Consider the following 50,767-nt stretch of genomic DNA (forward strand, 5'->3'; position numbering starts at 1 on the left):
AGGCCCGTCCGGTGTGAAGTTCAGCTACCGCCTGCGCCTGAACAACGATACGACCCAAGAGATCCAGTTCGGCCTCGATACCACCGCGCCCGATGGATGGCAGGTCCAGGCCCGCCCGTCCGGCCAGAGCCTTGCTTCGACGATCACGATCAAGCCCGGTGAGTCCTCGACGATCCTCGTCGAGGCCACCCCACCCAGCGATGCCTCCGCCGGTTCATACGAGATCGATGTAACCGCCAGCGGAAGCAGCTACACGGCCACCGCGCAGCTCACCGCTCAGATCACCGGGAGCTACGCCATCCTCCTGGCGACCCAAGACCAGCGACTCAACGCCGACGTCGTCGCCGGGAAGGGGACGGATCTGCAGCTCGAAGTCTTCAACACGGGCTCGGCGCCTCTCGAGAACATCCAGCTGCACGCGACCGCTCCGTCAGGGTGGAAGACGGCTTTCGCTCCGGCAACGGTTGCCGAGATCGCTCCCGGAGACTCGGTGCCGGTGACCCTCACCATCACACCATCGCACGACGCCGTGGCCGGCGACTACCGGCTCTCGCTTTCATCACAGACGAAACAGGCCAAGGACTCGATCGAGCTGCGGGCGACGGTCAAGACATCGGCCGCCTGGGGTCTCGTCGGCGTCGGGCTGATCGTCCTCGTCCTCGCCGGACTCGGCATCGTGTTCCGCCGCTTCGGAAGGAGATGAGTCCATGCCGAGCGCCATCCTCACGACCGGCCTCACAAAGACCTACGGCGACCACACCGTCGTCGATAAGCTGAATCTCGACATCGAGGAAGGCACGATCTTCGGCCTGCTCGGCCCAAACGGCGCCGGCAAGACGACAACGATCCTCATGATCCTGGGACTCAGCGAGCCGAGCGCCGGTTCGGTGCGCGTCGCCGGACTCGACCCGATCCGGCAACCCCTCGAAGTCAAGCGGCTCGTCGGCTATATGCCGGACAGCATCGGCTTCTACGAATCGCTCACCGGCCGTCAGAACCTTCGATACACGGCAAGACTGAACCGCATCCCGGACGACGAGTCGACGAAGCGCATCGCCGAACTGCTGGATCAGGTGGGGATGACCGACGCGGCCGATGAGCCGGCGGGCACCTACTCGCGCGGCATGCTCCAGCGGCTGGGCATCGCGGACACGCTCGTCAAGGATCCCCGCATCGCGATCCTCGACGAACCCACGATCGCCATCGACCCGGAAGGCGTCGCGGAGATGCAGTCGCTCATCCGAAGCCTCGCCGAAGACCAGGGGGTGACCGTCCTCGTCTCCAGTCATCTGCTCTACCAGATGCAGTCGATCTGCGATCGCGTGGGGATCTTTGTCGACGGCAAGATGGCGGCCGAGGGAACCACCAGCGAACTCGCCGCCTCTCTCGGATCCACGGCGACCCTATACGAGATCGGCGTCGCCGCCGACGCGGCCCGCGTGCAACAGGTGCTGTCGAACCTCGAGGCGGTGAAGTCGGTCTCCCCGATGGCGCGCACACACAACTGGCGCGTTGCCGTGGAACCCGGGCAAGCCCCGATGATCGCGAGTGGTCTCGTCTCCGCAGGCCTGCCCCTCACGCATTTCCGGCCGATGGGCGAAGACCTCGATGAGATCTACCACAGCTACTTCTCCCAGGAGGAGACCACATGAACACCGCAACACGCACCATCCCCCGAGCGGGGTGGCGAACCGTTGCCCGGAAGGAATTCACCGACCATCTCCTGTCCGCACGGTTCACCGTGCTGCTGGTGATCCTGGCGATCGCCGCAATCGGATCCGTCTACGCCTCGGCGTCCGCAATCCGTGGAGTCGCCGAGAAGGCGGCAGGCACGCCTGCCCTCTTCTTGCGGCTCTTCACGATCAACGCGAATCCGATCCCCTTCTCGTTCATCACCTTCATCGCGTTCCTGGCACCGCTGCTCGGCATCGCCTTCGGGTTCGACGCCATCAACGGCGAGCGCAGCCAGGGCACGCTGCCGCGTCTCGTGGCGCAGCCGATCCATCGCGATGACGTGATCAACGGAAAGTTCGCGGCAGGACTCGCCATCATCGGACTCATGCTGACCTCTCTCACGGTCATCGTGGCAGGGCTCGGCATCGTAACCCTTGGCATCGTCCCTTCCGCGGGCGAGGTGACCCGAGTGATCGTCTGGCTGATCGTCGCCATCATCTACGTGGGATTCTGGCTGGCACTCGCGACACTCGCATCGGTGACACTTCGACGAGCTTCCACCTCGTCGCTCGTCTCGATCGCGGTCTGGCTCGTGCTGGCGCTGTTTGCCACACTTCTGTTCCGGCTCGTCGCCGGCATTCTGGCGCCGGCTCCCGCCGATGCCACACCGGACCAGGTGCTGCGCAACGCACAAGTGGAGCTCGCCGTGTCCCGGATCTCTCCGGTGACGCTCTACGACGAGGCCACCACCGCGTTGCTCGACCCCCAGGTGCGCAGCGTCGGGATCATCACCTATCAGCAGCTCGACCGTGCCGTCGTCTCGCAGCTGACGCTCGACCAGAGCCTGCTGCTCGTCTGGCCACAGCTCGTCGGCCTCCTCGCTTTGACGGTTGTGTGCTTCGCGTTCGCCTACGTGGGGTTCATGCGCCAGGAAATCAGAGCCTGAGCCTGCCGAACATTGAACCCAGGGCTCAGGGGGGTCGTCACGACCCCCCTGAGCCCTGGGTTCGCAGTTACGGGGTGAGGGCCTGGTACAAATAGGGGAACGACACGTCTTGGCGGTAGTCGACGCCCGTGTGGTCGTCGTCGAACTCCTCGTAGCGATGCTCGATCCCCGCCTCCTTCAGCGCCTTCACGAACGTGCGCGCCCCGTACACGAGGGAGTATTGGTCCTTGGAACCGCAATCGATGTAGAGGCCACGAAGCGAACGAAGGTTTTCCCGACATTCGGGGGACTTGACCATCTCGACCGGATCGTGACGCATCCAGTTGGCCCAGCGCTCCGCGTCCAGCTCGCCTGTGTAGAGGTCGACCGGCAGGCGAATCCCCTTCGGACCGGCCGGGTCCGGGTCGTAGCTTGCCGCCATGGCGAGCGCCATGAGCATGTGCATGTCGTCGTGGGTGAGCTTCTGTTTCGCCTCATAGTGTGCAAGCAGTTTGGCGATGTCACGGTCGTGTTCCGCCAGCGTGTCCAGCAGCTTCGGGAAATCTCCCGAGTAGCACATGGCGAAGCCCATGTCGCCGGAGTGACACGCCACCGCGCCCCACGCGTCGGCATGCCGCAGACCGTGCACGATCGCCCCGTACCCGCCACTCGACTTGCCGAACACGGCCCGGTGCTCTCGACCCTTGCGCACCCGGAATCGGCGCTCGATCTCAGGGAGCATCTCGTCGATGAGGTAATCCTCCCAGTTGCCCATCGCCGCAGAGTTGATGTACTGGTTGCCGCCGAGCGACGTGAAACAGTCGGGGAACACGGCCACCACGGGCCCCATCTCGCCCTCGGCGACGAGGCGGTCGAGACGCTGCGGCACGTTTTCACCGAACGGCCGCCAGTTGAAATGGGCGAGACCGCTGCCGGTGAACCCGACGAGGTCGACGAACACGGGATACTCCTCGTCGGATGACGCATATCCTTGCGGCAGGTAGACGGCAACCCGGCGTTGCACCGGATCACCGAGGAGGTTGCCGCGCAGCGCGTGCGAGTCGATCGAGAACTCGACCCTCGTGCCCCTGCTCGGAGAGAAGCTGTGTCCAGGCATGGCCTCAACCTACTCGACGCAGGTCATGGCCCGACCTGCAGAGATTCCCGCTGCTCGGCCACCCGTGTGATGCGTTGGGCCATCCTTCGAAAGATCGGTGCGTGGAACGGCAACATCGCCCACCAGTACAGTCTCCCCACGACACCTCTTGGAACGAACCGGGCGATCTGCGTCAGTCTGCAGCCGTCTTCGGTCGGTTCGACCGTCCACTCCAGCCAGGCGGTGCCGGGTACCTTCATCTCGGCCCGCAACAAGAGGTGACGCTGCTCCGGGTCGATGATGACAACCCTGAAGAAATCGAGTGCCTCGCCGGGTCGCAACTCCTCGGGATGTCGCCTTCCTCTTCGAAGCCCCACACCCCCGATCAGCCGGTCGAAGAGGCCCCGGAGCCTCCATGCCCAGTTCATCGTGTAGTAGCCGACGTGACCTCCGATCCTGGTCACCGCCCAGAACACATCGTCGGCCGGCACGGACGCGGTCGCCGTACGCCGGTCCAGCTCCATCGCAGCCCCCGACCACGCCGGGTCACCGGGCAGCGGTTGTGCCGGCTTTGTCAGTGCATCGGACCAGCGGGTCTCGACCTCGAACTGCAAGATCCTCGCCATCGCCCTCCACACCGCCTCGCGGTAGGTGAGCAGATCTGCAGGGTGGTAGCCGGGCGGCGACTCTCCGGTGACCACGACATCGTTCAGCAGGCTTTCGATGAGGGGGCGGGCAGTGGCGACCGGCAGCGGCGTCACGAGTCCGACCAGCAGCGGCGACAGGCGCGAACTGAACAGCGGAAGCGGAATGACCCTTCGCTTCGGGAGCCCCGCGACCTCGGCGTAGGTCTGCATCATCTCCTCATACGTGAGCACGTCCGGGCCGCCGATCTCGTAGATACGGCTGCCGGACCCGACGAAGTCCAGGGCATCCATCAGGATCTCGAGGACGTTGCGCACCGCGATCGGCTGGCAGCGCGTACAGATCCACCTCGGGCGCATCATTACCGGGAGCACCTCGGTCAGATGTCGGATCATCTCGAACGACATCGATCCCGAACCGATGATGACCGCCGCCCGGAATTCGGTGACGGGTGTCTGTCCGGAAGCCAAGATTCGCCCCACCTCGTGGCGGCTTCTGAGATGCGCCGACAACTCCTCATCGTCGGACCCGAGGCCGCCGAGATAGATGATGCGTTCGAGTCCGGCCTCGTCGGCGGCATCGCGAAAGTTCTCCGCGGCGATACGATCCAGTTCGGCGAAGCCCCCCGACGTCTCCAACCCGTGGATCAGGTAGTACGCCGCATTGCACCCAGTGAGTGCGGCGCGCAGCGTCTCAGGCTTCAAGGCGTCGGCGGCAACGACCTCCACATGATCCCTCCAGGGATCGAGTGTGAGCCGTGCAGGATCACGTGTCATACACCGGACCAGGAACCCGCGTTCGAGCAGGCGCGGCACGAGACGTCCACCGATATAGCCGGTCGCGCCCGTGACGAGGACTTTCACTCCACGGAGCCTAGGAGACCGCCGGGCAATGTATGGCACGCATCCCGACAGCCCGGCTCAAACGGTCGCCTTCTCGCGCTCGGCACGGATCATCGGCGACTCGTCGAGAAACCCCGTCAGGGCGATGACGATGGTGGTCAGTGCGATGAACACCAGCATCGAGCCTGCCATGGAGCCGGTCACGTCCGACTTGAACGCATCCATCCCGAGGATGAACAAGATGCCGGAAACCTGCCCGGCCATCACGATGATTCCTTGCGACGTCGACTCTGGTGCCGGGTAGCCGATCTCGGCGCTGTACTGGAACCCAAGCGGGTAGGCACTCATCATGAAGAACCCGAACACGAAACTCGAAACGAGCAGCAGCGGATAGCTGGCGGCAAACGCCAAACCCACGAGACCGGGGGCCATGCCGGCGACCGCCATGACGAGGAACGGCTTGCGCCTTCGCGACCGATCCGACAACACCGACAGGATCCCCGCACCGAGAATCCCTCCGATCACCATCACCGCGCCGATCACGCCGGCCTGCTCGGGACCGAACCCCCGGGGGCTCACGATCTGTTCGATCCATGTGCTGATCGCGTTGAACATCCCCAAGCCGACAAAGAACAACAACAGCAGGATCAGCATGTCCTTCTGTTTGAGGATGTGTCGAAGACCCTCGAACACCTTGAAACGCTCCATCTGGTCGGCCTCACTCGGCGCGGTGACCGGCCGCTCGCGAATCAGGACGAGAGCGGCGACCGCACCGATCATCGATGCGACTCCGTACGCCATCAGCATCCCCGACATCGCGAAACTCGAAACGAGATACGGTGTCGCCGCCATCGCGACGATGATCCCGATGAACTGGGCGAGGGATGGGAGCGCAGCAGCCGTCGCGCGTTCGGTGATCGGGAACCAGCGGGCACCAACCTTGGTGATGGCATTCATCACGAACGGCTGGCCGACCGCAAGTCCGATCTGGGAAACGAGCACGAGCGTGTAGTCGGACGCCCAGATCCCGCGGGTCAACCCGAACACGCCGGTCAGGACGGCGCCGATCCCGACGCCGACCCGGATTCCGTAGGTGTCGATGATGTAGGACGCGGGGATCGACATGATGATGAACACGATCATGAAGACCATGGACAGCAGGCCGATCTCCAGCTCGGAGACCCGGTAATAGGCCGCCGCATCACCGGTCACCGCCGCGAACGTGATCCAGTTCATCTGCACCAGCGCGTTGATGAGCGAGAACACCCCGAGCACGACCCACCGATACCCATACAATCTGACGCTCGTCGCCTCGGCCACCGCCTCACCTCCACGCTCACGACACCGTGCCAACCGGATCGCCACGGCGTCTCCGGGTTGCTGTTCTCTCGCTTCCGACTTCACAGACCGGCACATCCGTTACCATCGCGAACCTCATGCCGGACTCCCCTTTCCGCAATGTTGCGTTGATCGCGCACGTCGACCATGGCAAAACCACCCTGGTCGACGCGATGCTGTCCGCAACCGGAGTGTTCTCGTCACACCAGGAACACGTCGATCGCATCTTGGATTCCAGCGATCAGGAGCGAGAGCGTGGCATCACGATTCTCGCCAAGGCCGCGTCCGTCGAATGGAAGGGAACGCGAATCAACCTCGTCGACACTCCTGGGCACGCCGACTTCGGTGGCGAAGTGGAGCGGGCGCTCGCGCTCGTCGATGGGGTATTGCTGTTGATCGACGCTGCAGAGGGACCGATGCCGCAGACCCGCTACGTGCTCTCCAAGGCGCTCGCACGACACCTGCCGGCAGTCGTGGTGATCAACAAGGTGGACCGAGCCGATGCCAGGCTCGAAGAAGTCGTTAACGAAGTCTACGAGCTGTTCTTCGACCTCGATGCGTCCGACGACCACATCGAGTTTCCGATCATCTCGTCCATCGCCCGCCAGGGCCGTTCCATGGTCGGCATCGGGATGCCCGACGCCGACGCCGATCTCTCCCCACTTCTCGACGCCGTCGTCGAAACGATCCCGGCGGCCACAGGCGACCCGTCGGCCACACTCCAGGCACTCGTCACGAACCTCGATGCCTCCGATTACCTTGGACGGCTCGCCATCGGAAGGGTCGTCCAGGGAACGCTGAAGAGTGGAGAACGGGTCGCTCTCTGCCGGGCCGACGGCGCACCTCTGCGACGGCGGCTCACGCAACTCATGGGATTCGAGGGTCTCGGACGCATCGATGTCGACGAGCGAGTCGCAGGAGACCTCTTCGTCGTTGCGGGGTTCCCCGAGGTCGAGATCGGAGACACGCTCGCGGATGTTACGGACCCGCTCCCGCTCCCGCGGCTGAAGGTGGACGAGCCCGTTCTGAGAATGACCTTCGGTGTCAACACGTCCCCGCTTGCGGGGACCGACGGCCGCTTCCTCACGTCCCGACAGATCCGCGATCGGCTCGAGCGCGAGGTTCTCGGCAACGTGTCCATCCGGATCGGACAGACGGCCTCTCCCGAAGTCATCGAAGTGGCCGGGCGTGGCGAGCTTCAGCTGGCCGTGCTCATCGAGACGATGCGCAGAGAAGGTTTCGAACTTCAGGTGAGCCGTCCCGAAGCGATCACCCGTGAGATCGACGGCGTGACACACGAGCCCATCGAGCAGGCGATCATCGACGTTCCGGACGAGCACGTCGGGACCGTCACCCAGGCGGTCGCCCCCCGCAAGGGCACGATCATCGGTCTGGAGCCGGGAGAAACAGGCCGTACGATCATCACCGTCTCGGCTCCGTCGCGTGGGCTCATCGGGTTGCGCTCGCTGCTCATGACCGCCACCCGCGGCACCGCCCTCGTCCATCAGCAGCACGCCGGCTGGGCGCCGTGGGCCGGAGAGCTCCCTCACCGTCAGGGGGGTGCGATGATCTCGGATCGGGCCGGCAACTCGACCGGCTACGCCCTGGACAACCTCCAGAAGCGCGGTCACCTGTTCATCGGTTCGGGTGAGCAGGTCTACGAGGGGATGGTCATCGGGGAAAGCTCCAGGCCGATGGACCTACCCTGCAACCCCACCAAGCCCAAGCAGCTGACCAACATCCGCACGCATGCATCGGACGAGGCGATCAAACTGAAGCCTCCCCGAAGGCTCACCCTCGAACTGGCCATCGAGTGGATCGCCGACGATGAGCTGGTCGAAGTCACACCGAACGCGATCCGGGTCCGGAAACGGCTCCTGGGCGCCGGCGACCGCAAGCGCGCAAAGCTCTTGTGACGTTTCGGCGGGTCTATCCGGGCCAACCGTCACGAGAACGAGAAAAAGACCTTCACGAGACCCGGCTCGCAGGCCGCGAACCGCCGGTACATCTCCGGTCCTTGTTCGATCGGCACCCCAGGATGGGTGACGATGACCTCGGTTGGAATCGTCACCCTCCCCGCCGCCACGACCGGGAGAAGCCGCTCGAGTACCGACCTGACGGGAGCGCGACCGCCACGGATCGTTGCGTTGCGGTCGTAGACGTCCACAGGGGTGAACGCGAACGCGTCGGCCGTCTGAACGGCAATGATCGACAGCGTCCCGCCGGGTCTCAGAAGGCGAAACGCCAGTCCTTGCGCCGGGAGCGCACCGGCAGCTTCGATCACCGAAACGAACCCGCCCTCGGTCATCAGGTCGGCGACACTCTCGGCTTCTCGCGGATGCGCGGTGCGAGCCCCAAGCCGTTCGGCGCGCTTCCTCCGATCGTCGACGGGGTCGACCGCCAGGACGGGATCCGCACCCATCGTCTTCGCCGCGGCGACGGCGCTGAGGCCGACCGAACCCAGCCCGACAACGGCCGCCGCCCTGCCGGGGCGCACTGCGGCACGACGTGCCGCATGCCAGCCGGTCGGGAAGTTGTCGCTCAGTAGCAGCGCCGCCTCGTCCGAGATCCCTTCGGGGACCGCAACGAGGGTGCTCTCGGCGAGAGGCACACGAAGGAACTCGGCCTGGCCTCCCTGCAGTGCAGGTTTCGACAGATCTGTCGCATCACCGTATCCGAACAGCTCTCCACGAGCACAGCGTGCGCTCAACCCACTCCGGCAAGGATTGCACTCGCCGCAACTCGTCGTGAACGGCACCATGACCCGCTGACCGACCGACAGGCCCGAGACGGCACTGCCGGTCGCCGTGACTTCGCCAACGACCTCATGACCGGGGATCACGCCGAAGCGAACGACTTCTCGTCCCAGGTAGGGGTGCAGGTCCGAGCCACACAGCCCTGCCCGGTGGACGGCGACGATCGCGTCCGTATCCGCCTCCAGTCGCGGATCGGGCAGGTCATCCCGAAACGTGATCGTTTCCACGCCGTCGAGCGTCAGACCTCGCATAGGCAACACGGTAGCGACCCAAACCGCCGAACCCAGGGCTCGTAGGGGTCGCCACGACGCATACGAGCCCTGGGTTCAAATGAACGTGGTCCCGATCTCAGGCGGGGTGGCTCTCCAGCAGCGTGGCGGCCCGAAGGAACTCGGTTTCGATCCGTTCGATCGTGTGCCGTGCCCATCGCACCGACAGCAGTGACGGAATGGCCTGCAACACCACCTGGAATGAACCACTCGGTCCCCGCCACGGTTCTCGACCGGACCGAGCGACGCAACCTCGGTAGTGCAGCTCCGTGAACCCCAGCATGAGCACCGCCGCCGTGCGCACCGCGACCGCCTGCTCGAAGCCGCCGAGCAGCCTCCGGTAGGCGGGAACGAGGCTCAGCGCACGGGCAACCAGCTCGTCGCGTACACGCTGGATCGTCTCTCGGATCTTGGTCGCGTCGCCCACATTGCCCAGATACGGTTTGAGCGCCGGGTGATACCCGATCCCCCTTGCGAGATCCTTCTCGACGTCCCTGGTGATATTGGCCAGTTGGATCATCTCCCCCACCGCAAACGCATCCCGCTCCACGGCCGCCGTCGGGACCTTGCCGCCGATCAGACCCAAGGCGAACAGGACCGGATTGCCGATCACGTTCCGGCAGTAGTGGGTCACCTGTTCGCCGTTGTTCAGGACACCGCCCTGACAGGCAAAGCGGTCCGTCGACCACACCATCCCGTCCGCCATCGACCGGACGAGATCGGCGATCGACCGCTGCACGTCCGTGGAGAGACTCCGGTAGACGACATCGACGAGGCCACATCGATCGACGAGGAGGAGATGGAGCCGATCCCGATCGTCGCGAGCCAGCGTGTCCGGAATCGGAACCGGCCGGGTGAGCCGGCCCCCCTCGAACCTGCGGGCGAAGTCGTCGAGGCGCTTTCCACGCTGCTCCGTGTCGGGGTACAGATCTTCGTATGTGTCGAGGATGCGACTGTACAGATAGGCCACGGCCGACGCCCTGGCCTTCTCGGCAGGAAGGATGACGATACTCGCCGCAAAGCTTCTCGCCGCGTGGGGCAGAACGCGCCAGACGAACCGCTCCGGATCGTCCTCCGCGGCCAGTGACCCGAGGTCGGGGTGGTCGCGGTTGGTGATCAACCCTCGAGCTAACAGCAGCAACCGAGAAAAACGGTGTCCCATGGCCCCATCAAGGTAGCAGCGCGATGCGGCTCACCGGAAAGGGCCGAACGGCCCTGGTCGCGCCGGGTGGACGCGCGTAACACTGGGGACGGTCATGCGATCGGCACATCCCACAACCCGGCAGGTCTGGCGAGACGTCGAACGTCACCTATTCGGAGTCCTCGCGTGGGTGACCCCGGCCGGGGAGGCCCGCAGCGCGGGCATCGTCTACACCGTCGCAGATCACCGCATCTACATCGTCACGGGACCCCGAACGTGGAAGGCACGCCACATAGCCGACAACCCGCACGTGTCGATCACCATCACGATACCCAAACGGGTGCCACTGATGCCCTGGGTCAAGATTCCCGCCGCCGCCATCACGTTCCATGGCGACGCGGTGATCCACCCCATCGGCGAAGCCCCGCCTCCGATCCTGCACGCCCTGCTGCGCGGTCTCGAAAAGAAGGTCGCAGATCTGGATATGTGCCTGATCGAGATCACCCCGGTTGGGCACTTCGTCACCTACGGGATCGGCGTGCCGATGCTCGTCATGCGGCACCCGGAACGTGCGTCGGCACGGGTCCCCGTCTCCCCGGAATAGCCGACCGCACCGGCTGTTTCGCGTAGGCTGCAAAACGAACACCGGAGGTATGTGTTGGATCGCATAGGCCGCCTCCTCGTCGAACGGTCGGGGCGAGTACTGGTCGTCACCGGCGTCATCACCCTGGTTGCGATCGCGATGCTCTTTCGCTTGCGCGTCAACGCCGACGTCACCCAGTTCCTCACCTCGGGCAACGAGCGGGGTGAAGCCTGGGTCGCGCTCCAGGACAAATACGACACCGCCGATCCGATCAACGTGCTCGTCTCGGTGCCGGAAGGAAAGACGATCTCCGACAAGGATGTCCTGATCGAACTGGTCCAGCTGCGTGACCGCCTCACGGCACTCGATGATGTCGCGCATGTCGGGTCCATCATCCCCGCCGTCAACCCGCTCACCGGGGCAGCCATCACCCCGGAGATGATCAATGCAGTCCCGGAAGCCATGATCGCCAGGTTCCTTTCTCAGAACCCGGTTGCCGATCTGCTCGTCAGCGACGACGGCAGACACACCCTCATGGTTGTGGTTCCTTCAGGTGACCCGGTGCGGGTGGCGCGTGAGCTCACCGGCATCAAACCGCCGGAGGGCCTGAAAGTGAACTACTCGGGCAACCCGGTGATCTTTGCGACGGTGCTCGACATGATCGGCTGGTTCCTGCTGTTCATCCCGCCTGCGGTCATCATCCTGCTGCTGCTCACGTTCTTCGCAAACATCGGTGACCGCAAGCTCACGATTCTGTCCATCATCCCGGCCCTGCTCGGCGCACTCTGGACCTTCGGTCTGATCTTCGGGCTCGGCCTTGAGGTCGACATCGTCTCGGTCCTCGTGCCCATCTATGTGATCGTCATGGGCTCCGCCGACGGCCTGCATTTCGTCACCCACTATCAAGAAGCCTCGGAGCGTACCGAGGACCCGGTAGCTCGCGTCACCTCCACACTCCGACAGGTCGGGGTCCCGATGATCCTCACGACGATCAGCACCGCCGCCGGGTTCCTTTCCCTACTCGTCACCGGGGTCAGACCCATTCAGCAGCTCGGCCTGTTCACCGCCATCGGGATCGGGCTCGCCGGCGTCGTCTCGTTCTTTTTCCTCCCCGCGCTGCTCAGCCGCTTGGACATCGAGCCGAAGCACCATACGGCGATCCTTGGACCGCGCGTCACCGCCGCCATCAAGGCGCTCGCGCGACCACGCTGGATCGCCGCCGTCCTGTCCGTGGGCCTGATCGCCTTCTCCGCGGTCTTCATCCCTCGCCTCCAGGTCGACTCCGATCAGCTCTTCTTCATCAAGGAGAACCATCCCCTCCGCCAGAGCTTCAACGAGACGGCGGAGATCTTCGGCGGTGCCACACCGTTGATCGGCGAGTTCGTCTACGACCCGAACGGCGGTCCGGAGCAGCTGACACATCTCGAGACGCTGGAGCGGGACTTCGAACGGCTGCCGGGAGTGCGCACCGTCTTCTCGGCGGCCGATCTGGCCGGAAAGATCCCGCCTGCCGAGATGGATGCCGTCCTCGCGGGAACGGCGGCGTTGCCGCTCGGCCGGATGGCATCACAGGACGGGTTGCGCTTCATCGTGTTCCCGGGACCGTTCGAGACCAAGGATCTGCGTGCCTGGCTCGACTTCGCGGACACCCACGCCGAGATCCGCGTCCTGACCGGCATGCCCGTTCTCTGGGACGAGATCGCCAGGCTCGTGATTCGCGCCCAGATCGGGTCGCTCATCGCCGCCTACGTCCTCGTCGCCTTGATGCTGCTCATCGCGTATCGCAAGGTGCGCCAAACCCTGGTGGCCCTCGCCCCGCTGGTCCTGACGACCGGCACCCTGCTGGGGTTCATCGCCGCATCCGGCATCCAGTTGAATCTCGTCACGGCGATCGCCTCGTCGATCGTCATCGGCGTCGGCATCGACTACTCGATCCACTTCGTTGCCGCGATCGACTACGCGCGTCCGGCCGGAGACGGCTACATCCTGCGGGCCATCGACAGCGCCGGCCGCCCGATCGTCGCCAACGCGCTCGGCATCGCCCTGGCGCTGAGTGCGCTGTGGCTGTCGCCGCTGAAGATCCATCCGGAGATCTCGATGATCATGTGGGTCTCGATGACGACCGCCGCCGTGACCGCGCTCGTGGTCATCCCGGCGCTCCTGCCCGCGGCGGGGATGCGCGAGCCGGCGCCGAACTCGAACCCTTGACCCGTTTTCGTGACGGTTCGTTGGGACTATTCCCGTGAAGCGTCACGAGAACGGGGGCCGGCTGCCCAGAATGCAAGCAACGCCAGCGCCAACGCCGCCAGCCCCAGAGCACCCCAGCCCCAACGAAGCGTGCTCTCGGAGTATCCCTCTTGCGGAGCACCGGTCGTGCCCGATCCCTCGAGCCCGAGAAACCCCGGATCGACCCCGAGCGTCGCCAGGGTCACCGGCTCCGACATGTCGCTGCCTCCGCCGGCTCTGATCGCCTCGAACACCACCACGAGATTACTCACCTCGGTCTCTGTGGTCCCGCCCCATTCACCCGCACCGAGTGGCGCCAATCCAACGATTGCCTCCCCGCCTCCGATATCGACCAGGTGAGCAACGACGGCGTCTGCCTCGCCCGCAACCTCAACGGTCAGCGTCACTTCCATCCTGCCGCCGGAGACCGGCGCCGCCGAGGCGGTCGCGTCCCCAAAGGCACCGCCGAGGACCGCGGCAGAGAGAAGAATCGCAGAGAGCAGACGCAGCATGCCGCGAGGATAGGGCTGCTGCATGCCGGTAGCCTTGCTTCCATGCGACGCATCGATACCACACTCATTCGTGTGATCACCGGGGATCTCACCCGCCAGGACGTCGACGCTATCGTCAACGCCGCCAATGAGCATCTCGCTCACGGAGGCGGGGTCGCCGCGGCGATCGCCAAAGCAGGAGGAAGCTCCGTGCAGCGTGAGTCGACTGCGTGGGTCCGCGAGCACGGCCCGGTCGCACCAGGACACGCTGCGGTCACGACCGCGGGAGCCATGCCGGCGCGCCACGTGATCCATGTGGTCGGGCCCCGCTACCGAACGGGTCAGGACAACGAAGGCATGCTGCGCGAAGCGGTGGAGGCGGCGCTCGACGCCGCACTCGCACACGGCGACCGCTCCATCGCGTTCCCGGCGATCTCGGCCGGCATCTTCGGCTATCCCCGTGCCGAGGCGACACGGGTTCTCGCCGATGCGGTCGTGACGTGGGTCTCGGCCCACCCCGGGGCTCTCGACGAGGTTCGCCTCGTCGGCTACGACGACGCCACCGCTGCCGATTTCGCCGTCGCGCTGGAACGGTCCGGTGAGGAGTCCGCCGAGTGATGCAGGTTCTCCGGTACCCGCCATCGCAACCTCAGATTGGCACAAGACCGTAGCGGCGGGGACGCGTGAGCCGGCACCCAACTCGAACCCTTGACCCGTTCTCGTGACGGTTCGCTGGGACTATTCCCGTCAAGCGTCACGAGAACGAGAGTCGGCAACACCTGTCTGCCACGAGCATGAGCCGAGCGAATCATTGCCGGGCCGCTCTTGACCATCTCCCCCATCAGGCCCTGGCGCTCCTCAACGCCACCTCAACGCCACCTGGTGGCCGCTGCAGTAGTGTGTCCACGCACATGAGCGGAGAGGGACCATGGCAGACCGACGCGTCGCGCTGATCACCGCATCGGGAAGAGGGATGGGAGCGGCGATTGCACGCGAGCTCGCGGAAGCCGGGTACCGGCCGGCACTCATGTCGAACGGCGGAGGCGCCGTTACGCTCGCCGAAGAACTCGGTGGCATCGGGCTCACCGGATCCGTGACCGACGAGGCGGACCTCTCCGAACTCGTCGATGCGGCAATGACCGGGTACGGTCGCATCGACGCGGTCGTCAACAACACCGGTCACCCGCCCACCGGAGGGATCCTCCAACTCACCGACACGGACTGGCATGCCGGTCTCGATCTCGTCCTCCTCAACGTCGTCCGTATGGCTCGGCTCGTCACTCCGATCATGCTCGAGCAGGGTGCCGGCAGCTTCGTGAACATCTCCACATTCTCCGCCTTCGAGCCAAGCCCGGCGTTTCCCATCTCCAGCAGCCTTCGCGCCGCACTCGCCGGATTCACGAAGTTGTACGCAGACGAGTACGCGGGACGAGGCATCCGGATGAACAACGTTCTCCCCGGGTTCATCGACAGCTACCCGCAAACGGCGGAGAACGTCGCTCGGATCCCGGCCGGCCGGTACGGTACCGTCGCGGAGGTCGCCAAGACGGTCCGTTTCCTCCTCTCCGACGACGCCGGATACATCACCGGGCAGAACATCCGCGTCGACGGCGGCATCACAAGATCGGTCTGAGCAGTGGCGTACGACATCGTCATCGTCGGTGGCAGCGCAATGGGTGCCGCCACGGCCTACTACCTGCTGAGTCGCGAACCGTCGATGTCGGTCGCGGTCATCGAGAAGGATCCGACGTATCGATACGCGTCGACCGTGCTCTCGGACGGCAACATTCGTATCCAGTTCAACCTCGAGGAGAACATTCGGATCTCGCAATACGGAATGGAGGTCTTCGAGACGTTCGCCGATGACATGGAGGTCGATGGCGTCCGGCCCGAGATCTCCATGCGCAAGCAGGGGAACCTGTTCCTCGTCGATGCGGAGACCAGGAGCGCAGCAGAACAAGGCATCGGACTCCAGCAGGATCTCGGATGCGCGGTCGAGTGGCTGACCGCGGATCAGATCGCCGATGCATACCCGCCGTTCGTCGGTCCACAGATCATCGGTGGGACGCTCGGACGCCTCGATGGCAGCGTCGATCCGAACGCCGTATTGCAGGGATATCGCAAGAAATCGATCTCGTTGGGCGCCGACTTCATGACCGGAGAAGTCACCAGTCTGAACGGTGACGGCAACAGAATCCAGGGAGTCACGCTGGCATCCGGAGATGCGATTGCGGCCGGTGTCGTGGTCAATGCCACTGGAGCGTGGGCTCGCGATCTCCTCTCGACCATCGGAATCGACCTGCCGGTCATTCCGGTGATGCGACACGTTCATGTGGTCGAGAGTCCGATTCTCTCGACAGGACTGCCGAGCGCCTTCCTGCCATCGGGGCTCTACCTCATCCCCGAGCACGGCGGCACATGGCTCATGGCCTGGTCACAGCCGGATGACCCGGTCGGGTTCGACTTCTCCGTGCATCAACACCGCTTCTACGACATCATCTGGCCGCATCTCGTCGAGCAGCTTCCCGCTTTCGACCGGCTGCACGTCGTTGGTGGGTGGGCAGGCCTCTACGCGGTCAACACCCTCGATGGAAACGCGATCCTCGGCGAGTGGCCCGAGATGCGAGGTCTGTATCTCGCCAACGGCTTCTCGGGACACGGATTCCAGCAGTGTCCCGCCGTCGGCCGCTACCTTTCCGAACTCATCCTCGGCCAGGAGCCGAGCCTCGATCTCTCGCGACTTGGACCACAACGAATCCTCGAAGCCAGCCCACTGTTCGAGCACGCCGGCCGCATCATCTGAACACGTGAGCGGAGGCAACAAGCCGTCTCACGCGGCAACGTTCATCGGTAGCCTCCGGCAAGAGGAGGTCCAGGCAGGTGCCCTGGAGAAACCATGACCACGTTACGCAATGCTGCAGACGATTTCCTGGCACAACGAAGGATCGCCGTTGCGGGCGTCTCGAGAACACCCGAAGGGGGCCACAGCGGCAACGGCATCTACCGGCGGCTCCGGGACCGCGGGTATGAGGTCTTCGCAGTCAACCCGAATGCCGATCAGGTCGAGGGAGATCCTTGTTACCACAGCCTCGCGTCGATCCCGGGTGGAGTGGACGCCGTCGTTGTCGCCACGACCCCACAGGCAGCCGAGGATGTCGTGCGAGACTGCGCCGAGCTGGGCATCACGCGAGTGTGGCTCCACCGATCGCTCGGCAAGGGCAGCGTCTCGGAAGCTGCAGTCGAGTACGGCCGACGGCACGGCGTCCCGGTGATTGCCGGCGGATGCCCCCTGATGTTCCCGCCTGCGGCAGACCCGGCACACCGGATCATGCGCTCCGTCCTGAGCCTCACCGGTGCGGTACCCCGGAAGGTCCAGGACATCGAGCAGTAGCCGCCACGTCCGCTTTACGGTCTCGCATCACTGGTCACGTCGCGATGCGAAGTACCCGATACCAGGTGCCGGGCGCCAACATCACTCCGCAGACGCCTGGTGGCCTACGCCAACCACACTTCGCCGCCGAGTCTGATCTCCACCGGGGACTCGAGGTGTTCCATCGCGGTGATGAACCCCCGGGTTCCTGATCCGAGGAACGCGAGCTCCTCCTGCAGCTCCCCGGCGGGTGCATCCGGCCGACCGATCAGGAAGCGGGTGAACGGAATGCACGGCTCTGCAACCCGCAGCCCGGACAGCTCGACGCCGCCGCCGGCGATGTCGAACACCAACCCGGCGGCGAGCTCATCGAGCGTCCAGATACGGTCGGTCTCTATGACGATGTTCTCCCCGGCGATGCCCAACGGTTGATCGCCGAACCGATCGGAGATCTTGCGATAGTGCGAGGTGAAGCCGATCGATACCGTGGAACGGGGGGCCCATCGGGTGCGCTGTGGATGCGACGCATGGTGCGCGTCGATCACCCACCCGCCGTCATGTGCGGCAAGCGTCCCTTCGCGAGTGAGCAGCAGCCGCTCCGAAGTAACCAGCGGCGACAGCTCATACACGCCGCTCCCTTTCAGGCGCCGGCGCTGCACCTGCAGCAGGGCAATGGACCCGACCCGTTCACGCAAGTGCCACACCTCGCTCTTCGTGGACGGCCTTGAGGACGTCCGGTCGGTCGGTCATCAGCCCATCCACTCCCAGATCGAGGAGGCGATGCATTTCGTCTGCCTCGTTGACCGTCCACACGTGCACGTGCTTGTTCGCCCTGTGGGCTGCACCGACGAACTTGTCGTCGACGATGGTGAGGCTTCCATACCGGACAGGGACCTGTAACGCCGCTGCGGGCGATCTCAGGCCGACACCGGCTCTCGACGCAACCCAGAATGCACGTGTCTCCCAGACGGCGCTCGACGTGAGCACCCGCCCTCCTGATGCCTTCCGTACGGAGCGCACCCAGCGGTCGTCGAAGCCGCCGACGATCACACGGTCCCACAGGTCGAGACGCTCCAGCAACGCAACGAGGGGTCCTTCGAGACCACCCTGCTTCAACTCGAGGGTGAGTCGGATATCCGGGAACGTCGTAACGATCTCCTCGAGCGCGGGGATGGTGATGCCCTGTCCCCGGTACGGCCATTCCCGATCGGCTCCGAATCGAAACGCGGCGTCGAGCGACTCGAGCTCTTCGAACGTGTAGTCCCAGACATCGCCGGTGCCGTCCGTTGTGCGATCGAGGTAGTCGTCGTGCAAGAGAACCACGACGCCGTCCTTGGTCAGGTGAAGGTCCGTCTCGAAGTACCGATAGCCGAGGTCGTAGGACTGTTGGAACGCAAATACGGTGTTCTCGGGCCACAGCAGACGCCCACCCCGATGGGAGAAAGCCGTCGGACGCACGGAGAAGAAGGGATGGGTCATCGCAAAAGAGTCTAGAAACGTCGTCGGTCGTCGGTCGGCAGCCGGCCATCAGTTGCGGACCACGCGTGGTCACGCGTCTTGCTGAGAACTGATGACCGATGAGTGAAAACCGAGCACCGGCCGGCGGTCGCTGGAAACTCGATACCCTTCTCCCGTGTTTGCCGTGTTCGCCATTCTCTCTGCCGTCACGTACGGCGCCGCCGATTTCCTCGGCGGCATGGCCTCGAAGCGCCACCAGGCCATGGGAGTGGTGGTGGTCTCACAGATGGTCGGGGCCGTGCTCCTCCTCGCGTTGCTCCCGGTCCTCGGACCGGCCGAGTACCGGCTCTCCGATTTCGGATGGGGGGCCGCAGCCGGGCTCATCGGCGGTACCGGGTTGATCTTCTTCTATCGGGGACTCTCCACAGGGCGGATGTCCGTCGCCGCCCCCTTGTCGGCTGTCACCACCGCCCTTGTTCCACTCACCTTCGGGCTCTTCATCGGAGATCGTCCCTCCACCGCGGCGACCATCGGGATCGTGGCCGCCCTCTCATCCATCGCACTCATCACCAGGGAGCGAACCCCCGACGAAGGCGAAACGCGCAACACCGGTGCCCTCGACGGATTCCTGGCGGGCATCGGCTTCGGAGCGTTCTTCATCCTGATCAGCAGGACAGACCCCACATCCGGAATCTGGCCGCTCATCGGTGCCCGCGCCGCCTCCATACCGTTCGTCGCGATCCTTGCCGCGAGCCTTGGAAGAAGGATCAGACCCACCCGGATGCTGGATAAGACGGTTGCGGGAGCCGGCGTGCTCGACATCGCTGCAAACGCCCTTTTCCTGTTGGCCGTCCGGGCCGGCTTGATCTCGCTGGCCTCGGTCGTGACGGCCCTCTACCCGGCTTCGACCATCGTTCTGGCGAGAGTGGTGCTGAAAGAACGACTCACGATGCCACGTCTCGCAGGGGTCGCACTCGCTTTGGCGGGGATCGCCCTCATCGCGACAGGTTGAGCGTGTCGACGACGAAATCGCCGTCCTTGAGAACCGCACCAACGAGGTCTGTGCCGGGCCGATAGACGAGGTGAACGGCTCGCGGAGCGTCCAGGACGATCATGTCCGCGACCGCGCCCTCGCCGATCCATCCCTTGCCCGTCTCCTCGATGGCCAACGCACCACCACGAGTTGCCGACCACAGTGCCTCCTCCGGCGTCAACCCCATTTCGAGGACGGCCAGCACCACCACGAGCGGCATACTCTCCACATAGGCGGTGCCCGGGTTGCAGTCCGTGGCGATGGCCACCGGAACGCCGGAATCCCAGAGCATCCTGCCGGGTGGCCGGGGAGTCCGCATCGCCAGAGCGACCGCGGGCAGGAGCACCGCAACGGTTCCTGCCCGACGCAAAGCCTCGACATCGCCGGGAGAGACATGGTCGAGATGGTCGGCACTGACTGCGCCCAGCTCGGCTGCCAGCGCCGCTCCGCCCGTGTGTGCGAGTTGCTCGACGTGCATGCGCGGCTGCAAACCGAAACGCCTGCCTGCCTCCAGAATCCGACGGGCCTCCTCGAGGGTGAACGCGGCGCTGTCACAGAACACGTCGCAGTAACGGGCGAACGGAGCGCAGGCCGGCAGCATCTCGTCTTCGATGAGCCGCACATACGCCTCCCGATCCTCCCGATACTCGGCAGGGACGACATGCGCACCGAGGAACGTCGGCACGACATCGATGGCATGAGTGTGCGCGAGCTTCGTGATGACCTCGAGCATCTTTCTCTCCGTGGGCGTATCGAGCCCGTACCCCGACTTGATCTCGGCCGTCGTCGTGCCCATCGCCAGCATCCGGTCGAGTCTTCGAGTTGCGGATGCGACGAGCTCTTCCATGTCGGCGACTCTGGTTGCTTCCACGGTCGAGCAGATGCCTCCGCCGGCCTCGAGGATTGCCTCGTAACTCTCTCCACGGAGCCGCCGGCCAAATTCGTCGGCCCGATCGCCGGCGAAGACACAATGGGTGTGCGCATCCACGAAGCCGGGGATCACCGCCCTTCCTCCAACGTCGATCCGATGCAGGGCGTCGACTTCGGACGGGAGGGCATCATCTGGTCCCGCCCAGGTGACAACGCCGTCGCTCACGACCACCGCCGCGTCGGGGACGACACGGCCGGCGGCGGGCGGGCCAAGGTCATTGGTGGTCAGCTCTCCAATGTTGCGAAGCACGAAATCCATGCCCTCATCCTTGCACGAGCTTTCAGGCGGGCTTAACACCCCTTTATCCGACGCTCACGCAGACTATCGAAGCCACTCCAAGGAGGAGACATGAAAGGAAAGCTTGCTGCCATCATTCTCGCCGCTGCGATCGGCATCCCGACCGTCGGCGCCGTCGCGGCGTTCACCGGGGACTCTCCGTCCACAGATGCCGTCACCGACACCACCCGGCCTCCCCAACAGTCGGACGGTACGGCGCTCGCCGTCCAGGATGCCGTCGCCCGGGACGCCGATCTGCAGCGAGCTTGCGGCGAGGACGGCCCCGCACTGGCAGCGAAAGAAGCCGCAGGCACGATCAGTCCGCTCGAACAAGCAGCCCTGGACGCACTGCGGCCGATCTGCGCGGACACGGAAAACCCCCTCCCCGTCGCTTCGGTGGCCGGTCGACCGACCCAGATCGTCACCGTCGTCGAAACGGTGAGTGCGACGCCGGCGCCTGCGCATGAGACCGAACGCGAAGACGACCACGAAGACGAGCGCGAAGACGACTGATGCGCGATCGTGCAATGATCATCGTGGCCACCATCTTCGCCGTGTTCGGATTCCTGACGGTGCGAAGCTACTCGGGTGTCCCATCTCCGGCGGTTGCCGTCGCATCTTCCGGGATGGTCGCCGAGGCCGCCGAGCCGGAGACCCCCAACGGCCTCAGCCCTGCCCTGTACCGCACCTTGCAGGCAGAGAACTCGGCATGGGTACTGCCCACCGACCGGGCCGAGCAACAGCTCCCCGCCTCGATCGTGCGGGTGCTGGAATCCCACAACGCGGTGCTGCGCGTCGCCGACGGGACGGCGAAGTGATCCGTAAACGTTTCTTTCCGTTGCGGGGCGTCAAGATCGTCGCCTGGACGTTTGCCGGGGTCGCCTGGGTAACCGCGATCCTCGCCAGTAGGGCAGCTGCGATACCACCGCCGTCTGCCGGCACACAGCCGATCGCCGTCGAGCAGAGTGCCCCCTCCTCACAGATCGCGGCGGTGCCGTCGCTTCCACAGAGTGGTCTCGTGATTGTCAAGGTAGGCCGTGCCAAGATCACTCCTCCGCCGACACAGATCATCCGCCGTGTCGTACAGGTGCCGACTCGTCAAACGTCCAAGGGATCGTGATGCAGTCGGTCTCGTTCGATGCGATGGGAACCAAGGTGACGGTCGTTCTGCCGTCGGATGCAAGCGTGACGGAAACGCGAAGGCTCTTCGATCAGGTCGAACAGGTCTGCAGCCGCTTCCTGAAGCACAGCGAGCTCGGCCGGCTGAATGACTCCTCGACGTCGACCGTGGAGGTGTCGCCCCTCCTGGCGGACATCTTCACCGTCGCCCAGGATCTTCGCAGCCGGACCGATCGTCTCGTCGACCCGGCCGTCGGCGGCCTCGTATCCGCATGGGGCTACGACAGAACGTTTCCGAAGGTCGTCGATCTCGCAGATCCGCCGAGCGATGTCGAACCGAACTTCTGGTGGCATATCGACGGCTCCACGCTGTGGAAGGCACCGGGTGTTCGTTTCGACCTCGGTGGCATCGCCAAGGGCTGGACGGCAGATGTGGCGGTTGAACGCGGACTCGCGACCATCGTGAATGCGGGCGGGGACCTTCGCTCGAACCACCCCGAGGCGGACGTCGACATCGAGGACCCCTGGGGCACGATCGTCGCGAGGGTTCCGTTGGGATGTAGAGGGCTCGCCACGAGTTCGGTCACCCGCCGCAGATGGAAGGTCGCCGGTCGCCCTGCCCATCATCTGATCGACCCGCGCACCGGCGCTCCTGCCCATACGCCCATGCTCGGCGCGACCGTCGTCTGTGACAGCGCGACCTTGGCGGAGGCCGGAGCCAAGGCTGTCCTGCTCTACGGAGAACACGGTCTTGCCTGGGCCGACGATCAAGACTGGATCGACGGTGCGCTCGCCATCTGGAACGACGGTTCCGTGTATGCGACAGGAAGCCTGGAAGTGATGGCGGCATGAATCTCGCCTGGATCACCGTGCGAGGATCGGGTCTCGTCGCATTCGCGCTGCTCGCAGCGGCCACACTTTGGGGTCTGGTGATCTCCTCGAGGATGTTGACGCGTGCCGTCTCAACCAGGAGCACCACGTATGTACACGAAGCGTTGTCGATCGCCGGCCTGCTTGCCACCGTCATCCACGTGGTCGCGCTGCTGACGGACGACTATGTCGATTTCAGTCTTCGAGACGTGCTCGTACCGGGCGCGTCGACCTGGGAGCCGGTGGCGGTCGCTCTGGGAATCGTCGCCCTGTACGGCATGGTGCTGACCAGTTTCACCTTCTACGTCCGCCGGCGGATCGGGCAGAAGGTCTGGAAGGGCATCCACTACCTGACCTACGGGGTGTTCTCCGCCGCACTGATCCACAGCATCGAGGCGGGAACGGACAGTCACGGCATCTTCGCCGTCGCGTTGTACGGGGGCACGACCCTGGTCATCGCCATATTCACGATCCTGCGGGTGCTCAACTACGAAACACAACCGCGTACCCATTGAACCCAGGGCTCAGGGGGGTCGTGGCGACCCCCCTGAGCCCTGGGTTCAATGAATGGGGGGTCTACTCCTCGAGCATCGGGATACGAACCCCCCGCTCCCTGGCAACTTCGATCGCCCGCTCGTAGCCCGCGTCCGCGTGGCGCATCACCCCGGTTCCCGGGTCGTTGGTGAGCATCAGCTCCAGCCGGCGGGCCGCATCGTCCGTGCCGTCCGCGACGACCTGGGCACCGGCGTGGATCGCCTTGCCGATCCCGACGCCGCCACCATGGTGCACCGCGACCCAGGCCGCCCCCGAACAGGTGTTCAGCAGGGCGTTGAGGATCGGCCAATCGGCGATCGCATCGGAACCGTCGAGCATCGCCTCGGTTTCCCGATACGGGGAGGCCACGGAGCCGGAGTCCAGATGGTCACGACCGATCACGATCGGGGCCTTCACCTTCCCCGACCGCACCAACTCGTTGAACGCCAGACCCGCTTTCGCCCGCTCGCCGTAGCCAAGCCAGCAGATTCGGGCGGGAAGCCCCTGGAAATGCACCTTCTCCTTGGCGAGCCGGAGCCAGCGTTGGAGCCCCTGATTCTCCGGGAACAGATCTGCGATCACCTTGTCGGTCTCGGCGATGTCGGCAGGGTCACCGGAAAGGGCAACCCAACGGAACGGGCCCATACCCTCGCACATGAGCGGCCGCAGGTAGGCGGGCATGAAACCCGGATACGAAAACGCCTGCTCGAACCCGCCGTTCTTGGCCTCGCCACGCAGGTTGTTGCCGTAATCGAACACCTCGGCACCCGTATCGATGAAGCCGACCATCGCCGCGCAATGCCGGGCCATGGAGGCGCGGGCCAGGGCGATGTAGCGCTCCGGATCGCTCTTGCGAAGCTCTGCAGCGGCCCCGACGTCGTAGCCGCTCGGCACGTACCCGTTGAGCGGATCGTGGGCAGATGTCTGGTCGGTGACGATGTCTATGCCGATTCCGCGGTCGAGGAGCTCTGGAAACATGTCGGCCGCGTTCCCCTGCACACCGATCGACAGCGCCTCACCGCGTGACTTCGCCTGCAGCGCCGTTCGGACCGCCTCGTCCAGACTCGGGGCGACCACATCGAGGTAGCCGGTATCGATACGCCGCTGGATATGGGCAGGGTCCACCTCGACGACGAGGGCGACTCCCCCGTTCATCGTGAGCGCCAACGGCTGGGCTCCACCCATCCCACCGAGACCTGCGGTCAACGTCAGCGTTCCCTTCAGTGTCCCGCCGAAGCGCTGCTCGCCGATGGCGAGGAAGGTCTGATAGGTGCCTTGCAGGATGCCCTGTGTCCCGATGTAGATCCAGGATCCTGCCGTCATCTGTCCGTACATGATCAGACCCTTGGCCTCGAGATCCCAGAACTGCTCCCACGTGGCCCAGTCGGGCACGAGGAGACTGTTGGCGATGAGTACCCGGGGAGCCATCTCGTGGGTTCGGAACACGCCGACCGGCTTGCCGGACTGGATCAGCAGCGTCTCGTCGTTCTCGAGGTCATGGAGACTCTTCACGATCGCATCGAAGGCCTCCCAGCTCCGTGCCGCCTTGCCTCGTCCCCCGTAGACGATGAGTTCGTCGGGATTCTCGGCGACCTCGGGATCGAGGTTGTTCATCAGACAGCGGAGTGCGGCTTCCTGCAACCAGCCCTTCGTGTTGAGCGTGGTGCCCCGAGGGGCATGGATTTCTCTGCTCATGATGTCCTCCTCCACAAAGCGTACCGCCAACCGTCCATCGTCCGCCCGGCAGTGGTAGCTTCCAGGGCATGCCAGACATCTCCGTGATCCAGACCGCTGCAGATCAGTACACGGTGCAGGTCGGCGATGAGAAGAGCTCGACCGTGCACAGTGTGCGAGTGAAGGAGGCGGACGTTCAGCGGCTCGCCCCCGACGCCGATGCCGTCCGCCTGATCGAAGAGTCGTTCCGGTTCCTGTTGGAACGAGAACCCAAGGAGTCGATCCTCCGTACGTTCGACTTGCCTGTGATCGCCCGGTACTTCCCCGAGTACGAAGCGCAGATTCGCTCTCGCCTCAGCTGAGTCCCGCCGCGGCGAGCAGCGAACCGGCATCGATCAGACGCGCCACGGCTTCGATCTCGACGCCCGGCGGCCGGTCACCGGTCACCGGCGGCACGACCTCGCGAACGACCCGCATCGCGGCGGCGGTGTGCACGGACGGTGTCGACGGCGCCCGAAGTTCGACGCCTCGAACGGCACAGAGGATCTCGACCGCCAGCACCCGCTCGACGTTGTCCAGAACCTGCCACAGCTTGCGGGCGGCACCCCAGCCCATCGAGACATGGTCCTCCTGAGAACCCGAGGTTGGTATCGACTCCACGGAAGCCGGATGGGCAAGCACCCTGTTCTCGGCGACGAGAGCCGCCGCCGTGTACTGCGTGAGCATGTAGCCCGAGTCGACTCCGGGATTGACGGCCAGGAATGCAGGAAGCCCCGAGGAACGCTCGGGGTCCAGAAGCCGATCGGTGCGTCGTTCGGAGATCGACGACAGCTCCGTCACGGCGATCGCCATCAGGTCGAGTGCGATTGCGAGAGGTTGACCATGGAAGTTTCCTCCCGACACGATGTCACCGGTCGAAGGAAAGACGATGGGGTTGTCGACGACGGCACCCAACTCGCGGGTGAACACGTCCCTCGCATAACCCAGGGCGTCGCGAACGGCACCGTGCACCTGTGGAGCGCAGCGAAGGCTGTAGGCGTCCTGCACGGCATGGGTGAAGTCGTCCCGATGACTGGCAACGATCGCGGAGCCTTCGAGAAGCCGCCCGATGAGTCCCGCCGACTTGATCTGCCCCGGATGGGGGCGAAGCGCGTGAATCTCCGGCCTGAACGGACGTGCGCTTCCAAGCAGCGCCTCGACAGACAGGGCGCACGCCAGATCGGCGGTGGCCGCCAGCCGTTCCGCTCGGACGAGTTCCAGGACCCCCTGCGCCAGCATCCCTTCGGTCCCATTGAGCAGGCTCAACCCCTCCTTGGCCTGAAGGCGAATCGGCTCGATGCCGTACTCGACGAGCACCTCCGCGGAGGGTCGGACGGCCCCTGCCGCCTTCACGAAGCCCTCCCCGATGAGTGGAAGAGCCAGGTGCGCGAACGGGGCAAGGTCGCCTGAGGCGCCGACGGATCCTTGCGCGGGGACCACCGGGAGTAGATCCTTGTTCAAGAACTCGAGGTAGCGCTCCGGGAGGACCGCCCGCACACCGGAGTGGCCCTGCGAGAGTGTGCGGGCGCGCAAGAGGAGCATCGCCCGAACGATCTCGTCGTCGAGGGGCGCGCCGACACCGGCCGCATGGCTGCGCAGGAGATGCACCTGGAGGGCTTCGGCTTCCTCCCTCCCGATTCGGGTGTTGGCAAGCGCACCGAACCCGGTGGTGACGCCATAGACGGTTCGCTCTTCGGCGATCACCTCTTCGATGAGCCTTCGCGCCGGCGCCATCCGTGCAGGTACCGAGGCTGCGAGTTCAACCGGTTCACGGCGTTCCGCCACCGCCACAACCTGCTCGGGGCTCAACGGCCCGCCGTCGATCAGCATCTCGTCTCCTCTTCCCGGTGCAACCAGCGTACTTGCATCGCGCGAGCCTCCACATCATCACAACCGTTGGATATCGGCCGTAATGCAAAGACATACATATATGCACCGCGGCTCTGTCGACATCGTATACCCGCCGGTTCGTTCGCCGATGTGACCGGCGTCTCGCGCTCCACATGGACGAGAGCTTGCGGCACGCCTCGGTCGATCCCCCCACCGACCTCCGGCAGATTCGCACCGACGAGACCCGTCGCGTCTACGAGCAGGCGAGTTCCGGCTTGTCACGCCGGAAGTGGAAATCCGCAAGACGAGTACCCTGCAAGGAAGCGACTACGGAAAGGTGCCACGATGGCGGAACGGGATCTGATTGCCGAGGCTCGAGACCGACGCCAACCGCTGCACGACGCCGCCGACGCCCTCGAACTGGCCGCGGCGGGACCTGTCGGCGCCGGCTCGATCTGGCAAGACCGCATCCGAAAAGAACTCACGAACGTCACAGCCGCTCTCGCCGACCACATCGAGAAGACGGAGGGACCGGACGGCCTCTACCGGGAACTCATCACCCTGGCGCCTCGTATCTCCAACGACATCCGCCTGCTCACCGCAGACCACGCCGTCATCAAAGGAATGATCGACGAGATAGAAATCGCCTTCGATGCCGAGGATGTTGAAACGAGTTTGGTCCGTGAGCACATCACCCAGCTCCTCGGACGCATCACCCGGCACCGCCAGAAGGGCGCCGACCTGGTGTACGAGGCATACCAGGTGGACATCGGCGGGCAATCCTGACCCTTCGTCCAGCGGTCACCTGTGCACGAAACTGAGCACATGGTGTTGGCTCGACGGAACATCTCACTGAACCCTGGGCTCGTAGGGGTCGTGACGACCCCTACGAGCCCAGGGTTCAGGCGTACTACCCCTTTGATCTCGGGCGGCCGACCGGCACGGCACTATCCTTGCTGCGCATGCCAACCATCGCCGTCATCGGTTCTTCGCGCACGCAACCGGACCATCCGGACTACCAGGATGCGCAGCGACTGGGCCGACTTCTGGCAGACGCGGGATTCACCGTCGCCAGCGGAGGCTACGGCGGGCTGATGGAAGCCGTTTCGAAGGGAGCCCGATCGGTGGGCGGCCCGGTCGTCGGCGTGACCGCACCCGGCGTATTCCCCGACAGGGCCAGAGTCAACGAGTACGTGACCGACGAGCAGCCTGCAGAAACGCTCACCGAGCGAATCCACCGGCTGGTGTATGGCTCCGACGCGGTCGTCGCCCTGCCCGGAAGCATCGGCACCCTCACCGAGCTGATGTCGGCCTGGAATCTGGCGTATGTCGCCCCGTTCAGCGGAAGGATGCCCAAGCCCGTCGTCGCCGTCGGGGCCCTCTGGGCCGAGGTCGTCTCATGGCTGGCCGAACGCCTGGAGACCGACGGCACGCTTGTCACCCTCGTCGACAACGTCGACGAGGCCTTTCGCGAGATCGTCGAACGTGTGAAATCTATCACCGCGCCGGAACGGCCCGGTATGCTGAACGGCGGAGCGGATACATCGGGAGCATTGCCCTGAAAGCAATGAACCAACAAGCCAAGCCAATTCGAGGAAAACACCGGGCCCGTACGCAGGCGAACGGCTGTCGGGACGGTCACCACCGGTTCGGCAAACCTGCATCGGTCGGTGGCGGCCTCCTCCGCAGAGTCTGTGATCTCTGTGGAGAGGTGAGTCTCGATCTGCGTCCCGCCGAGGAGCCCCGAAAAGCCTCCCTCTTCGTCAGCGTCGTCGATACGCGCCAGGCCGTGCACCTCAAGGCCAGGTTGTCACGCCAGCCCCGCCGTCAGCGAGTGTGACCGTACCCTTCGACCCTGGCGTCCTCCGCAATGATCCAGAACATCGTGCGCTGATCCTGGACCTGTTCACCGGAGCTCTCGACGAGGTCGATCCCTATCGGGCGGTCGCACGCCGGCTGCGGCTCGTCGACGGCACCGTGACGATCGACGGCGTCGCCATGACGAACACCGACCGCATCATCGTGCTGGCCTTCGGCAAGGCCGCTCCATCCATGGCTCGTGCCGTCGCCGACATACTTCCCCTCGACACCGGTCTGGTGATTTCGAATCATCCGGAACCCCTCCCCCCGCCCTTGGAACTCGTGCCGGCCGGTCATCCGCTCCCCGACGACCGCAGTGTCGCCGGAGCGCGCCGCCTGCTCCGGCTCGGCTCGGAAGCGACGGCGGGCGACCTCGTACTCTGTCTGATCTCAGGTGGTGGTTCCGCCTTGGCGGAAATCCCAGCGCCCGACCTGACGCTCTCAGACCTCCAAGAGACCGTCAGGCTGTTGCTGACATCAGGAGCACCGATCGAAGAGATCAACACGGTGCGCACCCACCTATCGGCCTTCAAGGGCGGCCGCCTCGCCCAGGCGGTGGCGCCGGCGCGCCTTGTCACCCTCGTCCTCTCCGATATCGTGGACAGCCCGATTCCGTTCATCGCCTCGGGCCCGACCGTCGCCGATCCAACCACCTACGCCGACGCTCTCGACATCCTCGAACGCTACGAACTCACACACCTGGTTCCCCCACGAGTCCTCCGCCACCTCAGGCTCGGTGCCGATGGTGTCATCGCCGAGACACCCAAGACGGACCTTCCTGATCACCGGGTCGTGATCGTCGCCGACGGCGCCACGGCGGCCGAGGGGGCCCGACGGGTCGCGAAACGTATCGGGTTGTCGGCCACGATCGCCACGACGACACTCACCGGCGAAGCCCGGGAAGCGGCCGTCGCCTGCATCGGCGGTGCCGGCACCGGTATCACGATCTTCGCCGGCGAGACCACCGTGACCGTACGCGGCGGGGGCCTGGGCGGGAGGAATCAGGAAGCGGCGCTGGCGGCAGCCACGGTGATCGAGACGAACCCGGACATCGTGTTCGCGACGCTCGCCACCGACGGTGTCGACGGACCGACGGATGCGGCCGGTGCAATCGTCGACGGCTCGACCCTTTCGCGTGGTCGAGCCCTCGGCCTCGATGCGGCGGCGGCGCTCGAGAGCAACGATGCGTATCCGTACCTGCAGGCGACCGCCGATCTGCTCATGACCGGACCGACGGGCACGAACGTCGGGGACGTGTGGGTGGTCTGGCGATGGTGAACTCGCCGATGAGACGACGTGAAATCCTCGACCTGCTCTACGGGTCTGGAGCACCGGAGACCGCGTTACGCCTCGAACGACTCCTCGAAGAGCATCGCTCCGAACGCGAGGCCGGCAAGCTCTGGAGCGAACAGGACGCGTGGGTCATCACCTATCCGGATCAGTTTCGACGGCCGGAAGAACCGACGCTGCAGACGCTCCACAGCTTCTTCGACGGCCATCTCTCCCCCTGGATGAACGGCATACATGTGCTGCCGTTCTATCCCTGGTCCTCCGATGACGGGTTCGCGGTCATCGATCCGACCGCGGTCGATCCTGCCTACGGAACGTGGAGCGATATCGAGACGCTCGCCGAGCGGCACCGCCTCGTTCTCGATGCGGTCGTCAACCACCTGTCGGCCGAAAGCATCTGGTTCCGGCGGTATCTCTCCGGTGATCCTGCCTACGAGGACTACTTCCTGACCGCCGATCCGAACACCGACCTCACGAGTGTCGTGCGCCCACGGACCACCCCGCTGCTGACACGATTCACCTCGGCGACCGGCGAACGGTGGGTCTGGACCACATTCTCGGCCGACCAGGTCGATCTCAACTATCACAATCCGAACGTTCTCCTGGAAATGATTCGTGTACTCCTCGGCTACGCGGCACACGGAGCGTCGGTGATCCGCCTCGACGCGATCGCGCTCGTCTGGAAGGAACTCGGCACATCCTGCATGAGCCTGCCCCAGACGCATGCCTTCGTCGAACTCATCCGCTCATGTCTCGACGCCACCTATCCGGGGACGCTCCTCCTCACCGAGACCAACGTCCCCCATGATGAGAACGTCTCATACTTCGGTTCGGACGCCCGACCGGAGGCACACATCGTCTACCAATTCCCTCTTGCGCCGCTGGTTCTTCACACGTTCGCAACCGGGGACTCGACGGCCCTCACCACGTGGGCGGCATCGCTCGACACACGGACCGGCACGACCTTCCTCAACTTCCTCGCCTCGCACGACGGTGTCGGGGTACGCCCGGTCGAGGGAATCCTCACCCCGAGTCAGATCGGTGCCTTGTGCGACCTCTCGATCGCATCGGGCGGAGCTGTCGGAGAGCGCACGTTGGGTGATGGCACCACATCTCCCTACGAGATCAACGCGACATGGTTCGATCTGCTGGCCGCCGGCCACGACGAACATGCGGCGATCGCCAGGCACCTTGCGAGTCACGCCATCATGTTCGCCCTTCGCGGCATCCCCGCGGTGTATGTGCACAGCCTGTTCGGTACCGGCAACGACACCCGCGCGTACGAACGGACCGGTTTGCGACGAAGCCTCAACCGGCACAGGTTCGACGATGTCGATGCACTCGAACGAAACCTCCAGGACGGTGCAACGAAGGCGCACCGAATCCTGCATGGGATGCGGAGGATGCTCGAACGGCGACGCGACCATCCCGCCTTCCACCCCGATGCCCGACAGCGCATCCTCGATGCGCCCCGCGGCCTCGTGGCGGTCGAACGGTGGACGCCCGATACGGCGGCACGGGTCATCGTCAACGCAACGTCCACACCCGTCGATGTCCGTCACCTCACCCGATCGTGGCGGGAGATCACAAGCGATCGGCCCGCGCCGGTGCTGAGCGGATGGCAGTCGCTCTGGCTCACGCAGTAGAAACCTGAATCCCGTCTGCACGACGCGCCCAGCGTTGGTAGGGTCGAAGACACGACCAGGAGAAGGGGCTTGCGTCAACCGCCCGTGCGCGGTCAAACCCCCTTCGCGTTAGGAGGAGGTAACTATGAAACGATTGAGAAGTGCACTGCTGATATTGGTGGTGTTCTCGATGATTGCCGTTGCATGCGGAACATCCGGAGAGGTCACGCCGGAGACTGTGACGGTTACCGTCCAGGTTCCTGGGGAGACGGTCACGTCGATCGTCACCGAGACCAAGACCGTCGAGGTCGAGACACCGACGATCACGTTCTGGAGCACCGAGACACAGCCGGCTCGCGTCAAGATCACCCAGGGCATCATCGACCGCTTCACGGCAGCGACAGGTATCAACGTCATCCCCGTGTACGTGGATGAGAATGCGCTCCCCGAGACGATGGTGGCGGCAGCGGCGAGCGGGACACTCCCTGACGTCGTGTTCCACCCGATCGACTTCACCGTCGGATGGGCGGAACAAGGGTTGCTCGACATGGACGCGGCGGCCGAGGTCGTCAAGGACCTTGGCGCGGATACGTTCGCTCAAGGAGCGCTCAACATGGCCACGGTCAACGGCACGGTGGCGGCGGTTCCGTCCGACGGCTGGGGCCAGCTGCTGATCTACCGCCAGGACCTGTTCGATGCAAACGGTCTGGACCGTCCGGACACGTTCCAGAAGATCCAACTGGCCGCCAAGACACTCAATGATCCGGGGAACAACTTCTTCGGTATCACGGCATCGACCGATGCCGGAGCGGTGTTCACGCAGCAGACGTTCGAGCACTTCGCGCTGGCGAACAACTGTCAGCTCACCGACGATGCCGGCAACGTCACACTCGACACACCCGAATGCATCGAGGCGATCCGCTTCTACACCAACCTGCTGAAGAACTACAGCCCAGGCGGCACCCAGGACGTGGTGACGACTCGGGCGACGTACTTCGCGGGCCAGGCAGCGATGATCGTGTGGTCGCCATTCATCATGGATGAGATGGCGGGTCTGCGCGACTCGGCGTTCCCGACCTGCCCCGAATGTGTGAACGATCCGGCCTATCTGGCAAAGAACTCGGGATTCGTCCCGGCGTTCGCCGGACCGAACGGCTCACCTGCCCAGTACGGACAGATCTCCTACCTGGGAATCGGCACGGGCTCGAATACCGAGGCCGCGAAGAAGTTCATCGAATTCTGGCTGGGCGACGGCTATCTCGACTGGCTCTCCACCTCGGTGGAAGGCAAGTTCCCGATGCGCCGCGGCACGCCCGACGATCCGACGAAGTTCATCGACGGGTGGAAGGCCCTCAAGACCGGTGTCGATCGGAAGGCACCCTTGAGCGACTTCTACAGCCCAGAGGTCATCAACGAGCTGATCGCAGGTGCCGACAACTTCCAGCGCTGGGGATTCCTCCAGGGACAGGGACAGTTGGTCACCGCGATCTACACGTCACTGCCGGTTCCGAAGGCGATCAGGGACGTTCTCGACGGAACGCTCACGCCCGAGACGGCGGCAGCCGACCTACAAGCCGAAGTCGAGCAGGAACTCGAACTGCTCAAATAGCCCACCAGGAGGGGGACGCGATGGCGTCCCCCTCCTCTTGGAGTTCGCATGGCAGCTCCCACATCAGCACCACCCAGAAAGCGAAAAACCCTCGCAAGGCGCGAGGCGCGTCTCGCCTGGATCTTCGTCCTCCCCGCGGCGGTCATCGTGCTCGGGCTCGTTCTCTTCCCGATCATCTGGAACGTCTCACTGAGTTTTCAGCGGCTGCGGCTGATCGACCTCCAACACATCAACTTCTTTCGCTTCGAGGGGACCCTGAGGAACTTCAAAGCCGTCGTCGGGGTGCGGGACTTCTGGCAGACCATCTGGACGACCCTCGAGTACACGGTGTTCGGCACGGTCCTGTCGATGGTCATGGGCCTGTGGGCGGCGCTCGTCGTCCGCAAGTCGTTCCGGGGCCGCTCGCTGGTACGGGGACTCATGCTGTTCCCGTATGTCACACCGGTGATCGCCGCCGCTTTCGTCTGGCAGCTCATGCTGAACCAGACGTTCGGGATCGCCAACGAGTGGATCGCCGCGGCGGGCGGGCAACGCATCGACTTCCTGGGCACCCGCTTCTACGAGCTCTCCCTGTTCGGAGCCCACCTCAAGGTGCCGCTCGCGCTCACGATGGTGATCCTGTTCGAAGGCTGGCGGTACTTCCCGTTCGCCTTCCTGTTCATCCTTGCCCGCCTCCAGGCGATTCCTTCGGAACTCGACGAGGCGGCGATGGTCGACGGCGCCACCCTCAGCCAGCGATTCTGGTACGTGACCCTCCCTCAGCTCCGAGGGGTCTTCTCGGTGCTGTTTCTTCTCCGTTTCATCTGGACGTTCAACAAGTTCGACGACATCTTCCTGCTCACCGGCGGGGCTGCCGGCACGCAGGTCATCACCGTCAAGATCATCGAATGGCTGCGGGGACGTGGCGACATCGGTGCGGCGGCCGCGCTGGGACTCGTTCTTGCCGCGATCCTCATGGTGCTGTTGTTCGTCTACTTCAAGTGGTTCTACCAGGAGGATGAGGCATGAGCCGCGCCGTCTTCGAAGAACGTCTCTTCGCCGTCCTCAAGTGGCTGAGCATCGTCTTCTTCGTCGTCATCACGCTCTTCCCGCTCATCTACATGTTCGGCCTGTCATTCCGGTCGATCCAGGAGCTGCTTCTCCACCCGGCTCGGCTGTTCCCCCCGTGGGAGCAGATCAAGAGCCTCGTCACCTACAAGGAGGTGCTCGGCTCGGGACTGACGGGAGGCCAAGGATTCGGCGTGTTCGTGAAGAACAGTGCGATCGTCAGCGTGGCCACCGTGATCGTCACCACCACCCTTGCGATCTTCGCCGCCTACGCCGCCGCCCGCATGCGTTTCTCCGGCAAGAAGGCGATCAGCTGGGGGATCCTGCTCGTCTACCTGTTCCCCGCAGTCGTGATCGCCATCCCGCTGTTCGTACTGTTCTCGAAAGTCGGGCTGCGTTCGTCGCTGACGGGCCTGGTCATCGTCTATCTGGCACAGACGATTCCGGTTGCCCTCTACATGCTGAGAAGCCACTTCGAGACGATCCCGGCGTCGCTGGAAGAGGCCGGCCTCATCGACGGCCTCTCACGCTTCGGGGTCATCCGCAAGATCACGCTGCCGCTGTCGGCGCCCGCGATCGCCGCCGTTGCGCTCTACATCTTCATGATCGCCTGGAACGAGTTCCTCTTCGCCCTGCTGTTCCTCATCGAACGGCGTGACCTGTGGACGGTCGCACTGGGTCTCCAGCAGATGAACACCGTGGAGGTTCCCAAGACCCTGCTCATGGCCGGGTCGGTGATCGTCACCCTTCCGGTCATCATCCTGTTCTTCGCTGCCGAACGATTCCTCACCGAGGGCCTCACCGCCGGAGGCGTCAAGGGGTGATCATCGGCATGGTCTCCACCAGGTTCGCCGGTCTCGACGGCGTCACCTTGGAGACGGCCAAGGTCGCCCATGTGCTCGAAGAGGCCGGCCATCAGATCGCATGGTTCGCCGGGAAACTCGGACCGCAGTACCGACCTGGCACCGAGTACCCGCCGGCGTTCTTCGGCACCGACCAGAACCGGGATCTCCAGCGCCGCAGCTTCGGCCGGGACACACGGCCTGCCGGGACCATCGAGCAGATACGAGCCGAGGCAGCCGCCATCAACCGGGCACTGCACACGTTCGTCGGCGACTTCGGCGTGGACGTGCTCATGCCTCAGAACGCCCTTTCGATCCCGATGCACCTGCCTCTCGGCGTCGGCATCACCGACTTCACCCTCGAATCGTCCATCCCCTCCATCTCCCACCATCACGACTTCTTCTGGGAACGCACCAGGTTCTGGCCGAACGCCGTCCAGGACATCCTGTACGGGGCGTTTCCGCCTCCAGCTCCCAGGATGCAGCACATCGTCATCAATTCGTTCGCCCGCGAGGAATTCGCCCGCAGGCGTGCCATCGCCGCGACGCTGCTGCCCAACGTGATGGACTTCGAGCACCCGCCGGGACAGGCCGACCCGACCAGATTCCGTGCCGAAGCCGGCCTCCGAACCGGAGACCTGATCTTGCTCCAGTCGACGAGGCGGATTCCTCGCAAGAACATCGAGCTGACCCTCCAGCTCGCCCACCAGCTGGCGGACCCACACGTCAAGGTGGTCGTGACCCATCCCGAACACGACCAGGAAGGCGACTACTGGGGCTTCCTGTGCGACCGGGCGGAACGCCTACAGGTGGACCTCCGGTTCGTGCCGACGGGCGAACCGGGTCGACCCACGCTCGAAGAGGCGTACGCTGCAGCCGACCTCGTCACGTTCCCAAGTCGTATCGAAGGCTTCGGCAACGCGCTGCTCGAAGCCGTCTACTACCGCCGCCCCGTGTTCGTGAACCGCTATCCCGTGTACGTTCGAGACATCGCACCGACCGGCATCGAGTGCATAGAGGTCGACGGCCGGCTCAGCAGCAGTGCAGTCAAGCAAGTCGCCGCATGGCTCGAAGAACCTGAAGCCTGGGCCGAGATCGTGGAACGCAACTACGAGATCGGTCTTCAGAACTTCTCGTACAAGGTGCTGCGGCGCCGGCTGCTCCCCATGCTCGCCGAGTGACCGCCGTCTCGCCGGCCGTGTCCCGGGCAGCGAAGCGGCCTGCGCGCACACGTGTCGTATCCCGGCAGGGTGAGGGGATGGCACCGGCGTCGGTCACTGCGATCGTGTGCGTGGCACCGGGTGACGTCCGGGTCGTGCCATGCACGTGAACGACCGAGGAGCCGAGGATCCTTGCCACCGACGCTCGATCTCCCCGTACACTGGCTCCATGGATCTGGCTTCCTATCGGAACCGGTTCCCCGTGCTCGAGAACGCTGCATACCTTGTCAGCCATTCGCTTGGAGCGATGCCTCTCGACGCCAAGGAGGAACTGGAGCTCTACATGAACGAGTGGGCGACACGTGGGGTCGGCGCGTGGAACGAAGGATGGTGGGACACGCCGCTGAGCGTCGGTGACGAACTGGCCCCGATCGTCGGCGCGCCGCCCGGTTCGATCGCGATGGTCCCGAACGTGACCGTCGCCGAGTCGATTGCGGCTTCCTGCTTCACGTTGCACGGTGAAGCCAACCGGATCGCGTGCACGGATCTGAGCTTTCCCTCCGTTCGGCTGATCTGGGAGAGAGTCCCAGGCGCAAAGGTGACCACGGTCCGCAGTTGGGACGGGACGACGATCCCGACGGAGACGTTCGTCGCGGCGATCGACGAGCGCACCGCCGTCGTGGTCGTCGGTCACATTCTCTTTCCCAGCTCGTACCTGCAGAATGCCAAGGCAATCATCGAGCAGGCCCATGACGTTGGCGCCATGGTGGTCCTCGACGTGTACCAGTCCGCAGGAGTGATGCCGATCGATCTCGTCGACTTGGAAGTTGACTTCGCCGTCGGCGGCTCTGCGAAATGGCTCTGTGGAGGCCTCGGTGCCGGCTGGCTGTACGTCCGCAAGGAGCTGCAACCGAGCCTCGAACCCAGATTGGTCGCATGGCCAGGTGCTCGTTCCCCGTTCGACGTCCACACACAAGAGGTGGCGTCGCAGGACGGCATGTGGCGCTTCGTGTCCGGCACCCCGAACGTGCCGGCGCTCTACACGGCGAGGGCAGGCTATCGAATCATCAGGGAGGCTGGAGCGGCAGCGATCCGTGACGACTCGCTCCGCATGACCGGCAAGCTCATCGAGATCGGTGACCGGCTTGGGATTCCCCTCCTCACGAACCGTGACCCGAACCGGCGCGGGGGCACGGTGACGTTCGCCGTCGAGGATGCCCAGCGAGTCGCCGCCCGCCTGGCCGAGCAGCACGTCATCGTCGAGGCCGTGCCGGATGTCGGCATCAGCGTCGGACCTCACTTCTACAACAACGAAGAGGACCTCGACCGCTTCGAGACGGCCCTCCGGCACGCCTGAGTTTGCACCGCGAGTGCTCTCGACGGTGACGGGTCCCATCCCGGCCTTCGTGGGACCAGGCGCTCGTCCGTAGAATCCAGCCTCGAGGAGGACCTATGGGCACCGGAGAGCTGTACCTCGGCGGAGTGATCGACCCGACCACCGGCAAACACGACCCGGCGGAACCGGTCCTGTACGAAAGCCGGCGCCTCACCACCCACGGCGTGATCGTCGGAATGACAGGATCGGGCAAGACCGGTCTCGGGATCATCACCCTCGAGGAGGCGCTGCTGTCCGGCATCCCGGTGCTGGCCATCGACCCCAAAGGCGACATCGGCAACCTCCTACTGACGTTTCCCAGGCTCGATGCGCACGACTTCCGCCCATGGATCGACGAGGGCGAGGCGCATCGTGCGGGTGAAGATGCCGACACATTCGCCGCAGGCGTCGCGAACCTGTGGAAGAGCGGGCTCGCCGACTGGGGCATCGACGGCGATCGCATCGCACGGCTGAAGGAGACCGCAAGATTCACGATCTACACGCCCGGATCGCAGGCCGGTGTCCCCCTGAACATCGTCGGATCACTGGTGGCACCCGACATCGACTGGTCGACCGACGCAGAGACCGGTCGTGACGAGATCGAAGCGTTCGTGTCGTCGCTGCTCGTGCTCGCCGGAATCGAGGCCGACCCGATTTCGACAGAGCACATCCTGTTGTCCAATCTGATCGAGATATCGTGGCAGGCGGGTCGGAGTCTGGATCTCGAATCGCTCATCGCCCAGGTGCAAAACCCGCCACTGCGCAAACTCGGCGTGTTCGACATCGACACGTTCTTCCCGCCCAAGGATCGCACGAAACTGGCGATGCGACTGAACGGGCTGATCGCGTCGCCGTCGTTCGTATCGTGGACCCAGGGCGTACCGCTGGACCCGCAGACCCTGCTCTACACGCCGGAGGGCGCGCCGAGAGCCGCCATCATCTACCTGCAACACCTCGGCGATCAGGAACGCCAGTTCGTCGTGACGTTGCTGCTCTCCAAGATGGTGACATGGATCCGCCGCCGACCCGGAACCTCGGATCTGAGAGCCCTCATCTACATGGATGAAGTCTTCGGCTTCGCTCCCCCAACGGCCGAACCGCCCTCCAAGAAGCCGATTCTGACCATCCTGAAACAAGCCCGCGCCCACGGCGTCGGAATGCTCCTGTCGACGCAGAACCCCGTCGATCTCGACTACAAGGCAATGTCCAACGCCGGCACGTGGATGATCGGACGCCTGCAGACCCAGCGGGACAAGGCCCGCATCCTCGAAGGACTCGAGTCGTCCTCGGGAGCCGTCGATATCGACCACTTCGACGACCTCATCGGCGACCTCGAAGAACGCCAGTTCGTGCTCCACAGCACGCAGGAGCAGCAACCCACCCTGTTCGGCACCAGATGGGCGATGTCATATCTGCGCGGTCCGCTCACAAAAGAGGACCTCATGAAGCTGACAGAGGACGCGCCGGAGCGACTCGTGGCGGAGATGTCCGCGCCTGAGCCGAACGCATTGGACGACGACGAGACCACCCTCGTTCCCCAGGTCCCGGATTCTGTTCCCACCTACTACCTCGACCCCGCAGCACCGTGGGCATCGGTGGTCGGCGCCATCCCCGGTGGAACCAGGTTCGAAGCGGCCGTCGTAGCGAGAGTGAATCTGCTCTATGACGATGCCCGTGCCGGCGTCGACCATCGTGAAGTCTGGGAAACGGTCCTCCACCCCGTCGGCGATCCCGTAGATCTCGACGGGGGACGCGCGGTCGACTACGACGATCGAGACTTCCGGCCCGACGCTCCCGAAGGGGCGACCTACACACTCCCCGACGCCCCGATCGGCACGGCGACGTTCTTCAGGAAGCTCGGAACCGACCTGAGGACGTGGCTCGTGGCGAACCAGCATGTCGAGGTCTTCAAGAACCCCGTGTTGAAGCTCTACGCACGCATCGGCGAGAGCCGGGACGATTTCGAGCGCCGCTGCGAGGCTGCCGCCGTGGATGGTGCCGACATCGACATCGCGAAACTGAAGGACCGCTACAAGGTCAAGATCGATCGGGTACGAGACCAGCTCGCCACCGCCGATCGCCGGATCCGCGAGCTCGAGGCGGACACACAGGCCCTACGCGAGCAGGAGCTCATTGCCGGTGCAGGCGAGCTGCTATCGGTCTTTCTGGGCGGCAAGCGCGGATCACGAAGCCTCTCGGGAGTGGCTTCCCGCAGATCGCAGACGGTTCGAAAGAAAGAGCGCCTGCGCAGCGCGCAAGAGCGGTACTCGGACAAGGCGGCGGCGCTGGACGACCTGGAAGCCGAACTGGCCGAAGATGTCACCGAGATCATGGACAGGTGGAACGCTGCCGCCACGTCGATCGAGACCCTCACGATCGGTCTGGAGAAGACCGATGTCGCCGTCGACGAGATTGCGCTGGTGTGGATACCCGTTGCATGATTCTCTCGAGTGACGCCGACAGCCGGGACGCCGATCGGGCGTAGCGGCTCTTTCCTTCAGCTGTCTGATCCGAGGAGCGCCCACAGCACGTCGCGGATGCTCAGAATCCCGAGCAGTTCGCCGTCTTCCATCACGGGCAGATGACGGTATCCGGTCTCGAGCAGCCATCGGCCCGCCTCTGCGACCGAGACCTCGGGTGTGAACACATCCGGGTCGGTCGTCATCCAATCCTCGACGAGTTCCAGCGCCGGGTCTATGCCTTCGGCGGCGGCCCGCACGATATCGCGCTCTGTGATGATGCCGGCAAGCCGCCGTCCGTGTATGACACCGATCGAGCCGACGCGTGCAGCCAGCATCGCGGCCGACACGTCCTGCAGAGTGGTCTCGGGGCCGCAGACCTCTGCTCGACCACCGACCATCGCCCTCAGCTTCAACCGACACCTCCTGCTGCAGCAAGCGTAGCGGGAATGTGCAACGTGAGAATCTGGATCCGCGCCCTTCAGTCCTGCAATGCGGCCCGAAACCAGGGCAGTGTCCGCTCCAAACCTTCCTGAAGCGTGATTGTCGGTATCCAACCCAGCTCCCGTGTCGCGAGATCGATCTGCGGACACCGAACGCCCGGATCGTCCTCCGGACGTGGTTGCAGGACGATACCGGGGTGCCGGCCGACGACGCTCTGGATCCTCTCGGCGAGGTCGAGCATCGTCACCTCCTCCGGCATTCCCAAGTTCACGGGCCCGATGACGTCCGCCAAGAGCAGCCTCATGATGCCCTCGATGAGATCGTCCACGTGGCAAAGTGATCGCGTCTGCATCCCGTCGCCGTGGACCGGGAGCTTCTCATCGCGCAGGGCGGCGGCAAAGAATGCCGGCACGGCTCGCCCGTCGGCCAGACGCATCCTCGGACCGTAGGTGTTGAAGATGCGAGCAATCCGGACATCGACGGCGTGCTGGCGGTGGTATGCGAGCGTCATCGCTTCGGCGAACCGCTTCGCCTCGTCGTAGACACCCCTGAGGCCGACCGGGTTGACGTTTCCCCAATAGGACTCGGGCTGTGGATTCACGGCGGGATCGCCGTACACCTCGCTCGTCGATGCGAGGAGAAACCGCGCCTGCTTGGTCCTCGAGAGTCCCAACGCCTTGTGCGTCCCGAGAGATCCGACCTTCAATGTCTGAATGGGCCAGCGCAGATAGTCCGCGGGTGATGCCGGTGAGGCGAAATGAATCACGAAGTCGACGTTGCCGGGAACGTGCAGGAAGTTCGTGATGTCGTAATAGAGGAATGTGAAGCCGCTCCGGCCGAACAAGTGCTCCACGTTCGTTTTGCGCCCTGTGATCAGATTGTCGACGACCGTGACCTTCGCCCCCTCCTCGATGAGCCGATCGCACAGGTGCGAACCGAGAAACCCTGCCCCGCCAAGCACAACGGCATGAGATCCGACGAAACGTTGGTCACTGTCCATCGCCTAGAACCTACCAGCCGAGCTGCCGGCGACGAGGCCCGTCCGCCGCCCAACGGTCTCGCATCGTTGCCACGTCGCGGCACGAAACACGCGAGTACGCGCACCTGCGCCGATCTACCCGCCGGCACTCCCCGGCCGAGGCACTAGATCAGATCTTGTTCGCGAATGCCGAAGGAGGGGTGCCGCAGGCGGCACAGGGCAAGCTTCTCGAGCTGTCGGATCCGCTCTCGAGTCAGATTGAACTCGTCGCCGATCTCCTCCAGGGTCCTGGGGACCCCGTCATAGAAACCGTAACGCAGCGCGAGGATTCGCCCCTCCCGCTCAGGGAGCCGATCGATGGAGATCCGCAGACTGTGCGCGACATCCATCTCTTCGGTGATCTGCACGGGGTCGGTCGCCTCTTCATCCTCGATGAAGTCACCAAGCTGCGCCCCGTCTTCACCAACGGGCTGTTCCAGCGACACGGTGTCCGCGACGCCGAGCGCCAGCTCGACCTTGTCGACGGTGACTCCTGCCTCTTCTGCGATCTCGTCCGGTTTGGGGTCCCGGCCGAGTTCCGCCTTCAGGCTCGCCTGCGCGGCTCGTACGGCCGCCAGCGTGTCATGCAGATGTACGGGGATTCGCACGGTTCGAGACTTGTCCGCGATCGCACGAGTGATCGCCTGACGGATCCACCACGTCGCATAGGTGGAGAACTTGAAGCCTTTTCTCCAGTCGAACTTCTCGACGGCGCGAATGAGACCGAGGTTGCCTTCCTGGATGAGATCCAAGAAGTCGATACCGGACGTGTTGGCGTAGCGGCGAGCGTTGGCCACGACGAGGCGGAGGTTCGCGGTCAGGAAAGCATCCTTGGCCTCCCTGCCGAAACGGGCCTTGCGCCTAAGCTCGATCTCTTCTTTCTTGGTCTTGTACTCACCGGCGTCGAGTCGCTCGACGGCGTCTTCACCAGTCTCGATCTTCTGAGCAAGCTCGACCTCTTGTTCGGCGCTGAGCAGGTCATATTCCCCGATCGCGGTCAGGTACTGACTGACCAGGTCGGTCGTCAGCCTGCCGCGCTCATCGGTGAGTTTGTTGCGCCGGTCACGGCGGCTGCGGTCGGTCTTGCCAACCGCCTTTCCGTTGGGGCGCGTCTTATCGTTCGATGCCATCTTGGGGTTTTTCCTCCGTCAAGGTCACGGTCAAGCCGCAACGCAACTGCGAGACACTATGACACACATCGCGTGTCGTGTGAACCCCCCTTTTTCGTTGCGACAAAACCGGCTGCCACTTCCTCTTCAACAACGATGACCCCGGTCATGTTCCTTGATCCGTCGAACAGCGGGTTCCTCGATGATCATTTCGGGATAATCGCTCCGACAGTGCGGCCGTCTTCTCCCAGCCCCGCCGGCGCTCCTGCCGGACGATAATGAGTTCGTGCCGGCGAATCTGACCCCCGACTACAAGGCAGCAGAGGTCGCCTACAAACGCAGCCGCGACCCTGAGGAGCGCCTCGATGCGCTGCGCGAGATGTACCGCACCATACCCAAGCACAAGGGGACCGAGCACCTTCGAGCGGACATCAAGACACGCATCAAGGAGCTGGCCGAGCAACTCGCAGGACCGAAGAAGGGCGGTGCCAGAAGTAGTCCTCCCACGGTCATCCGACCCGAGGGGGCCGCCCAGGTCGCGCTGCTCGGTCCGCCCAACGTGGGCAAGTCGACGCTCCATGCGCGACTGACCGGATCCCGTACACCATCGGGTCCGTACCCGTTCACGACCCGGTTCCCGCAGCCGGGCATGCTCCACTACGAGGACATCTCCATCCAACTCGTCGACCTGCCACCCGTGTCCGCCGAGCACCCGGTCCCGTGGCTTGCCGGCGCTCTCCTACCGGCGGATGCATGCCTGCTGGTCGTCGACGTCTCCGTTCCCGGCTGCGTCGCGCAGGTCGAGTCCCTCCACGAGATGCTCGCAAACCGCAGAGTCACCTTGACCGGCTCGTGGTACGGAAGTGAGCCGATGCCGGAGAACGACCCGTTTGCCGTTCGCCTCCCCACCCTTCTCGTCGCCAACAAGGCGGACAAGGCACCGCAGTGCGCCGAAGAGGTCGCCATCCTGAAAGAACTGCTGGGACTCGACTACCCGGTTCTCACCGTATCGGCAACCACCGGGGCGGGTGTCGACGCAATCGGACCGTGGCTCTTCTCCAGGCTGGGGATCATTCGCGTCTACACGAAGGTGCCGGGCAAGCCGGCCGCCCTGGACAAGCCCTACACGGTCCGCAGCGGCGGCACGGTCCAGGACGTTGCGACACTCGTGCATCGTGACATTGCAGGAAGCCTGCGGTATGCCCGTATCTGGGGCACCGGCCACTTCGATGGACAGCAAGTCGGACGGGACCACGTTCTTTCCGACGGAGACATCGTCGAACTCCACTCCTGAGCCTCGTTCCCATACCGCAGGCCGGCGGGTACCGTCGCGACATGCCCAACCTCCTGTCCAACGAGACGAGCCCGTATCTGCTCCAGCACGCCGACAACCCTGTCGACTGGTATCCCTGGGGCGACGAGGCGTTCGCCGCTGCAAAAGCCGAGGGCAAGCCCGTGCTGCTGTCGGTCGGGTACTCGTCCTGCCACTGGTGCCACGTGATGGCTCACGAATCGTTCGAGGACCCCGAGACGGCGGCATTGATGAACAAACTGTTCGTCAACATCAAGGTCGACCGTGAAGAGCGGCCCGACGTCGACGCCGTCTACATGGAGGCGCTCCAGGCCATGTCCGGCCGGGGCGGCTGGCCCATGACGGTGTTCCTCACCCCGGACCGCAAGCCCTTCCATGCCGGCACCTACTTCCCGGCCGTCGAACGACACGGCATGCCGTCGTTTCGGCGGGTCATCACCGCCGTCGCCGACGCGTGGGAGACACGGCGCGCCGAACTGACCGCCCAGGCGGAGCGGCTCTCGGGTTTCGTCGGCCAAGCGATCCCGAGTGCCGACGAGTTGCCCGGCGAGGATCTCCTCGTCTCGTCGTACCAAGCCCTCGCCTCCCGGTTCGACGAAACCGAAGGCGGTTTCGGCGAGGCACCCAAGTTCCCACAGGAGCCGGTCCTCGAGTTTCTCCTGCGCGTCGCCGACGAACCGTGGGCTCCCGACGCCAAGCGGATGGTGTGGCTGACACTGAGCAAGATGGCGGACGGGGGAATCCACGATCACGTCGGTGGCGGCTTCGCCCGCTACTCCGTCGACCGCTCATGGACGATCCCGCACTTCGAGAAGATGCTCTACACGAACGCGCAGCTGGCCCGCCTCTATCTCCACTCGGCGCAAGTCCTGCATGAGCCGGCGTTCACCGCGGTCGCGATCAGGACTCTCGACTACCTGTTGCGCGACCTCCGGCTTCCCGGCGGCGCGTTCGCCTCGGCGGAGGACGCGGATTCCCAAGGTTCGGAAGGCACGTTCTATGTCTGGGATGCAGGCGAGTTCGCCGACGCCGTCGGGGACGAACTCGCTCCACTTGCCACCACGTTCTTCGGAGTCACCGAAGACGGCAACTTCGAAGGCAGCAATCACCTTCACGTCACACGCCCGCTCGGACAGCTCGCCTCCCAACTGAACATCGATCTCGTCACCGCCGACGCGATGATCGACACGGCTCGTCGTCGGCTTCTCTCGCGACGTTCCGAACGCGTCAGGCCAGGCCTCGACGACAAGGTCGTCACCGCCTGGAACGGGCTGGCAATCCGCTCCTTCGCCGAAGCGGGAGCCGTCCTCGGCGAGCCGCGCCTCCTCGATGCAGCGCGGGACGCCGCGACGTTCCTCCTGTCGGAGGTCACCCGGGCAGACGGGCGTCTCCTGAGGAGTTGGGGCAAGGGAAGAGCGAGTGTGCCCGCATTCGCGGATGACTACGCAGCAACGGCCCTTGGCCTTTTCACGCTCTACCAGGCCACCGGTGAAGTGAGCTGGTACACCGAGGCGATGCGCCTGGTCGAGGGAATGGTCGATCTCTTCGCGGATCCGGCCGGTGGGTTCTTCACGACAGGGGCGGACGTCGAGGCCCCTCTGGCGCGAACACGTGACCACTTCGACTCGCCGTCACCGTCGGCGAACGCCCTCGCAGCCGAAGCCCTGCTCCTCGCTTCCTCGTATACCGGCGACGCCGAGTTCGCGGCGTATTCCGAACGGGCCCTGCGCGCGGGAGCCACGCTCGCAATCACGTCACCCTCGGGCGCCGGCCATCTCTTGAGTGTCCTACACACGACGCTGAGCAAGCCGCAGGAGGTCGCGATCGTGGGTCCGGATGCACAGGAACTCTCCTCTGTCGTGTGGGAACGATTCCGGCCCGGTGTTGCGCTCGCCGTCGATCGGGACGGCAGCGCGACGAACATCGTTCCTCTTCTCGAGGGACGAGCCACGGACTCGACCCTCGCGTACGTGTGCAGAGACTTCCACTGTGCGCTCCCGGTCTCGGATCCCGAGGCGCTGCGGAGGCTGCTCTAGCACTCACCGCGGATCGACCTGGGATGGAGCTTCGAGCCGACTGTCTCGCTTCGCGCAGCCGGCACCATGATCGGCGAGATGGTGCCCTGAGTTGAAGGCCGGAGGCCGACCGCCGAATGCAGGCCGCTCCTGTCAACAGACTTGGTGTGATACGCCCGATACACTTGCAGCGTGATCTACGAAAACGCCATCGAAGCAATCGGGCGCACTCCCCTGGTTCGCCTTTCACGCGTTCACCCTCCCGGGAATCTCGCCGCGAAACTCGAGTTCCTCAACCCCGGTGGTTCGATCAAGGAGCGGATTTCCGTCACGATGATCGACCGCGCGGAGCAACTCGGCCTCCTCGAGCCCGGCGGCACGATCGTCGAGCCGACCAGTGGCAACACCGGCGTCGGTCTGGCAATCGTCGCGGCGGTGCGCGGATACAAGGTCGTGTTCACCGTTCCGGACAAGGTCTCCAAGGAGAAGCAGGATCTCCTGCGGGCGTACGGCGCGACCGTCATCGTCACACCGACGGAACTCCTCCCCGAGGATCCCGAGTCCTACTACGGGGTCGCACGGCGCATCGTCGCCGAAACTCCCGGCGCCTACAGCCCCGATCAGTACACCAACCCCGCGAATCCCCAAGCCCACTACCTGACAACCGGCCCGGAGATCTGGGACCAGACCGAAGGCCGTGTCGGTGCGCTCGTCGCCGGCGTCGGAACCGGCGGCACGGTCACCGGAATCGGCCGCTACCTCAAGGAGATGAACCCGGACATCCTGGTGATCGGAGCAGACCCGGAGGGATCGATCTACACGGCACGCTCGGATGATGAGATCCATCAGTATGACGTGGAGGGTGTCGGCGAGGACTTCTGGCCGGAAACGCTCGACCGCGACATCGTCGACGAGTACATCATGGTCTCCGACGCCGATGCGTTCGCGATGACCCGGCGCGTTGCCCGTCAGGAAGGCTTGCTGGCAGGCGGGTCCGCCGGAATGGCGATACACGCGGCCGTCGAGTTCGCCGAGCGCGAACCGGACCGACTCACCGTCGTGATCCTTCCAGACTCGGGTCGCGGGTATCTCTCCAAGGTCTTCAACGATGCCTGGATGAGCGAGCACGGCTACGAGGTGACCTGATGCGATTCGAAACCGACGCGATCCACGCGGGCCAGGATCCAGATCCGACCACAGGGTCCGTGGTCGTACCGATTCATGCAACATCCACCTACGCCCAGATTGCTCCCGGCGAACACAAGGGATACGAGTACTCACGAACAGGCAACCCCACCCGCCACGCGCTGGAGTTGGCCCTGTCCTCCCTCGAAGGAATCGGCCCGGAAGGTGGCGCGGTCACCACGTCATCGGGGATGGCGGCCGCAGCACTCATCGGCTATCTCCTGAGACCCGGCGATCACGTACTGCTCCCCGACGATGCCTACGGCGGGACGTTCCGGTTCTTCGCAAGAGTTCTCTCCGAACAGGAGATCACCTGGTCGACAGTCGACATGACAGACGCACGGTACGTCGCAGCCGCCTTGCGTCCGGAGACGCGACTGCTTTGGGTCGAGACGCCGACCAACCCCCTGCTGCGTCTCGCCGACATCGAAAAGATCGCCGAACTCGCACACCGGAACGGGTCGATGATGGCAGTCGACAACACGTTCGCCACTCCATACCTGCAGCGCCCGTTCGAGTGTGGAGCGGATCTCGTCGTGTACTCGACCACGAAGTACCTGGGTGGTCACTCCGACGTCATAGGTGGCGCCGTCCTCGCCACGGACCCGGAACTGTTGGACCGCCTGCGGTTTCTCCAGAACGCAGTCGGCCCTATTCCCGGCCCGTTCGATGCATGGCTCGTGCTCCGTGGGATCAAAACACTGGCAATTCGCATGGATCGGCATTGCGACAACGCGCAGACACTGGCGGCGTTCCTGGAGGACCGGGACGATGTCGCCGAGGTCCTCTACCCGGGATTGGACTCGCATCCCCAGCAAGCGCTGGCACGACGACAGATGAAGCGTGCCGGAGGCATGGTGTCCTTCCGTCCTGTGGGAGGGCCGGATGCCGCCCGCCGGATCGCCTCGTCGACAGAGCTGTTCATCCTTGCCGAGAGTCTCGGCGGGGTCGAGTCACTGATCGAAGTCCCTTCCCAGATGACGCACACATCCGTTGCAGGGACGTCACTGGAAGTCCCTGACGATCTCATCAGACTCTCCGTGGGCATCGAGCACGTCGATGACCTACTGGAGGATCTGGACCGGGCACTGCGGCCGTAGGAGACGCCAGGCTCACCGGGGTGCATTCCCCCCGGCACACACCTGCCGCAGCGCTTCCCCTCCCGGGGAGACCGGTCGACTCCTCGCCGGAGCACTCTCCGAGCCCTCGAGGACCGGAGCGGGAGCCGCTGTATCCGCCCCGCGGTCTTGCACCGATGCTGCGTCGCGATACGAGATACGAGGTGCAAGGTACGAGACACGAGTCTCCGCAACGACCTCTTCCGCCAGATTCCCATCCGATTCCTCGTCCCTGGTCGACACTGCGATACTGCGCGGCCATGTACCCGCCCGCCGTCTTGATCATCGCTCTCGTCGTGACAGCCGTCGCGAGCATGCTCCAGGGGACCATCGGTTTCGGCTTCGCCGTCCTCTCGGTGCCGATTCTCGCCCTGCTGTATCCGGGGCTCACGCCCATCCCCCAGATCCTGCTGGCGGGACCCCTGACATTCTCCATGGCCCTACGAGAGTGGCGTCAGCTGGACCTCTCGGGAGCGGGCTGGATCGTCGCTGGTCGCCTTCCCGGCGCGGCGATCGGAGCCCTGCTCCTGGCAACGGTGACGAGACAGGCCCTCGATGGAGTCATCGCGATCGTCGTCCTTGCAGCGGTCATTGCCCTGGCGGCCGGCCTCACCGTGCGTCTCACACCGCTGAACAAGTTCGCAGCCGGTGTTGCGTCCGGAATCACCGGCACCACCTCGGCCATCGGAGGACCGCCGCTCGCGCTGATCTACCGCAATGAGGAGGGCGGAACGCTGCGTTCGAGTCTCGGTGCGATCTTCACGATCGGTGTGATCATCAATGTGACGACACTCACCATCGTCGGCCAGATCCATCGTCATGACATCGTCACGGCGTTGTTCCTCGCACCGGCCGTCGCCGTGGGACTGTTCCTCAGTCGGTACTTGAAAGGTCGCGTCGAAGGCGTGGCACTCCAACGAGGCATCCTGATCGTCTCGGCACTCGCCGCGGTCGGTCTCGCCGTCCGAACACTGTTCAGCCCTTGATCGTTTTGCTCGAGGCGGTGGCCGAGTTGATCTTGGTGCTGTCGAGCACTTTCCGGCGGATCTCCATGACCAACTCGTCTCCGATGATCAATTCGATCTCTGCCAGGTAGTCCTCCTGCATCACAGGATCCCAGTCTTTCCAGGGTTCCACGGGTTGCAGCCCTTCTCCCGGTCCCAGCCAACCACCTTCAGTGGTGGTATACCACTATAAGCGGTCACCCGTCAAGGGCCGAGCCCACCAAGGATCCCCTTGAGAGAGGCCCCCAGCCCGCGCAGGCCCCACTCGAGGAACAACAACAGGAGGGCACCGACGGCAACGGTCAGGGCGGCTCGCACCCGATATGTCATCATTTGGCGGCCATCTTCGAGGTAGGAAGGCTCGGTGGTGGCGACAGTGGGCGGGACAAGCACTGCCGGACGCGGTGCTGGAGGCACCGGGCGATGAGAGGCAAGACGGCTTGCACCCTGCGTTCCCTCGGACACGATCTCCGGTTCGGCGGCGACGACCGTCTCGACCTCCTCGGCCGGTCTCGGCAAAGCCGGCTCAGGCTCCGACGTGTCCCAGGCGAGCTGCTCCTCATGCCCTGTCTCAGGCTCCACAGACGTGGCGATCGCCGCGGCAGCAGGCAGACTCTGGTCAAGGAGTTCCTCCGGTTCGGGTACATCCGACGCCGACTCATCGAGCACATCCTCGGTCTTCTCTTCTTCGAGAGCGTCCTGCCCCAAGTCGGACGGCACCAGGTCGGCGAACGCGCCCGCCGGCGACTCGACGGCGAGTCCGGCGGCCGACAGCAACTCCTCCTCCGAAATGTCGAGCACCGCTGCCAGCGCCACCACGACCTCGGGATCGATCGGTCTGCTCTTGCCACGTTCCCAGTTGCGGATCGTCGCCGGTGAACGCCCGACCAACTCGGCTATCCGCTGATAGCCGAGTCCCGTGGCAGCCCGTCCACGCCGCAAGAGGGCCGAGAAGGATTCCATGATCGGAAGGTTACCGGTCCTGGCGACAAGCGTCGTGAACTCACTGCCGCCATCCTCCCCCACGGAGGCGAACGAGCGCCTGGTGGGCTCCCCGGTCACAACAACCCACCACACCACTACCCTCACCCACGGAGGCGAACGAGCGCCTGGTGGGCTCCCCGGTCACAACAACCCCCACACCACTACCCTCACCCACGGAGGCGAACGAGCGC

Annotated in this window: 48 protein-coding genes and 1 pseudogene (1 of these 49 running past the window's edge); 32 read left to right on the top strand and 17 right to left on the bottom strand. The window is 64.6% G+C overall.

The window, feature by feature from the left end:
- The 3 genes in view from GXP34_05480 to GXP34_05490 are tightly spaced (at most 4 nt apart) and all read left to right on the top strand, a layout consistent with a single transcriptional unit that may run on beyond the window.
- A protein-coding gene (locus GXP34_05480; protein ID NOY55423.1) for a hypothetical protein crosses the window boundary here: on the top strand, nt 1-703 show its 3' portion. 461 nt of this gene lie to the left of the window's left edge; only the last 703 of its 1,164 coding nucleotides appear in the window; the start codon falls outside the window, past its left edge; it ends in the stop codon at nt 701-703.
- A gap of 4 nt (nt 704-707) precedes the next feature.
- Nucleotides 708-1,652 (top strand): ABC transporter ATP-binding protein, encoded by a 945-nt coding sequence (locus GXP34_05485; protein ID NOY55424.1) that lies wholly within the window; start codon nt 708-710, stop codon nt 1,650-1,652.
- Nucleotides 1,649-2,620 carry an ABC transporter permease gene (locus tag GXP34_05490; protein NOY55425.1) on the top strand — a complete coding sequence of 324 codons (972 nt, stop codon included), beginning with the start codon at nt 1,649-1,651 and terminating at the stop codon, nt 2,618-2,620. Before GXP34_05485 ends, GXP34_05490 begins: the two co-directional genes overlap by 4 nt.
- Nucleotides 2,621-2,687: 67 nt before the next feature.
- Here GXP34_05490 and GXP34_05495 read toward each other — a convergent pair whose 3' ends face one another.
- Genes GXP34_05495 through GXP34_05505 form a run of 3 tightly spaced genes read right to left on the bottom strand, consistent with a single transcriptional unit; the run spans nt 2,688 to nt 6,598 of the window.
- Nucleotides 2,688-3,716, bottom strand: coding sequence for an enterochelin esterase (locus tag GXP34_05495; GenBank protein ID NOY55426.1), 1,029 nt, complete (start codon nt 3,714-3,716; stop codon nt 2,688-2,690).
- Nucleotides 3,717-3,739: 23 nt separating this feature from the next.
- Nucleotides 3,740-5,203, bottom strand: coding sequence for an SDR family oxidoreductase (locus GXP34_05500; protein NOY55427.1), 1,464 nt, complete (start codon nt 5,201-5,203; stop codon nt 3,740-3,742).
- Nucleotides 5,204-5,260: 57 nt separating this feature from the next.
- Complete coding sequence (locus GXP34_05505; GenBank protein ID NOY55428.1) at nt 5,261-6,598, bottom strand: major facilitator superfamily domain-containing protein 7; 1,338 nt, start codon at nt 6,596-6,598, stop codon at nt 5,261-5,263.
- Between the two features lie 20 nt (nt 6,599-6,618).
- Between GXP34_05505 and typA the strand changes: the two genes are divergently transcribed.
- Nucleotides 6,619-8,436, top strand: a complete 1,818-nt coding sequence (typA, locus tag GXP34_05510; GenBank protein NOY55429.1) for a translational GTPase TypA — start codon at nt 6,619-6,621, stop codon at nt 8,434-8,436.
- Between the two features lie 29 nt (nt 8,437-8,465).
- Here typA and GXP34_05515 read toward each other — a convergent pair whose 3' ends face one another.
- Together GXP34_05515 and GXP34_05520 are read right to left on the bottom strand one after the other, a co-directional pair.
- Nucleotides 8,466-9,527, bottom strand: coding sequence for an alcohol dehydrogenase catalytic domain-containing protein (locus tag GXP34_05515; protein NOY55430.1), 1,062 nt, complete (start codon nt 9,525-9,527; stop codon nt 8,466-8,468).
- 97 nt (nt 9,528-9,624) lie between these two features.
- Nucleotides 9,625-10,707 (bottom strand): squalene/phytoene synthase family protein, encoded by a 1,083-nt coding sequence (locus GXP34_05520; protein ID NOY55431.1) that lies wholly within the window; start codon nt 10,705-10,707, stop codon nt 9,625-9,627.
- Between the two features lie 94 nt (nt 10,708-10,801).
- Between GXP34_05520 and GXP34_05525 the strand changes: the two genes are divergently transcribed.
- Nucleotides 10,802-11,290 carry a pyridoxamine 5'-phosphate oxidase family protein gene (locus GXP34_05525; protein ID NOY55432.1) on the top strand — a complete coding sequence of 163 codons (489 nt, stop codon included), beginning with the start codon at nt 10,802-10,804 and terminating at the stop codon, nt 11,288-11,290.
- Nucleotides 11,291-11,344: 54 nt separating this feature from the next.
- Entirely contained in the window at nt 11,345-13,477 is a 2,133-nt protein-coding gene (locus tag GXP34_05530; GenBank protein NOY55433.1) for an RND family transporter, read from the top strand.
- Nucleotides 13,478-13,503: 26 nt separating this feature from the next.
- Here GXP34_05530 and GXP34_05535 read toward each other — a convergent pair whose 3' ends face one another.
- Nucleotides 13,504-14,007, bottom strand: a complete 504-nt coding sequence (locus GXP34_05535) for a hypothetical protein (GenBank protein NOY55434.1) — start codon at nt 14,005-14,007, stop codon at nt 13,504-13,506.
- Between the two features lie 42 nt (nt 14,008-14,049).
- On the opposite strand from GXP34_05535, the gene GXP34_05540 reads away from it, so the two are divergent.
- The 4 genes from GXP34_05540 (at nt 14,050) to GXP34_05555 (ending at nt 17,377) form a co-directional block, all read left to right on the top strand.
- On the top strand, nt 14,050-14,604 hold the full coding sequence (locus GXP34_05540) for a macro domain-containing protein (GenBank protein ID NOY55435.1): 555 nt from the start codon (nt 14,050-14,052) through the stop codon (nt 14,602-14,604).
- A gap of 310 nt (nt 14,605-14,914) precedes the next feature.
- A complete protein-coding gene (locus tag GXP34_05545; GenBank protein NOY55436.1) occupies nt 14,915-15,619 on the top strand; it encodes an SDR family oxidoreductase in 705 nt (234 codons plus the stop codon).
- A gap of 3 nt (nt 15,620-15,622) precedes the next feature.
- Nucleotides 15,623-16,789 carry an FAD-binding oxidoreductase gene (locus GXP34_05550; GenBank protein NOY55437.1) on the top strand — a complete coding sequence of 389 codons (1,167 nt, stop codon included), beginning with the start codon at nt 15,623-15,625 and terminating at the stop codon, nt 16,787-16,789.
- A gap of 93 nt (nt 16,790-16,882) precedes the next feature.
- Complete coding sequence (locus GXP34_05555; GenBank protein ID NOY55438.1) at nt 16,883-17,377, top strand: CoA-binding protein; 495 nt, start codon at nt 16,883-16,885, stop codon at nt 17,375-17,377.
- 104 nt (nt 17,378-17,481) lie between these two features.
- On the opposite strand, the gene GXP34_05560 is transcribed toward GXP34_05555, so the two are convergent.
- Entirely contained in the window at nt 17,482-18,051 is a 570-nt protein-coding gene (locus GXP34_05560; GenBank protein ID NOY55439.1) for a hypothetical protein, read from the bottom strand.
- Nucleotides 18,044-18,835 carry a glycerophosphodiester phosphodiesterase gene (locus tag GXP34_05565; protein NOY55440.1) on the bottom strand — a complete coding sequence of 264 codons (792 nt, stop codon included), beginning with the start codon at nt 18,833-18,835 and terminating at the stop codon, nt 18,044-18,046. Before GXP34_05565 ends, GXP34_05560 begins: the two co-directional genes overlap by 8 nt.
- 181 nt (nt 18,836-19,016) lie before the next feature.
- Here GXP34_05565 and GXP34_05570 point away from each other — a divergent pair.
- A pseudogene (locus GXP34_05570) lies at nt 19,017-19,826 on the top strand (DMT family transporter).
- Here the strand turns inward: GXP34_05570 and GXP34_05575 are convergent.
- Nucleotides 19,810-21,036 carry an imidazolonepropionase gene (locus GXP34_05575; protein NOY55441.1) on the bottom strand — a complete coding sequence of 409 codons (1,227 nt, stop codon included), beginning with the start codon at nt 21,034-21,036 and terminating at the stop codon, nt 19,810-19,812. The pseudogene GXP34_05570 and the gene GXP34_05575 sit on opposite strands and share 17 nt — an antisense overlap.
- Nucleotides 21,037-21,126: 90 nt before the next feature.
- Here GXP34_05575 and GXP34_05580 point away from each other — a divergent pair, with 90 nt between their 5' ends.
- The 5 genes from GXP34_05580 to GXP34_05600 are packed head-to-tail and all read left to right on the top strand — an operon-like array spanning nt 21,127 to nt 23,558.
- Complete coding sequence (locus GXP34_05580) at nt 21,127-21,567, top strand: hypothetical protein (GenBank protein ID NOY55442.1); 441 nt, start codon at nt 21,127-21,129, stop codon at nt 21,565-21,567.
- The gene (locus GXP34_05585; GenBank protein ID NOY55443.1) at nt 21,567-21,872 is read left to right on the top strand and encodes a hypothetical protein; all 306 of its coding nucleotides are present in this window, start codon (nt 21,567-21,569) and stop codon (nt 21,870-21,872) included. The genes GXP34_05580 and GXP34_05585 overlap by 1 nt, the downstream gene beginning before the upstream one ends.
- A complete protein-coding gene (locus GXP34_05590; protein NOY55444.1) occupies nt 21,869-22,174 on the top strand; it encodes a hypothetical protein in 306 nt (101 codons plus the stop codon). Before GXP34_05585 ends, GXP34_05590 begins: the two co-directional genes overlap by 4 nt.
- The gene (locus GXP34_05595) at nt 22,174-23,025 is read left to right on the top strand and encodes an FAD:protein FMN transferase (protein ID NOY55445.1); all 852 of its coding nucleotides are present in this window, start codon (nt 22,174-22,176) and stop codon (nt 23,023-23,025) included. The genes GXP34_05590 and GXP34_05595 overlap by 1 nt, the downstream gene beginning before the upstream one ends.
- On the top strand, nt 23,022-23,558 hold the full coding sequence (locus tag GXP34_05600) for a hypothetical protein (protein NOY55446.1): 537 nt from the start codon (nt 23,022-23,024) through the stop codon (nt 23,556-23,558). The genes GXP34_05595 and GXP34_05600 overlap by 4 nt, the downstream gene beginning before the upstream one ends.
- Before the next feature lie 61 nt (nt 23,559-23,619).
- On the opposite strand, the gene hutU is transcribed toward GXP34_05600, so the two are convergent.
- Nucleotides 23,620-25,272, bottom strand: a complete 1,653-nt coding sequence (gene hutU, locus GXP34_05605; GenBank protein ID NOY55447.1) for a urocanate hydratase — start codon at nt 25,270-25,272, stop codon at nt 23,620-23,622.
- 68 nt (nt 25,273-25,340) lie between these two features.
- On the opposite strand from hutU, the gene GXP34_05610 reads away from it, so the two are divergent.
- Nucleotides 25,341-25,613 carry a hypothetical protein gene (locus GXP34_05610; GenBank protein NOY55448.1) on the top strand — a complete coding sequence of 91 codons (273 nt, stop codon included), beginning with the start codon at nt 25,341-25,343 and terminating at the stop codon, nt 25,611-25,613.
- Here GXP34_05610 and hutH read toward each other — a convergent pair.
- Complete coding sequence (gene hutH / locus GXP34_05615) at nt 25,606-27,120, bottom strand: histidine ammonia-lyase (protein NOY55449.1); 1,515 nt, start codon at nt 27,118-27,120, stop codon at nt 25,606-25,608. The genes GXP34_05610 and hutH overlap by 8 nt on opposite strands.
- A 345-nt stretch (nt 27,121-27,465) precedes the next feature.
- Here hutH and GXP34_05620 point away from each other — a divergent pair, with 345 nt between their 5' ends.
- The 4 genes from GXP34_05620 (at nt 27,466) to GXP34_05635 (ending at nt 31,916) form a co-directional block, all read left to right on the top strand.
- Entirely contained in the window at nt 27,466-27,906 is a 441-nt protein-coding gene (locus GXP34_05620; GenBank protein NOY55450.1) for a hypothetical protein, read from the top strand.
- Between the two features lie 176 nt (nt 27,907-28,082).
- Complete coding sequence (locus GXP34_05625) at nt 28,083-28,682, top strand: LOG family protein (GenBank protein ID NOY55451.1); 600 nt, start codon at nt 28,083-28,085, stop codon at nt 28,680-28,682.
- Between the two features lie 274 nt (nt 28,683-28,956).
- Nucleotides 28,957-30,258 (top strand): DUF4147 domain-containing protein, encoded by a 1,302-nt coding sequence (locus GXP34_05630; protein NOY55452.1) that lies wholly within the window; start codon nt 28,957-28,959, stop codon nt 30,256-30,258.
- Between the two features lie 8 nt (nt 30,259-30,266).
- On the top strand, nt 30,267-31,916 hold the full coding sequence (locus GXP34_05635) for a sugar phosphorylase (protein ID NOY55453.1): 1,650 nt from the start codon (nt 30,267-30,269) through the stop codon (nt 31,914-31,916).
- Nucleotides 31,917-32,024: 108 nt separating this feature from the next.
- Here the strand turns inward: GXP34_05635 and GXP34_05640 are convergent, their stop codons facing one another.
- Entirely contained in the window at nt 32,025-32,171 is a 147-nt protein-coding gene (locus GXP34_05640; GenBank protein ID NOY55454.1) for a hypothetical protein, read from the bottom strand.
- 4 nt (nt 32,172-32,175) lie between these two features.
- Here GXP34_05640 and GXP34_05645 point away from each other — a divergent pair, with 4 nt between their 5' ends.
- The 6 genes from GXP34_05645 (at nt 32,176) to GXP34_05670 (ending at nt 40,369) form a co-directional block, all read left to right on the top strand.
- Nucleotides 32,176-33,504, top strand: coding sequence for an extracellular solute-binding protein (locus tag GXP34_05645; protein ID NOY55455.1), 1,329 nt, complete (start codon nt 32,176-32,178; stop codon nt 33,502-33,504).
- A 48-nt stretch (nt 33,505-33,552) separates the two neighbouring features.
- Nucleotides 33,553-34,512, top strand: coding sequence for a sugar ABC transporter permease (locus GXP34_05650; GenBank protein ID NOY55456.1), 960 nt, complete (start codon nt 33,553-33,555; stop codon nt 34,510-34,512).
- Nucleotides 34,509-35,375: a carbohydrate ABC transporter permease gene (locus GXP34_05655; protein ID NOY55457.1), complete on the top strand. Its 867-nt coding sequence runs from the start codon at nt 34,509-34,511 to the stop codon at nt 35,373-35,375. Before GXP34_05650 ends, GXP34_05655 begins: the two co-directional genes overlap by 4 nt.
- Complete coding sequence (locus GXP34_05660) at nt 35,372-36,574, top strand: glycosyltransferase family 4 protein (protein NOY55458.1); 1,203 nt, start codon at nt 35,372-35,374, stop codon at nt 36,572-36,574. The genes GXP34_05655 and GXP34_05660 overlap by 4 nt, the downstream gene beginning before the upstream one ends.
- A 208-nt stretch (nt 36,575-36,782) precedes the next feature.
- On the top strand, nt 36,783-37,910 hold the full coding sequence (locus tag GXP34_05665) for an aminotransferase class V-fold PLP-dependent enzyme (protein ID NOY55459.1): 1,128 nt from the start codon (nt 36,783-36,785) through the stop codon (nt 37,908-37,910).
- 95 nt (nt 37,911-38,005) lie between these two features.
- Complete coding sequence (locus tag GXP34_05670) at nt 38,006-40,369, top strand: DUF853 family protein (protein ID NOY55460.1); 2,364 nt, start codon at nt 38,006-38,008, stop codon at nt 40,367-40,369.
- A gap of 56 nt (nt 40,370-40,425) precedes the next feature.
- Here GXP34_05670 and GXP34_05675 read toward each other — a convergent pair whose 3' ends face one another.
- The 3 genes from GXP34_05675 to GXP34_05685 form a co-directional block, all read right to left on the bottom strand.
- Complete coding sequence (locus GXP34_05675) at nt 40,426-40,803, bottom strand: CBS domain-containing protein (GenBank protein NOY55461.1); 378 nt, start codon at nt 40,801-40,803, stop codon at nt 40,426-40,428.
- A gap of 65 nt (nt 40,804-40,868) precedes the next feature.
- Entirely contained in the window at nt 40,869-41,831 is a 963-nt protein-coding gene (locus GXP34_05680) for an NAD-dependent epimerase/dehydratase family protein (protein NOY55462.1), read from the bottom strand.
- Nucleotides 41,832-41,974: 143 nt separating this feature from the next.
- The gene (locus GXP34_05685; protein ID NOY55463.1) at nt 41,975-42,979 is read right to left on the bottom strand and encodes a sigma-70 family RNA polymerase sigma factor; all 1,005 of its coding nucleotides are present in this window, start codon (nt 42,977-42,979) and stop codon (nt 41,975-41,977) included.
- A gap of 265 nt (nt 42,980-43,244) precedes the next feature.
- On the opposite strand from GXP34_05685, the gene GXP34_05690 reads away from it, so the two are divergent.
- The 5 genes from GXP34_05690 to GXP34_05710 all read left to right on the top strand — a co-directional run bounded on the left by GXP34_05690 (nt 43,245) and on the right by GXP34_05710 (nt 49,574).
- Nucleotides 43,245-44,252, top strand: a complete 1,008-nt coding sequence (locus GXP34_05690) for a TGS domain-containing protein (protein NOY55464.1) — start codon at nt 43,245-43,247, stop codon at nt 44,250-44,252.
- Nucleotides 44,253-44,293: 41 nt separating this feature from the next.
- Entirely contained in the window at nt 44,294-46,306 is a 2,013-nt protein-coding gene (locus GXP34_05695; GenBank protein ID NOY55465.1) for a thioredoxin domain-containing protein, read from the top strand.
- 171 nt (nt 46,307-46,477) lie between these two features.
- Nucleotides 46,478-47,431: a pyridoxal-phosphate dependent enzyme gene (locus GXP34_05700; GenBank protein ID NOY55466.1), complete on the top strand. Its 954-nt coding sequence runs from the start codon at nt 46,478-46,480 to the stop codon at nt 47,429-47,431.
- Nucleotides 47,431-48,570 carry a cystathionine gamma-synthase gene (locus GXP34_05705; protein ID NOY55467.1) on the top strand — a complete coding sequence of 380 codons (1,140 nt, stop codon included), beginning with the start codon at nt 47,431-47,433 and terminating at the stop codon, nt 48,568-48,570. Before GXP34_05700 ends, GXP34_05705 begins: the two co-directional genes overlap by 1 nt.
- A gap of 278 nt (nt 48,571-48,848) precedes the next feature.
- Nucleotides 48,849-49,574 (top strand): sulfite exporter TauE/SafE family protein, encoded by a 726-nt coding sequence (locus GXP34_05710; GenBank protein ID NOY55468.1) that lies wholly within the window; start codon nt 48,849-48,851, stop codon nt 49,572-49,574.
- Here the strand turns inward: GXP34_05710 and GXP34_05715 are convergent.
- Complete coding sequence (locus GXP34_05715; GenBank protein ID NOY55469.1) at nt 49,564-49,725, bottom strand: hypothetical protein; 162 nt, start codon at nt 49,723-49,725, stop codon at nt 49,564-49,566. The genes GXP34_05710 and GXP34_05715 overlap by 11 nt on opposite strands.
- A 71-nt stretch (nt 49,726-49,796) precedes the next feature.
- Nucleotides 49,797-50,555 carry a helix-turn-helix domain-containing protein gene (locus tag GXP34_05720; GenBank protein NOY55470.1) on the bottom strand — a complete coding sequence of 253 codons (759 nt, stop codon included), beginning with the start codon at nt 50,553-50,555 and terminating at the stop codon, nt 49,797-49,799.
- Nucleotides 50,556-50,767 lie beyond the last annotated feature (212 nt).

Source organism: Actinomycetota bacterium (genome assembly GCA_013152275.1).
Lineage (GTDB): Bacteria > Actinomycetota > Acidimicrobiia > Spongiisociales > UBA4744 > BMS3Bbin01.

What these genes read in the sequence shown, in the direction of transcription:
- GXP34_05485 (NOY55424.1), top strand. Translation starts at nt 708, where the DNA reads ATGCCGAGCGCCATCCTCACGACCGGCCTCACAAAGACCTACGGCGAC.
- GXP34_05490 (NOY55425.1), top strand. Translation starts at nt 1,649, where the DNA reads ATGAACACCGCAACACGCACCATCCCCCGAGCGGGGTGGCGAACCGTT.
- GXP34_05495 (NOY55426.1), bottom strand. Translation starts at nt 3,716, where the DNA reads ATGCCTGGACACAGCTTCTCTCCGAGCAGGGGCACGAGGGTCGAGTTC.
- GXP34_05505 (NOY55428.1), bottom strand. Translation starts at nt 6,598, where the DNA reads ATGTGCCGGTCTGTGAAGTCGGAAGCGAGAGAACAGCAACCCGGAGAC.
- typA (NOY55429.1), top strand. Translation starts at nt 6,619, where the DNA reads ATGCCGGACTCCCCTTTCCGCAATGTTGCGTTGATCGCGCACGTCGAC.
- GXP34_05515 (NOY55430.1), bottom strand. Translation starts at nt 9,527, where the DNA reads ATGCGAGGTCTGACGCTCGACGGCGTGGAAACGATCACGTTTCGGGAT.
- GXP34_05520 (NOY55431.1), bottom strand. Translation starts at nt 10,707, where the DNA reads ATGGGACACCGTTTTTCTCGGTTGCTGCTGTTAGCTCGAGGGTTGATC.
- GXP34_05525 (NOY55432.1), top strand. Translation starts at nt 10,802, where the DNA reads ATGCGATCGGCACATCCCACAACCCGGCAGGTCTGGCGAGACGTCGAA.
- GXP34_05535 (NOY55434.1), bottom strand. Translation starts at nt 14,007, where the DNA reads ATGCTGCGTCTGCTCTCTGCGATTCTTCTCTCTGCCGCGGTCCTCGGC.
- GXP34_05540 (NOY55435.1), top strand. Translation starts at nt 14,050, where the DNA reads ATGCGACGCATCGATACCACACTCATTCGTGTGATCACCGGGGATCTC.
- GXP34_05545 (NOY55436.1), top strand. Translation starts at nt 14,915, where the DNA reads ATGGCAGACCGACGCGTCGCGCTGATCACCGCATCGGGAAGAGGGATG.
- GXP34_05555 (NOY55438.1), top strand. Translation starts at nt 16,883, where the DNA reads ATGACCACGTTACGCAATGCTGCAGACGATTTCCTGGCACAACGAAGG.
- GXP34_05565 (NOY55440.1), bottom strand. Translation starts at nt 18,835, where the DNA reads ATGACCCATCCCTTCTTCTCCGTGCGTCCGACGGCTTTCTCCCATCGG.
- GXP34_05575 (NOY55441.1), bottom strand. Translation starts at nt 21,036, where the DNA reads ATGGATTTCGTGCTTCGCAACATTGGAGAGCTGACCACCAATGACCTT.
- GXP34_05580 (NOY55442.1), top strand. Translation starts at nt 21,127, where the DNA reads ATGAAAGGAAAGCTTGCTGCCATCATTCTCGCCGCTGCGATCGGCATC.
- GXP34_05585 (NOY55443.1), top strand. Translation starts at nt 21,567, where the DNA reads ATGCGCGATCGTGCAATGATCATCGTGGCCACCATCTTCGCCGTGTTC.
- GXP34_05595 (NOY55445.1), top strand. Translation starts at nt 22,174, where the DNA reads ATGCAGTCGGTCTCGTTCGATGCGATGGGAACCAAGGTGACGGTCGTT.
- GXP34_05600 (NOY55446.1), top strand. Translation starts at nt 23,022, where the DNA reads ATGAATCTCGCCTGGATCACCGTGCGAGGATCGGGTCTCGTCGCATTC.
- hutU (NOY55447.1), bottom strand. Translation starts at nt 25,272, where the DNA reads ATGAGCAGAGAAATCCATGCCCCTCGGGGCACCACGCTCAACACGAAG.
- GXP34_05610 (NOY55448.1), top strand. Translation starts at nt 25,341, where the DNA reads ATGCCAGACATCTCCGTGATCCAGACCGCTGCAGATCAGTACACGGTG.
- hutH (NOY55449.1), bottom strand. Translation starts at nt 27,120, where the DNA reads ATGCTGATCGACGGCGGGCCGTTGAGCCCCGAGCAGGTTGTGGCGGTG.
- GXP34_05620 (NOY55450.1), top strand. Translation starts at nt 27,466, where the DNA reads ATGGCGGAACGGGATCTGATTGCCGAGGCTCGAGACCGACGCCAACCG.
- GXP34_05625 (NOY55451.1), top strand. Translation starts at nt 28,083, where the DNA reads ATGCCAACCATCGCCGTCATCGGTTCTTCGCGCACGCAACCGGACCAT.
- GXP34_05635 (NOY55453.1), top strand. Translation starts at nt 30,267, where the DNA reads ATGAGACGACGTGAAATCCTCGACCTGCTCTACGGGTCTGGAGCACCG.
- GXP34_05650 (NOY55456.1), top strand. Translation starts at nt 33,553, where the DNA reads ATGGCAGCTCCCACATCAGCACCACCCAGAAAGCGAAAAACCCTCGCA.
- GXP34_05655 (NOY55457.1), top strand. Translation starts at nt 34,509, where the DNA reads ATGAGCCGCGCCGTCTTCGAAGAACGTCTCTTCGCCGTCCTCAAGTGG.
- GXP34_05665 (NOY55459.1), top strand. Translation starts at nt 36,783, where the DNA reads ATGGATCTGGCTTCCTATCGGAACCGGTTCCCCGTGCTCGAGAACGCT.
- GXP34_05670 (NOY55460.1), top strand. Translation starts at nt 38,006, where the DNA reads ATGGGCACCGGAGAGCTGTACCTCGGCGGAGTGATCGACCCGACCACC.
- GXP34_05680 (NOY55462.1), bottom strand. Translation starts at nt 41,831, where the DNA reads ATGGACAGTGACCAACGTTTCGTCGGATCTCATGCCGTTGTGCTTGGC.
- GXP34_05685 (NOY55463.1), bottom strand. Translation starts at nt 42,979, where the DNA reads ATGGCATCGAACGATAAGACGCGCCCCAACGGAAAGGCGGTTGGCAAG.
- GXP34_05695 (NOY55465.1), top strand. Translation starts at nt 44,294, where the DNA reads ATGCCCAACCTCCTGTCCAACGAGACGAGCCCGTATCTGCTCCAGCAC.
- GXP34_05705 (NOY55467.1), top strand. Translation starts at nt 47,431, where the DNA reads ATGCGATTCGAAACCGACGCGATCCACGCGGGCCAGGATCCAGATCCG.
- GXP34_05710 (NOY55468.1), top strand. Translation starts at nt 48,849, where the DNA reads ATGTACCCGCCCGCCGTCTTGATCATCGCTCTCGTCGTGACAGCCGTC.
- GXP34_05720 (NOY55470.1), bottom strand. Translation starts at nt 50,555, where the DNA reads ATGGAATCCTTCTCGGCCCTCTTGCGGCGTGGACGGGCTGCCACGGGA.